This is a genomic window from Bradyrhizobium sp. JR4.3, from assembly GCF_040547695.1.
GTDB classification, from domain to species: Bacteria; Pseudomonadota; Alphaproteobacteria; order Rhizobiales; family Xanthobacteraceae; genus Bradyrhizobium; species Bradyrhizobium canariense.
In genome coordinates this window covers 1-56155 of sequence record NZ_JBEPQF010000029.1, presented here as the reverse complement: position 1 = coordinate 56155, position 56155 = coordinate 1, and the positions used below count along the sequence as shown (strand labels likewise).

At 64.2% G+C, this 56155-nt stretch carries 49 protein-coding genes and 1 pseudogene (1 of these 50 cut by a window edge); 19 read left to right on the top strand and 31 right to left on the bottom strand.

Annotation, left to right across the window (positions count from 1 at the left end; genetic code table 11):
- Positions 1–1442, top strand: partial view of an MDR family MFS transporter gene (locus tag ABIB91_RS32295; RefSeq protein WP_354170515.1) — the 3' portion only. The gene continues 55 nt to the left of window position 1, outside the view; only the last 1442 of its 1497 coding nucleotides appear in the window; its start codon lies off the left edge, out of view; it ends in the stop codon at positions 1440–1442.
- Positions 1443–1526: 84 nt separating this feature from the next.
- Positions 1527–2465, top strand: a complete 939-nt coding sequence (locus tag ABIB91_RS32290; protein WP_007601300.1) for an aldo/keto reductase — start codon at positions 1527–1529, stop codon at positions 2463–2465.
- 23 nt (positions 2466–2488) lie between these two features.
- On the opposite strand, the gene ABIB91_RS32285 is transcribed toward ABIB91_RS32290, so the two are convergent.
- On the bottom strand, positions 2489–5326 hold the full coding sequence (locus ABIB91_RS32285; RefSeq protein WP_354170518.1) for an ATP-binding protein: 2838 nt from the start codon (positions 5324–5326) through the stop codon (positions 2489–2491).
- A 297-nt stretch (positions 5327–5623) separates the two neighbouring features.
- Here ABIB91_RS32285 and ABIB91_RS32280 point away from each other — a divergent pair, with 297 nt between their 5' ends.
- Entirely contained in the window at positions 5624–6613 is a 990-nt protein-coding gene (locus tag ABIB91_RS32280) for a Bug family tripartite tricarboxylate transporter substrate binding protein (protein ID WP_354170519.1), read from the top strand.
- A gap of 6 nt (positions 6614–6619) precedes the next feature.
- Here ABIB91_RS32280 and ABIB91_RS32275 read toward each other — a convergent pair whose 3' ends face one another.
- The 7 genes from ABIB91_RS32275 to ABIB91_RS32245 form a co-directional block, all read right to left on the bottom strand.
- The gene (locus ABIB91_RS32275) at positions 6620–7759 is read right to left on the bottom strand and encodes an MFS transporter (RefSeq protein WP_354170521.1); all 1140 of its coding nucleotides are present in this window, start codon (positions 7757–7759) and stop codon (positions 6620–6622) included.
- A gap of 1193 nt (positions 7760–8952) precedes the next feature.
- On the bottom strand, positions 8953–10185 hold the full coding sequence (locus ABIB91_RS32270) for a Zn-dependent hydrolase (RefSeq protein ID WP_219678700.1): 1233 nt from the start codon (positions 10183–10185) through the stop codon (positions 8953–8955).
- Positions 10178–10963, bottom strand: coding sequence for an ABC transporter ATP-binding protein (locus ABIB91_RS32265; RefSeq protein WP_354170523.1), 786 nt, complete (start codon positions 10961–10963; stop codon positions 10178–10180). The genes ABIB91_RS32270 and ABIB91_RS32265 overlap by 8 nt, the downstream gene beginning before the upstream one ends.
- Entirely contained in the window at positions 10960–11733 is a 774-nt protein-coding gene (locus tag ABIB91_RS32260; RefSeq protein WP_027519414.1) for an ABC transporter permease, read from the bottom strand. The genes ABIB91_RS32265 and ABIB91_RS32260 overlap by 4 nt, the downstream gene beginning before the upstream one ends.
- 73 nt (positions 11734–11806) lie before the next feature.
- Positions 11807–12751, bottom strand: a complete 945-nt coding sequence (locus tag ABIB91_RS32255; protein WP_354170525.1) for an ABC transporter substrate-binding protein — start codon at positions 12749–12751, stop codon at positions 11807–11809.
- Between the two features lie 106 nt (positions 12752–12857).
- Positions 12858–13586, bottom strand: coding sequence for a histidine utilization transcriptional repressor HutC (gene hutC / locus ABIB91_RS32250; protein ID WP_354170527.1), 729 nt, complete (start codon positions 13584–13586; stop codon positions 12858–12860).
- The gene (locus ABIB91_RS32245; RefSeq protein ID WP_354170529.1) at positions 13583–14941 is read right to left on the bottom strand and encodes a formimidoylglutamate deiminase; all 1359 of its coding nucleotides are present in this window, start codon (positions 14939–14941) and stop codon (positions 13583–13585) included. Before ABIB91_RS32245 ends, hutC begins: the two co-directional genes overlap by 4 nt.
- A 99-nt stretch (positions 14942–15040) precedes the next feature.
- Here ABIB91_RS32245 and hutI point away from each other — a divergent pair, with 99 nt between their 5' ends.
- The 3 genes from hutI to hutU are packed head-to-tail and all read left to right on the top strand — an operon-like array spanning position 15041 to position 19492.
- Entirely contained in the window at positions 15041–16255 is a 1215-nt protein-coding gene (hutI, locus tag ABIB91_RS32240; RefSeq protein ID WP_354170531.1) for an imidazolonepropionase, read from the top strand.
- Entirely contained in the window at positions 16252–17811 is a 1560-nt protein-coding gene (gene hutH / locus ABIB91_RS32235; RefSeq protein WP_007601333.1) for a histidine ammonia-lyase, read from the top strand. Before hutI ends, hutH begins: the two co-directional genes overlap by 4 nt.
- 13 nt (positions 17812–17824) lie before the next feature.
- On the top strand, positions 17825–19492 hold the full coding sequence (gene hutU / locus ABIB91_RS32230; protein ID WP_354170533.1) for a urocanate hydratase: 1668 nt from the start codon (positions 17825–17827) through the stop codon (positions 19490–19492).
- Between the two features lie 12 nt (positions 19493–19504).
- Here hutU and ABIB91_RS32225 read toward each other — a convergent pair.
- Both ABIB91_RS32225 and blaBJP read right to left on the bottom strand, forming a co-directional pair.
- A pseudogene (locus ABIB91_RS32225) lies at positions 19505–21138 on the bottom strand (bifunctional diguanylate cyclase/phosphodiesterase).
- Positions 21139–21464: 326 nt separating this feature from the next.
- Positions 21465–22349 (bottom strand): BJP family subclass B3 metallo-beta-lactamase, encoded by an 885-nt coding sequence (gene blaBJP, locus ABIB91_RS32220; protein WP_354170535.1) that lies wholly within the window; start codon positions 22347–22349, stop codon positions 21465–21467.
- Between the two features lie 277 nt (positions 22350–22626).
- Between blaBJP and ABIB91_RS32215 the strand changes: the two genes are divergently transcribed.
- Positions 22627–23943 (top strand): alpha/beta hydrolase, encoded by a 1317-nt coding sequence (locus tag ABIB91_RS32215; RefSeq protein WP_354170537.1) that lies wholly within the window; start codon positions 22627–22629, stop codon positions 23941–23943.
- Between the two features lie 17 nt (positions 23944–23960).
- Here ABIB91_RS32215 and ABIB91_RS32210 read toward each other — a convergent pair whose 3' ends face one another.
- Together ABIB91_RS32210 and ABIB91_RS32205 are read right to left on the bottom strand one after the other, a co-directional pair.
- Complete coding sequence (locus ABIB91_RS32210) at positions 23961–25055, bottom strand: hypothetical protein (RefSeq protein ID WP_354170539.1); 1095 nt, start codon at positions 25053–25055, stop codon at positions 23961–23963.
- A 292-nt stretch (positions 25056–25347) separates the two neighbouring features.
- On the bottom strand, positions 25348–25620 hold the full coding sequence (locus ABIB91_RS32205; RefSeq protein ID WP_007601345.1) for a hypothetical protein: 273 nt from the start codon (positions 25618–25620) through the stop codon (positions 25348–25350).
- Between the two features lie 173 nt (positions 25621–25793).
- Here ABIB91_RS32205 and ABIB91_RS32200 point away from each other — a divergent pair, with 173 nt between their 5' ends.
- Complete coding sequence (locus tag ABIB91_RS32200) at positions 25794–26603, top strand: ABC transporter substrate-binding protein (protein ID WP_007601348.1); 810 nt, start codon at positions 25794–25796, stop codon at positions 26601–26603.
- Here ABIB91_RS32200 and ABIB91_RS32195 read toward each other — a convergent pair.
- Together ABIB91_RS32195 and hisC are read right to left on the bottom strand one after the other, a co-directional pair.
- Positions 26577–27275, bottom strand: a complete 699-nt coding sequence (locus ABIB91_RS32195) for an ABC transporter permease (RefSeq protein WP_007601350.1) — start codon at positions 27273–27275, stop codon at positions 26577–26579. The genes ABIB91_RS32200 and ABIB91_RS32195 overlap by 27 nt on opposite strands.
- A gap of 224 nt (positions 27276–27499) precedes the next feature.
- Positions 27500–28552, bottom strand: a complete 1053-nt coding sequence (gene hisC / locus ABIB91_RS32190) for a histidinol-phosphate transaminase (RefSeq protein ID WP_354170542.1) — start codon at positions 28550–28552, stop codon at positions 27500–27502.
- 221 nt (positions 28553–28773) lie between these two features.
- Here hisC and ABIB91_RS32185 point away from each other — a divergent pair, with 221 nt between their 5' ends.
- The 5 genes from ABIB91_RS32185 to ABIB91_RS32165 all read left to right on the top strand — a co-directional run bounded on the left by ABIB91_RS32185 (position 28774) and on the right by ABIB91_RS32165 (position 34852).
- Positions 28774–30252 (top strand): FAD-binding oxidoreductase, encoded by a 1479-nt coding sequence (locus ABIB91_RS32185; protein ID WP_354170544.1) that lies wholly within the window; start codon positions 28774–28776, stop codon positions 30250–30252.
- 261 nt (positions 30253–30513) lie between these two features.
- Positions 30514–31365 (top strand): 3-hydroxybutyryl-CoA dehydrogenase, encoded by an 852-nt coding sequence (locus ABIB91_RS32180; protein WP_007612992.1) that lies wholly within the window; start codon positions 30514–30516, stop codon positions 31363–31365.
- Positions 31366–31609: 244 nt separating this feature from the next.
- Positions 31610–32074, top strand: coding sequence for a group III truncated hemoglobin (locus ABIB91_RS32175; RefSeq protein WP_354170546.1), 465 nt, complete (start codon positions 31610–31612; stop codon positions 32072–32074).
- A gap of 265 nt (positions 32075–32339) precedes the next feature.
- The gene (locus ABIB91_RS32170; RefSeq protein ID WP_354170548.1) at positions 32340–32993 is read left to right on the top strand and encodes a QcrA and Rieske domain-containing protein; all 654 of its coding nucleotides are present in this window, start codon (positions 32340–32342) and stop codon (positions 32991–32993) included.
- Positions 32994–33109: 116 nt separating this feature from the next.
- Positions 33110–34852, top strand: coding sequence for a methanol/ethanol family PQQ-dependent dehydrogenase (locus tag ABIB91_RS32165; protein WP_354170550.1), 1743 nt, complete (start codon positions 33110–33112; stop codon positions 34850–34852).
- Positions 34853–35160: 308 nt separating this feature from the next.
- On the opposite strand, the gene ABIB91_RS32160 is transcribed toward ABIB91_RS32165, so the two are convergent.
- From ABIB91_RS32160 to xoxF5, 7 genes are all read right to left on the bottom strand, one after another.
- Positions 35161–35421, bottom strand: coding sequence for a hypothetical protein (locus ABIB91_RS32160; protein WP_007601361.1), 261 nt, complete (start codon positions 35419–35421; stop codon positions 35161–35163).
- A 57-nt stretch (positions 35422–35478) separates the two neighbouring features.
- The gene (locus tag ABIB91_RS32155) at positions 35479–37791 is read right to left on the bottom strand and encodes a xanthine dehydrogenase family protein molybdopterin-binding subunit (protein WP_354170552.1); all 2313 of its coding nucleotides are present in this window, start codon (positions 37789–37791) and stop codon (positions 35479–35481) included.
- Position 37792: 1 nt separating this feature from the next.
- A complete protein-coding gene (locus ABIB91_RS32150) occupies positions 37793–38245 on the bottom strand; it encodes a (2Fe-2S)-binding protein (RefSeq protein WP_007601363.1) in 453 nt (150 codons plus the stop codon).
- A gap of 626 nt (positions 38246–38871) precedes the next feature.
- Entirely contained in the window at positions 38872–39435 is a 564-nt protein-coding gene (gene gfa / locus ABIB91_RS32145) for an S-(hydroxymethyl)glutathione synthase (protein ID WP_354170554.1), read from the bottom strand.
- Between the two features lie 33 nt (positions 39436–39468).
- Positions 39469–40578: an S-(hydroxymethyl)glutathione dehydrogenase/class III alcohol dehydrogenase gene (locus ABIB91_RS32140; RefSeq protein WP_354170556.1), complete on the bottom strand. Its 1110-nt coding sequence runs from the start codon at positions 40576–40578 to the stop codon at positions 39469–39471.
- Between the two features lie 61 nt (positions 40579–40639).
- Entirely contained in the window at positions 40640–41128 is a 489-nt protein-coding gene (locus ABIB91_RS32135; protein ID WP_354170574.1) for a c-type cytochrome, methanol metabolism-related, read from the bottom strand.
- Positions 41129–41237: 109 nt separating this feature from the next.
- On the bottom strand, positions 41238–43043 hold the full coding sequence (xoxF5, locus tag ABIB91_RS32130) for a lanthanide-dependent methanol dehydrogenase XoxF5 (protein ID WP_007601367.1): 1806 nt from the start codon (positions 43041–43043) through the stop codon (positions 41238–41240).
- 513 nt (positions 43044–43556) lie between these two features.
- Here xoxF5 and ABIB91_RS32125 point away from each other — a divergent pair.
- Entirely contained in the window at positions 43557–44525 is a 969-nt protein-coding gene (locus ABIB91_RS32125; protein WP_007601369.1) for a helix-turn-helix domain-containing protein, read from the top strand.
- Between the two features lie 59 nt (positions 44526–44584).
- Here the strand turns inward: ABIB91_RS32125 and ABIB91_RS32120 are convergent, their stop codons facing one another.
- From ABIB91_RS32120 to ABIB91_RS32095, 6 genes are all read right to left on the bottom strand, one after another.
- Positions 44585–45010 (bottom strand): hypothetical protein, encoded by a 426-nt coding sequence (locus ABIB91_RS32120; RefSeq protein WP_007601372.1) that lies wholly within the window; start codon positions 45008–45010, stop codon positions 44585–44587.
- Positions 45011–45141: 131 nt separating this feature from the next.
- Positions 45142–46131, bottom strand: coding sequence for a Bug family tripartite tricarboxylate transporter substrate binding protein (locus tag ABIB91_RS32115; RefSeq protein WP_007601374.1), 990 nt, complete (start codon positions 46129–46131; stop codon positions 45142–45144).
- A 110-nt stretch (positions 46132–46241) separates the two neighbouring features.
- Positions 46242–46820, bottom strand: coding sequence for an FUSC family protein (locus tag ABIB91_RS32110; protein WP_354170559.1), 579 nt, complete (start codon positions 46818–46820; stop codon positions 46242–46244).
- A gap of 560 nt (positions 46821–47380) precedes the next feature.
- Entirely contained in the window at positions 47381–48310 is a 930-nt protein-coding gene (locus ABIB91_RS32105; RefSeq protein WP_354170561.1) for a substrate-binding periplasmic protein, read from the bottom strand.
- Complete coding sequence (locus ABIB91_RS32100) at positions 48307–48663, bottom strand: c-type cytochrome (protein WP_354170563.1); 357 nt, start codon at positions 48661–48663, stop codon at positions 48307–48309. Before ABIB91_RS32100 ends, ABIB91_RS32105 begins: the two co-directional genes overlap by 4 nt.
- 10 nt (positions 48664–48673) lie before the next feature.
- Positions 48674–50338 (bottom strand): methanol/ethanol family PQQ-dependent dehydrogenase, encoded by a 1665-nt coding sequence (locus ABIB91_RS32095; RefSeq protein WP_354170565.1) that lies wholly within the window; start codon positions 50336–50338, stop codon positions 48674–48676.
- Between the two features lie 342 nt (positions 50339–50680).
- Between ABIB91_RS32095 and lanM the strand changes: the two genes are divergently transcribed.
- The 4 genes from lanM (at position 50681) to ABIB91_RS32075 (ending at position 52622) form a co-directional block, all read left to right on the top strand.
- Positions 50681–51073, top strand: a complete 393-nt coding sequence (lanM, locus tag ABIB91_RS32090; protein WP_007601381.1) for a lanmodulin LanM — start codon at positions 50681–50683, stop codon at positions 51071–51073.
- 171 nt (positions 51074–51244) lie between these two features.
- Positions 51245–51325: a pyrroloquinoline quinone precursor peptide PqqA gene (gene pqqA, locus ABIB91_RS32085; RefSeq protein WP_035994375.1), complete on the top strand. Its 81-nt coding sequence runs from the start codon at positions 51245–51247 to the stop codon at positions 51323–51325.
- A 48-nt stretch (positions 51326–51373) separates the two neighbouring features.
- Positions 51374–52279, top strand: coding sequence for a DUF6662 family protein (locus tag ABIB91_RS32080; RefSeq protein ID WP_354170567.1), 906 nt, complete (start codon positions 51374–51376; stop codon positions 52277–52279).
- 133 nt (positions 52280–52412) lie between these two features.
- Positions 52413–52622 (top strand): hypothetical protein, encoded by a 210-nt coding sequence (locus tag ABIB91_RS32075; RefSeq protein WP_007601386.1) that lies wholly within the window; start codon positions 52413–52415, stop codon positions 52620–52622.
- 168 nt (positions 52623–52790) lie between these two features.
- Here the strand turns inward: ABIB91_RS32075 and ABIB91_RS32070 are convergent, their stop codons facing one another.
- Genes ABIB91_RS32070 through ABIB91_RS32055 form a run of 4 tightly spaced genes read right to left on the bottom strand, consistent with a single transcriptional unit; the run spans position 52791 to position 55611 of the window.
- Entirely contained in the window at positions 52791–53144 is a 354-nt protein-coding gene (locus ABIB91_RS32070) for a hypothetical protein (protein WP_007601387.1), read from the bottom strand.
- 47 nt (positions 53145–53191) lie between these two features.
- A complete protein-coding gene (locus tag ABIB91_RS32065) occupies positions 53192–53902 on the bottom strand; it encodes an ABC transporter ATP-binding protein (RefSeq protein WP_007601388.1) in 711 nt (236 codons plus the stop codon).
- Positions 53892–54629: an ABC transporter permease gene (locus ABIB91_RS32060; RefSeq protein WP_007601389.1), complete on the bottom strand. Its 738-nt coding sequence runs from the start codon at positions 54627–54629 to the stop codon at positions 53892–53894. The genes ABIB91_RS32065 and ABIB91_RS32060 overlap by 11 nt, the downstream gene beginning before the upstream one ends.
- 1 nt (position 54630) lies before the next feature.
- Positions 54631–55611 (bottom strand): ABC transporter substrate-binding protein, encoded by a 981-nt coding sequence (locus tag ABIB91_RS32055; RefSeq protein WP_354170570.1) that lies wholly within the window; start codon positions 55609–55611, stop codon positions 54631–54633.
- 87 nt (positions 55612–55698) lie between these two features.
- Between ABIB91_RS32055 and ABIB91_RS32050 the strand changes: the two genes are divergently transcribed.
- On the top strand, positions 55699–56058 hold the full coding sequence (locus ABIB91_RS32050) for a hypothetical protein (protein ID WP_354170572.1): 360 nt from the start codon (positions 55699–55701) through the stop codon (positions 56056–56058).
- Positions 56059–56155 lie beyond the last annotated feature (97 nt).

Below are 56155 nucleotides of genomic sequence, written 5' to 3'. Positions count from 1 at the left end.
CGGCCGCACTCATGGCGACCTACATGCAGGCCGTCAACATTTCGATACCGAACGCGGCGCTACCCCATATTCAAGCGACGCTCTCGATGGCCAATGACGAGGTCGGCTGGGTGTTTTCCTCCTATATCGCGGCGAGCGCCGTGACCATGTCGATCACGCAATGGCTGGCGGGACGCTACGGCCGGAAAGTGGTCTATCAGGCCGCTGTCACGATCTTCGTCTTGGGTCTCGCCCTCGACACGCTGGCGACGACGTCGATTCAGTTCGTGCTGGCGCGAATCCTCCAGGGCGCGGCGAGCGGACCGCTGGCGCCGCTCTCGCTGGCGATCCTGCTCGAGGCGACACCGCCGGCGCGACATGCGCGCATGAACTTGGCCTGGACCGTCTGCTCCCTGCTCGGCATCAGCAGCGGCCCGGCCATTGGCGGCTGGCTCAGCGAATATTACGGCTGGCCCGCGATCTTCTATTTCAGCCTGCCGATGACGGGCTTCATTTTCCTGACGATGGCTCAGCTGCTCGGCGAGAAGCGGGCGGAGCGGAGCCAGCCCTTCGACTTCTTCGGCCTGACGACGTTCTCCGTCGGCATGATAGGGTTGCAGATGTTGCTCGACCGCGGGGAGCGCCTCGAATGGTTTGCCTCGACGGAAATCTGGATCGAGGCGGGCGCCTCCGTGCTCGGCTTCTATCTCTTCGTCGTGCACGTCATGACGACAAAGGAGCACTTTCTCCGCACGGCGCTGTTCAGGGACCGCAATCTCGTGCTCTCGACGGTCATCTCCTTCGCGGTTGGCTTCGTGCTGCTGCCGACCCTGGCCCTGACGTCCCCGATGCTGGAGGAATTGCTCAACTACCCCGTTGACACCACCGGATACATGACCGTTCCGCGCGGCGTCGCGCTGGTGGGAGCGCTGGTGCTGACGAGCCTGGTCCCGGCGCAGATCGACTACCGGCCGTTCCTCGTGGGTGGAATGACGCTGGTGGTCTATGCCAACTGGCTGATGCTTGGCTATTCACCGGCGATGGATTGGCGGCCGGTGGTCGAGGCCGGCCTGCTCCAGGGAGCGGGCCTCGGCATGTTGCTGCCCGCGCTCGCCAGGGCCGCGTTCGGCACGCTCGATCCGAAGCTCCGCCCGGAAGGCAGCGCGCTGATCAACCTGTCGCGCCTCTATGGCAGCACCATCGGCATCGCGGTGGTCCAGCTCTTCTTCTACGCCAACACGCAGGCTGTGCACGTCGCACTCGCAAAGAACCTCACGCCCTACCGAGTCGCTGCATTCGTCGGGGGGCCGATCGCGAAGCCAAGCCTTGCCGCCCTCAACGGCATGGTCACGCGTCAGGCGGCGACCGTCGCGGTCATCGACCAGTTCGAGATCCTGATGCTCGCCATGCTCGTCGTGATTCCGCTCGTGTTTTTTCTCCGTAAGCCGCGGCCGACCGGTTAACGCCTGGAGCCGTGGAATGACATCGCATCGAATACCTCGTCCCTCGCTTTTGAGGGAGCCGAGGACAAACAAAGGAGTATGAGCATGACTTCGTCAGATACGCTTCGTTATACGAGGATTCCAACTCATCAATCCGGGACGATTCCCGCGGTGGGATTTGGCACGCTCATTCCGGATCCGCTCGTGACCAGGCAGGCCACCAAGGCTGCATTGGAGGCCGGATTTCGACACCTTGATTGCGCGGAGCGCTATCGCAACGAGGAAGCGGTCGGCGATGCGCTGCAGGAGACGTTCAAGGAGGGAACGCTTCAGCGCAAGGACCTGTTCGTTACGACGAAGCTATGGAACACCAATCATCGGCCGGAACGGGTCAGGCCTGCCTTCGACGCCAGTCGCCGGCGGCTGCAAGTCGACGAGATCGATTGCTACATCATCCATACGCCCTTTGCCTTTCAACCCGGCGACGAACAGGATCCGAGAGATGAGCACGGTCGGGTCATCTATGATTCAGGGGTTACGCTGGCGGAGACGTGGGGGGCGCTGGAGCGCCTGGTCGACGAGGGGCACTGCAAGTCGATCGGTCTGTCGGACATCACCCTGGACAAGCTGCGCGAGATCGTTTCGGTCGCGCGGATCAGGCCCGCCATGGTGCAAGTCGAATCGCATCCGTATCTTCCCGAGTGGGACCTGCTCGACTTCTGTCGAGAGCACGGGATCGTCTTGCAGGCGTTTGCAGCGCTGGGGCACGCGATGAAGCCGAACGTCCTGGCCGATCCGGTGATCACTGCCATCGCGGAGCGTTTGCACAAGACACCGGCCCAAATTGCGCTGGCGTGGGCCGTCCAGCGCGGCACCGCTTTCCTGACGACTTCGACCAATCCCCGGCGCATCCAGGAGAACTTCGATATTTCGGCTTTGCCAAAAGACGCCATGCGAGAGATGAGGGACGAGATCACGACAAACATCAGGTTCAACACGGTCGTCGAGACTGGCGTGCCCGGATTCATTCCGCGCGCCGGATGAATCGGCGCCGGCCAGCCGACTCGTCAAGCTCGGAGCTGCTCGATCAAATCGTGGGCGCTGCGGATTTCGGCGATGCCGGCACCTTCGGTGAACGGCCGGCATGCGCGTTCCAGAATTGCCAAGGCCTCCTTGGTCTGGCCAGCGCCGATCATGTACCGCGCCAGGCTGACCGCGCTTCGCAGCTCCCAGAAGCGCGCGCCTTGCTGGCCGGCAATGTCCATGGCCTCGCGAAAGCGCGGCTCGGCGTCTCCTGAATGCCGGGTGCTCCTGAGCATCAACTCTCCCTTGATGCGGATCAGCTCCGGCAGATACCAGAGCTCCTGCCGGTCGTTGCAGCGGGTCAGGACATCCTCGATCACGTCGAGGCCGCGATCGACCTGGTCGGCCTCTCCGGAACACGCGGCGAGCTCGCCGAGCAGGGGCAGAAAACGCGGCAGGAAGCGCGCATCGCCGGCGCGATTGAGCTCCTCGCGCAGCAGCGGAAGGCCGGTCGAGTCGCCGCGTTTGACCATGACTGCGGCGTTGAAGGCCCTAGCCCACAGGCCCCACAGCCGGATCGCGTGGCGCTCGGTGTGTTCGAGCAGCTCGGCGCCGTGACGCTCCGCGGCGTCGAAATCGCCGGACCAGAAGGCGATCGGACAGGCGGCTTGTCCGAGTACGCTGCAGAAGGTCAGCGCGTGGCCATTGGCGCGGCCTTCCTCGATGTTCCTGGCGGTGAGGGCCTGAGCCTGATCGGCCAGGCCCTGAAGCCACAGGATGCGAGCTCGAAAATATTGGGTCGAGATTCTCAGATCGAGCGGGAAGATTTTCGGCTTCTCCGCCAACACATGCAGCGATGCATTGACCCGGTCGATGCGTAGCCGAGCTTCGTCCTGATCCCCGAGATAGTGCAGCGCTACGGCCATCAGGCGGTCGCCCAGCATGACGTCGGTCCTGTCGGACGAGTTCGCCGCTGCGTTCGCAAAGCGATCGGCGAGCGCACGGGCCTTGCCGAACTGTCCGTTGTTGAACTGGTCGATGCACAAGCCCCAGAGCGCGCGCAGCCGGAAATCCTTGTCGTCGAGCCTGTCAGCCAGCTCGAGGGTCGTCTCGAGGATCGGCCGCGCCTCGCGCGCGCGGCCCTCGCCATACATCAGCGACCAGCCGAGTGCCGACAGGAGCTGCATGCGGATGCGGTCATCGTCGGCGGTGTCTCCGAGCGCTGCGAGTGCCGTTCTGCTGCGCTCACGGCATTCCGCGAACAGTGAAAGACGCACCCACAGCGTGATCGCGGCCGCCGTCAGCGCGATGCCGAGTGTCGCCTCGCCGTCGGGCCCGAAGGCCCAGTCCAACGCCGCGCGCACATTGTCCAGCTCCGCGCCATAGATGCTCAGCCATTCGGGCAGCGGCGTCGAAATATCCGCCTCCGCGCGCTGGAATAAATCGCGAAAATGCTCGGCATGACGCCGCGCGAACTGCCTGGCTTCGCCGAGCTCGTTGAGTTTTCCGTATGCATAGGTGCGCGTGGTGTCGAGCAGCCGATAGCGCAGCGTCCGCGAGCCGGACGGCGAGATCAGCGACTTGGTCACCAGGCTGTCGATTGCTTCGAGGGTCTCGGATGCGTTGAGGCCGTCACCGGACGCGACCGCTGCCGCCGCCTCCGGCGCGAAAGGCCCGGCAAAGACCGACAGGCGTCGCAGCGTGGCGCTCTCCACAGCGGGCAGAAGGTCGTAGCTCCAGTCGAGAGCCGCAGCGAGTGTCTGGTGTCGCGGCACGGCGGTGCGCCGGCCGCGCCATTGCAGGGAAAAGCGGCTGTCGAGCAAAGATGCCGTGCCGGCGATGCCGTAAGCATTGACGCGGCCCGCCGCGAGCTCGATCGCCAGCGCGATGCCGTCGAGGCGCCGGCAGATGCTCGCGACGAGGGGCGCCTCTTCTGCGCTGAGCTGAAACGGTCCCGAGCTCTGCGCAATGCGGTCCACAAAGAGTTGAGCCGCGGGATAGGCAAGAACCTCGTCGACAGCAAGCCCTTCGCGCTCGGGCGGACAATCCAGTGGGAACAGCCGGAAAATCCGCTCGCCTTCGCTCCGGAACGACTCGCGGCTGGTTGCGAGAACACGAAGCTGCGGTGCTTCGCGAACGATGTGCTCGACGAGAGGCGCCAATTGATCCAGCACATGTTCGCAACTGTCGAAGATCAGCAGGGCCGGGCCGATCTTGAGGAAAGTCAGAAGGGCCGGCGTCGGATCTTCCGCGCTGATGGTCAGTCCGAGCGCCGAAGCAATGGTGGTCGCGATGTGACTGGCATCCCTCAGCGGACCGAAATCGACAAAGAAGACTCGCCCGCCGAAATCCTGGGAGCGGCGATGCCCGACGGTGACGGCGACCGAGGTCTTGCCGATGCCGCCCGGGCCGACGACGGTCATGAAGCGATAGAGGGAAAGTCCGTTCGAGATCTTCTCGATGACATCTTCCCGGCCGACCATCCTGGTTAGCTGAGCGGGCAGGGAGCGGGGAGGGGCGGTTTCGGCCGCGAGCGGGGCGGCTGGCGCAGCTGCTTGAGCGAACGAGGCGACAAAGCAATAGCCGCGGCCCGGCACGTTAACGACGTAACGGGCCGACTTGCCGGTATCGCCGAGCGCTTTGCGCAGCGCCGCGACATGGAAGCGCAGACTGCCCTCGTCGACATTGACGCCGGCCCAGATGCGCTTGACCAGCTCTCTCTTGTCGACGACTTCTCCGGGGCGTCCGGCAAGGAAGATGAGAATGTCGAGCGCGCGGCCGCCGACATGAAGCGGCGCCCCCTCCTTCTCCAAGAGCCGGGACTTCGGAAACAGTCGAAATGGCCCAAAGGAAATGGCCGAGTCTTCGCTACGATCTGGCACGCGCCATCGCCCCCTCGAAGGGAGTCAAAAGGTATTACTTTTTGGTCTACCAGAACGAGGCGTACAGTAAACTGGCCGAAAGCAGTGGGCAGGGCTGGCAGCCCTGCGTGGACGGCTTGGGTCGGCTCGCTCGCCCGAATAACGCTTGGAAAGTAAAGAGTTAGGCCGATGTGACAATGCGATGACGCCGAGGCTCGTCCGGATGGAGCATTGACTGCGATGCCGGATTGCTGCGATGGCATGGTCCGGGAGCCGGTCCCGCCACCACATCGATTGCCGACTTCCGGAATTTCCAACATGGCCTCTTTCACGCGGCGACAATTCGTGCACGCGTTGACAAGCGCAGCGGCGCTCCCCGCGCTTCCCCGCAGCGGACAAGCCGCCGACTATCCGTCTCGTCCCATTCGCCTGGTGATTCCCTACGGACCCGGCGGATCGGGTGACCAGATCGCGCGCCCCTGGGTTGACAGGATGCCGTCGCTGCTGGGGCCGACCTTCGTCGAATATATCGGCGGTGCGGGCGGCGCCATCGGGACCGCGGCGGTCGCACGCGAGGAGCCCGACGGCTATTCGCTGCTGCTCGGCAACGGCAGCACGCAGGTCATCATTCCCATGACGTCGGCGAATCCCGGATATTCGGTTGCCGATTTCCGCGCCATCTACCGGCTGATCAACAGCGCGCTGGTTTTCGCCGTCAATCCTTCGGTGCCTGCCGCAAACCTGCGCGAGTTGATCGCCTATGCGAAAGCCAATCCGGGAAAGCTGTCCTATGGCACGCCGGGGATCGCCACCGGAAACCATCTGGTCGGCGAATCCTTCAAGCAGCAGGCCGGTGCGCTGGACATCGTCCACGTGCCCTATCGGGGCATCGCGCAGGCGACCAACGATCTCGTCAGCGGCCAGATATCGCTCGTCATTGCCGTCATGTCCGTTCAATTGCAGCAGCTGGCTCAAGCGGGGAAAGTCAGGCTGCTCGCGGTCACCACCGAAACGCGGCTGAGCGGCGCGCCGGAGATCCCGACGGCCGTCGAATCCGGCATGCCCGGCATCCGGTATGAGGGATGGTTCGGTTTGTTCGCGCCGAAGGACACCGATGATGCGATCATCGACCGGATCGCGCAGGCGACGCGGCTCGCCATGGCCGAACCGGCGCTTCTGGCGGGCTATCGCGCTCAGGGCATGGAGCCGGACAACGATTCAAGTCCGGACAAATTCCAGCGCATCGTCGAGGCCACATCCGCAAGCCTCGCGCCCCTGATCAAATCGATCGGGCTGAGCAATTTGTGAGGCCGCTCAGCCGTCGGCGCGCGTAACCATGCGCGCCGTCAGCGTGACGAGGCCCATCAGCGCGGCCAGGAGCCAGAACGCCATCGGCAATCCGCCAAAGCGTGCCACGAAGCCGACACCGGCGGGGCCGACGAGAACGCCGGCGTAGCCGGCGGTCGTGATCGCCGCGACGGCGAGCCCCGTGGGCATCACCGTCTGCCTCGCCGCCCGGCGGAACAGCACCGGCACGAGGTTCGATGCGCCGAGGCCGATCAGCAGGAAGCCGGCTATGGCGACCGCCACGACGGGAGCCGTGAGCAGGACCACGAAACCCGCGATCGCAATCAGGCTGCCCCAGAACAATGTCGTGCGGTCTCCGATGCGTGCGACGACGGCGTCGCCGCCGAGCCGCCCGATCGTCATGGCTACCGAGAACACGATGTAGCCGATCCCGCCTTGCGCTTCGGAAACGAGACCCGCGCCGATGACGAGCAAGGCGCCCCAATCGAGCATCGCGCCTTCGACCAGGAAGGTGATGGCGCAAAGCAGCGCGAGCAGGAGCACGGCGCCATGCGGCAGCACGAACAACGGCCCCTCCTGCACCTGCACCGAGCGAAGCAGCCGCGGCCACGCCGCCAGCATCGTGATCAGCATCAGGACGGAGCAGATCAGCGTGCAAGCGAGCGCGCCGAGTTGCAGCGAGAGTAGTGCGGTCATCAGCGCGGCCCCGGCGAAGCCGCCGATGCTGAACAGCGCGTGGAAGCCGGACATCAGCGGACGTCCTGCGGCGCGCTCCACCTCAACCGCGTGGATGTTCATGGCGACGTCGATGGAGCCGAGCGCGGCGCCAAATGCGAAGAGTGCCAGCGCGAGCGTCATGGACGAGCTCGCGATTGTCAGCAGAGGCAGGACCAGGGCAAGACCGAGCCCGCCCGCAATGATGATCGGCTTGCTGCCATAGCGCGCGCTCAGCACGCCGGTCAGAACCATCGCGACGACCGAGCCGATGCCGAGGCTGAGCAGGAGCAGTCCGAGGATGCCGTCGTCGACGGCGAGCCGCGCCTTCGCGAACGGCACCAGCGGTGCCCAGCACGCGATGCCGAAGCCCGCGACGAGAAAGGCAAGCCTGGTCGCAAGGCGTGTCGCCGGCCCATCGGCAGAGGACATGGGAACTCCGGGGAGGGGAAGCAGGGCAGGGGCAATCGACAAGCCTCGCAATTGTCGCGTCTTTATGTCCGCGGCGGACTCGGATTGTCGCAGGCGGCCCGTGGGGCGGACGGAACGCCAGTGCCAACCAAGGAGTGAGGCTTCGTAGCCCGGATGGAGCGCAGCGCAATCCGGGGCCGCTCACGCGGCATTCGGCACCGTCCCGGATTACGCTTGCGCTCCATCCGGGCTACCGGATCTTGCTGTGTCGCTCCCCCTGTCAATTCGCCGCCGCAAAAATATTCCACTTTACCGAAATTCGGTTTTGGCGTATGTGTTGCTCATCCCGGCTCATCCTTGAGGGGCGATCTTGTGGTCGTCACGTTCGCGAGCCGGGCTTGCGGTGGACGCGGCAGCGTTCGGGTACGAGTGGCTAAGGGCAGGGCGGATTGCTCTCCGTGAGCCCGAGGCTTCGTTCCGACGAGCGGCGCTGCTAGGCTTCGTCTCGTCTGTAAGTTTCCGGCTCCGTCGACAGGGCTGGAAAAACTGCGGCGAAATGGCGGGCCGTGCGTACGGCAAAACCGTGTGGTCCTGGCCGTCGTTGCTACGGTCAAGCCCTGGCGAATGCGGCATCTGCGTCAACCGGCGCGGTGCCGGTGAATTTCGCGAAGGCGAGGGAGGCCAGCAGGAACTCGGCTCCCGGGAGAGCACGGCATAAGCCGTCCAACCATCGCGCAGGGAAGGCCGAGTGATTGGCTACACCTGTATGCTGCTGTGCGGTTTCCTTGCGCTACATTTTCGCGCAGCGGACCGCGGGTGCCAGCCGGCACCCGGCCTTCCCTGCGCCCTCTTGGACAAGAGGGTGAAGTGACCAAGCAAAGCTCGGGCGAAACGCGCCGCGAGGATGCGAAGCTGCGTCTGCGGCTACACACTCCCTGTCATCGCCCGGCTTGACCGGACGATCCAGTATTCCGAGACAGTTATGATTGAACCGAGAAGCCGCGGCGTACTGGATTCCCCACTTTCGCGGGGAATGACAGTGGTGCTGGGAGGACGAAGCCGTCACCTCATACTCCGTCATTGCGAGCGCAGCGAAGCAATCCAGTCTGCCGCCACGGAGAGATTCTGGATTGCTTCCGCCTTCGCTAAAGCTTCGGCGGACAAGTCGCTTCGCTCGCAATGACGATGGGGAGAGGGTGGGTCGGCGCGCCGTTCTAGCCGCCGAGTATCCGCCTGCAAGCGTCGACGAACACCTGGGCTCCGGTGATGATGTCGACCTCGGCGGTGTTCTCGGTCCAGTGATGGCTGATGCCGCCGATCGACGGCACGAACAGCATGCCCGCGGGCATGACGGCCGCAAGCATCTGCGCATCGTGGCCGGCGCCGCTGGGCATACGGACGGACCGTCCGCCGGCGACGGCCTTGGCCGCGGCTTCGATAGCGTCCTGAAAGCCCGAATTCATCATCGCGGGCGCGCCAGTGCGAATCTTCTCCACCGTGACAGTGCAGGGACCCTTCGCGCTGGCCTCGTCCGCCATGCTCCGCAGCAGTTGCTCCAGCCGCGCGATGACGGAAGGATCGTCGTCACGGATCTGGAACAGCATTTCGGCACCACCTGGAATGATGCTCGGCGCGCCCGGATCGAGCGTGATGCGGCCGGTGGTCCAGACCGTGCGCGGCCCGCAGCTATCGGGGAAACGTTCGTCGATCGCGACGCAGAACTTTGCCAGCGCCAGCCCGGCATCCTTCCGTGCAGCCATGCGGGTGGTGCCGGCGTGATTCTGCTCACCGGTGAAATTGATCTGGTATTGCCAGATGCCGACGATGGAGGTGACGACGCCGATCGCAAGGCGGCCGCTCTCGAGCGTGTCGCCCTGCTCGATATGGGCTTCCAGATATCCGACGTGCCGGCCCGGCTCGGCGGTAGTGCGCGGTCGTCCTGCGAGCCCCATGTCGGCGAGTGCGTCCCGCATGGTGCGGCCGCTGGTACGGTCGCGTGCGACATCAATGTCGGCCTCGGTCACTTGCCCGACATAGGAGCGCGAACCGAGGAAGTGTCCAAAATGTCCCTCCTCGTCGCACCAGGCGGCAAGTTCGACCGCACCTTCGAGCGAGGGATCGGCATTGAGCACGCGGGCCGCTTCGAGCGCGTAGACGACACCGAGCGGCCCGTCGAGCCAGCCGGCGTAGTTCTGGCTTTCGAGATGCGATCCCGCCAGCAGCTTGGGTCCCGACTTTGCGCTGGTGCCGAAGACATTGCCGATGCCGTCGATCGCGGCGGTGAGGCCCGCGTCGGGTAGCTTCTGCACCAGCCAGTCCAGCGAAAGCTTGTGCGGCTCGGAGAAAGTCGGCTTGTGCACGCCGGTCTTGTAGGCGCCGATGGCACGGAGCGCATTGAGATCGGCGAGAACCCGCTCGCCGTTTGCGCGTGAAAAGGTCTCAGGCATGCTCGGCAACCTTCAACGCCTCGGTGCGGATCTCCTCGACCAGCCGTTCCTTCAACTGGACGAATTCGGGCGTGGTCTTGATCTTGTAGGAGCGCGGATGCGGCAGGTCCACGTTGATCTCGGCCTTGATGCGGCCGGGACGCGCGCTCATGACGATGACGCGGCTGCCGAGGAAGATCGCTTCCTCGATGTCGTGGGTCACGAACAGCACGGTCTTCTGGTCGCGCTCCCAGATCGCGAGCAGCATTTCCTGCATCAGGGCTCGCGTCTGGTTGTCGAGCGCGCCAAAGGGCTCGTCGAGCAGCAGGATCTTGGGATCATTGGCGAGCGCGCGTGCGATCGCGGTGCGCTGCTGCATGCCACCGGAGAGCTGCTTTGGCCAATGGTTCTCGAAACCAGACAGGCCGACCTGGCGGATGAAGGCATCGGCGATCTTGTTTCGCTCCGCCTCGGGCACGCCACGCTCGCGCAGGCCGAAGGCGATGTTCTCGCGCACCGTCAGCCAGGGAAACAACGTGTAGGACTGGAACACCATGCCGCGATCGGCGCCTGGGCCGGTGACCTCGCGTCCGTCGAGGACCACGCGTCCGCCGGTCGGGCGATCGAGGCCGGCGACGATGCGAAGCAGCGTGGACTTGCCGCAGCCGGAAGGGCCAAGGATAGTAACGAAGTCGTTGTTGCCGATCACAAGATCGGTCGGCTCCAGCGCCCTCGTCGGGGCGTTGCCGTGGCGCGCGGGAAAGGTTCGCGAGACCTGTTCGATCTTGAGGATCGTCATGCGAGCCTCCAGGGAAACAGCCACGCGTTGAACGCCTTGAACAGGAAGTCCGAGACCAGGCCGATCAGCCCGATCACGATGATGCCGAAGATGATCTGGCCGGTGTTGAGCAGCGCCTGGCTGTCGGTGATCATGTGGCCGATGCCGGAGGAGGAGCCGATCAGCTCGGCGACGATGACATAGGTCCAGGCCCAGCCCAGCACCAGCCGCAGGATTTCCGCGATCTCGGGCGCGGAGGAGGGCAGCAGCACACGGCGGATGATGCCGCGGTCGCTGGCCCCGAGCGTATAGGCCGCCTCGACCAGGTCGCGCCGCGTGGTGCCGACGGTGACCGCGATCATCAGGATGATCTGGAACACCGAGCCGATGAAGATGACGAGCAGCTTCTGCAACTCGCCGATGCCGGCCCACAGGATCAGGAGGGGAATGAAAGCGGAGGCAGGCAGATAGCGCGCAAAGGAGACGAACGGTTCAAGGAATGCCTCGACCGGCTTGTAGGCGCCCATCAGCACGCCGAACGGCACGGCGATGATGGCGGCCAGTACGAAGCCGCCGACGACGCGCCAGATCGTCATGCCGATGTCGAACAGGAAGCCCTGTTTGACGATCAGATCGACGCCTTCCTGCACCATGGTCAGCGGGTTGGCGAGGAACACTTTCGACACGTGGCCGCCGAAGGTTGCCCAGGACCAGAGGGCAACGAACACCACGAAGAACGCAAGGCCGTAAGCCACGCGCTGCCTTGACGTCACGGGATCGAGGGGACGCATCAAACTGTGTATCCGGGTGGTGAACAAGTCTACCGTCCCCGCCGCGAGACGGGGCCGGCGGCTCCTGGGAGATTTACTTGATGTAGCTCGCGTCGAAGAGATCCTCGACCTTCGGCGCGGCCTTGATGATGCCGATCTCCAGCAGGAGGTCGGCAGCCTCCTTGTTGAAGGTCAGGAAGTCGCCGGCGAAGAATTTCTGGTTCGCGGCCTTGTCCTGCCAGCGCAGATACTTCGCCGAGTTGCCGAATGCCTCGCCGCTCTGCTTCACGTCGGCGCCCATGATCTCGTAGGCCTTGGCCTGGTCCTTGGCGATCATATCGAGGGCCTCGAAATAGCTGTCGGCGAGCGCCTTGGCGGCCTTCGGGTTCTCGGTGAGGAATTTCGGCGTGCAGCCGAACGTGTCCATGACCATCGGATAGTCGAGCGTGGTGGCGATGATCTTGCCCTTGTCGGGGGCGGCACGAACCGTCGACAGATACGGCTCGTAGGTCATCGCGGCATCGTTCTGGCCGGAGACGAAGGCCTGCGCGGCCGCGGCCGGCTCGAGGTTCACGACGGTGACGTCCTTCACCGACAGGCCGTTCTTCTTGAGCATCCAGGCCAGCGCGAAATAGGGCGAGGTGCCGGGCGCGGAAGCCGCAACCGTCTTGCCCTTCAGATCCTTGATCGCGGCGAGCTCGTTCCGCACGGCCATGCCGTCGGCGCCGTAGCTCTTGTCGAGCTGGAAGATCTGCTTGGTCGCGACGCCGTTGGCGTTCCAGGAGATCCAGGTCTCCACGGTCGTTGCCGCGCACTGGACGTCGCCGGACGCGATCGCGAGATGGCGATCCTTCTGCGGAATCTTCTTGATGGTGACGTCGAGGCCGTTCTTCTTGAAGATGCCGGCCTCCTTCGCCAGCGTCAGCGGCGCGAAGCCGGTCCATCCGGAGATGCCGACGCCGACCTTGACGTCGTCGGCGAGCACGGGGGTGGAGACCGTAAGCGCAATGACTGTCGCAAATACTTTCGAACTACGCATGATTGTCGTCCTCTTGCCGATCGATGGATTGACGTCCTGTTGATCTTGGTCGGTCCTCATGGACCTCTGCCCGAAACGTTGCACGATTTGTGCCGACATCGTCCTCTCAGCCTCCCCTGAATCGGGCGACAAGGCGGTGAGAGTCACCGGGATAGAGCAGCCGCACGGCGGTGATCGTGCGCGCGCTGCGCCAGGTATAGCGGTCGATCACGAGGCAGGGTGCGCCGACGGCGATGTCGAGCGCTTCGGCCGTGCGATCGTCCGCAACGATAGCGCTGATCGTATGCTCTGCCTCTGTCCATGGAACATGGTGAAGCAGCCATGAGCCGGGTGGCTCACGCGAAAAATCCGCGGTCGCCGCATCCGGCACCGACGCGAGATCGATCAGTCTGTCCTCGACGGCGAAAGGCACGTTGTCGGCGCTGTGGCGGCAGGTGATCGCGACTACCTTGCCCGCCTTCTTGACGCCGAGGCGGTCGCGGTCGGCAGCGGTTGCGGCGCGGAGCTTGCGACCGATCAGCTCGTAGCCGTAAGCGCGCCCAAGCCCGGTGATCTCTGCGCGCATGTCGGCGATCTTGAGCACGGCCGACTGGTGTTGCGGCCGGCGGACGAAGGAGCCGGCACGTCGCCGCCGCTCGATCAGGTCGGCTTGGGCGAGCTCCGACAGCGCCTTGTTCACGGTCATGCGCGAGCAGCCGTAGCGCGCGACCAGTTCGTGCTCGAACGGGATGCGATGGCCCGGCGGCCATTCCCCGGTCAGGATGCGCTTCTCGATGTCGGCGCGGATCCGTTTGTAGAGCGTCGGCTTGTCGGCGGCATCTGTGGCGAGGCTCATGCGACGAGCCTCCGGACCGACGCGTTGAAGCGTTCGCGTGCGGTCTGGCGCAGCCGGTGCCGTCCGCCCTCGACGACCTTGTCGCCGCCGGCCCAGACGCAATCGACCGCACAGCTGCCTGCGGCAAAGATCCAGCCGTCGATGACGGCGTCGCGCGCGCGCCCCGCCAGCGAGGGATGCGTGGTGTCGAGCGTGACGATGTCGGCGCGCGCACCTGGCGTGAGACCGACTGACATCTGTGCTAGTGCCCGCGCGCCGCCTGAAAGCGCATGATCGAACAGGGCGCGTCCCGTCGAGCGGCCTGCGCCGGCGGAGAGCACGTTGCGCTCGCGGTGCTTGAGCCGTTGGCCGTATTCGAGCTGGCGCAGCTCGTCGGCGACGCCGACCAGCACATTGGAATCCGTGCCAATGCCAAAGGCACCGCCGGCACCGACGAATTCGCGAGCCGAGAAAATGCCGTCGCCAAGGCTTGCCTCGGTGATAGGGCAGAGTCCCGCGACCGCGCCAGTCTTGGCGAATGCAGTGACTTCTTCATCCGTCGTGTGGGTCGCGTGGATGAGGCACCAGCGTCGGTCGACTGGCGCGTGCTCAAGCAGCCATTGCACTGGACGCTGTCCAGACCAGGCCAGGCAATCCTCGACCTCCTTCACCTGCTCGGCGGCATGAATGTGCACCGGGCCGCCGTCCGCGAGCGGAATGATCGCTGCAAGCTCGGCCGGCGTCACAGCGCGCAAACTGTGCGGCGCGATACCGATATTTGCGCCCGGCAATTGTTCAATCGCCTCGCGCGAGGCGCTCACGAGCGCGGCGAACTGATCAACCGTACAGATGAAGCGGCGCTGGTCGGCATGCGGTGCTGCGCCACCAAATGAGCCGTGCGCATAAAAACTCGGCAGCAATGTCAGTGCAATACCCGAGGCTTCGGCGGCCTGCGCGATGCGTGCGGCCATTTCGCCGATGTCGGCGTAGGGCGAGCCATCGCGGTCATGATGCAGATAATGGAATTCGCCGACGCGGGTAAAACCCTGCTCCAGCATCTCGACATAAAGCAGTGTCGCGACCGCTGCGACGTCGTCAGGCGTCATCGCCAGCGCGAAGCGGTACATCGCCTCGCGCCAGGTCCAGAAGGTGTCGGTGCTGTCGCCGCGCAGTTCTGCGAGACCCGCCATGCCGCGCTGGAAGGCGTGGCTGTGCAGGCTCGCAAGTCCCGGAAGCGCGATGTCGTGGTGTTCGTCCCCGGAGGCCGGGGCCACGCCCGGCGTCACCTCGGCGATCGCGCCGGCGGTGATCACCACCTGCACGTCATTGGCCCAGCCCGAGGGCAGGAGCGCGGAGGCGAAATGCAGTCGTGTCATGTTTCCATGCCGGCTGGACAGAACCGCGACACGATTATATGTCTAGACATATAAGTCAAGCATCCCAGGGCGCAGGGGCATCCGCGAAGGGACAGTTGCATGGCAGAGCGCTTCGACCGGATCTGGCATAACGCCCGGCTCGCCACGATGCGGGCCGACCGCCCCGATCTTGGTGAGATCGAGCATGGCGTGATCGCCGCGCGCGCCGGCCGTATCGTCTATGCAGGTGCGCAGACTGATTTTCCGGCGGATGCCGATGCAGCCGAACGGATCGATTGCGGAGGGCGCTGGATCACGCCCGGTCTCGTCGATTGTCACACCCATCTGGTCTATGGCGGCAACCGCGCCCATGAATTCGAGCTGCGCCTGAAGGGCGCGAGCTACGAGGAGATCGCGCGCGCCGGCGGCGGTATCGTCTCGACAGTGGCCGCGACGCGCAAGGCAAGCGAGGCCGAGCTCGTAGCACACGCGCTGCCGCGGCTCGATGCGCTGATTGCCGAGGGTGCCACCACGGTCGAGATCAAGTCCGGCTACGGCTTGGACACCGAGACCGAGATGCGGCAGCTGGCCGCCGCGCGAAGCCTCGGCCGTCAGCGGTCGGTCGCGATCCGCGCATCCTTCCTCGGCGCGCATGCGCTGCCGATAGAGGCGGAGGGCGACAAGGATCGTTACATCGATCTCGTCTGCAGGGAGATGTTGCCTGCGATTGCAAAGGCCGGCCTGGCCGATGCCGTCGATGCCTTCATGGAGGGGATTGCATTTTCCGGCGAGCAGACGGCGCAGGTGTTCGAGACAGCGGGGCGGCTTGGACTGCCGGTCAAGCTGCATGCCGACCAGCTCTCGAACCTCGGCGGCGCTGCGCTTGCCGCGAAATTCTCGGCGCTATCGGCTGATCACCTCGAGCACACCGACGAAGCCGGTGCAGCGGCGATGGCAAAAGCTAAAACGGTGGCCGTGCTGCTGCCCGGCGCCTTCTACTTCATCCGCGAGACCCAAAAACCGCCGGTCGAGGCGTTCCGCAAGCACGGCGTTGCCATGGCGCTTGCGACCGACTGCAATCCGGGCAGCTCGCCGCTGACTTCGCTCCTGCTTGCCATGGACATGGGCGCGACGCTGTTCCGGATGAATGTGGCCGAATGCCTTGCCGGCGTCACCCGGGAAGGCGCGCGAGCGCTCGGCGTGCTCCATGATACCGGCACGTTAGAGGCAGGCAAATGGTGTGATCTTGCGATCTGGGACATCGAGTGCCCCGCCGAGCTGGTCTACCGTATCGGCTTCAATCCGCTGCACCGCCGGGTGTGGAGGGGACAATGACGGAGAAGCGCGCGCCGATCGTCGTCAAGCCGGGAACCGTCGGCCTCGATGACCTCGCGCGCGTGCTCGAAGGCGCGTCTGTTGTTCTAGATCCCTCGTTCTGGCCGCGCGTCGACGCGGCCGCGGAGATCGTTGCAAGGGCCGCGCGCGCCGACGCTCCCGTGTACGGGATCAACACCGGCTTCGGCAAACTTGCCTCGAAGCGCATTCCGCCGGACCAGACCGCGCTGCTCCAGCGCAACCTCATCGTCTCGCATTGCTGCGGCGTCGGTGCGGCGACGCCCGAGCCCATCGTCCGCCTGATGATGGCACTGAAGATCATCTCGCTCGGGCGCGGCGCCTCCGGCGTGCGCCGCGAGGTGATCGAGCAGCTGCAGGCCATGCTGGCGCGGCGCGTCTCACCGCTGGTGCCGCAGCAGGGTTCGGTCGGCGCTTCCGGTGACCTCGCGCCGCTCGCGCATATGACCGCTGTGATGATCGGCGAAGGGCAGGCGATCGTCGACGGCAAGATCGTATCGGGCCGCGAGGCGCTCGCCGCGGCCGGCCTGCCGCCACTGACGCTCGGTCCCAAGGAAGGGCTCGCGCTGATCAACGGCACGCAATTCTCCACTGCCTACGCCGTCTCCGGCGTGCTGCGCGCATTTCGCCTGGCCCGCGCCGCGCTCGTCACCGGCGCGCTGTCGGTCGATGCGGCGATGGCCTCGACGGCGCCGTTCCGCCCCGAAATCCAGGCGCTGCGCGGCCATTCGGGACAGATCGCGGCCGCGGCAGCCTTGATGGCGCTGCTCGAGGGCAGCGACATCCGCCTGTCGCATCTCGAAGGCGACGAGCGCGTGCAGGATCCCTATTGCCTGCGCTGCCAGCCGCAGGTCGCAGGCGCGGCGCTCGACCTGATCGTGCAGGCGGCGCGGACGCTGATCGTCGAGGCCAATGCCGTCACCGACAATCCGCTCGTGCTGGTCGAGACCGGCGAGATCGTCTCCGGCGGAAACTTCCATGCCGAACCGGTGGCCTTTGCCGCGGATACCATCGCGCTTGCGCTGTCGGAAATCGGTGCGATCAGCGAGCGGCGCATCGCGACGCTGGTCGATCCCGCGCTCAATTTCGGCCTGCCGCCGTTCCTCACTCCCGATCCCGGTATCAATTCCGGCTTCATGATCGCCGAGGTGACGGCGGCCGCGCTCTATGCCGAGAACAAGCAGCGCGCGGCCGCCTGCTCGATCGACTCGACGCCGACCAGTGCCAACCAGGAAGACCACGTCTCGATGGCCGCGCATGCCGCACGGCGGCTGTCCGATATGGCCGACAATCTCGCTGCCATCCTCGGCATCGAGTTCCTGGTCGCCGCCCAGGGCATCACGCTACGCGCGCCGCACGCGACGAGTGCGCCGCTCGTTGCCGTCATTGCGGCACTGCGCGAGCAGGTAGCGCCGCTCGGCGCCGACCGCTACATGGCCGGCGATCTCGCCAAGGCTGCAGCGATGATCGAGGCCGACGCGCTGCCGGCTGCGGCGCTCGCCGTACTTTCAACTGACCCGTTTCCGACGCTTGCCTGACGAGGTGTTCCGCATGAACCGCCGACTGGACAATGACCGCACCATCCGCGCGCCCCGCGGCAGCGAAATCAGCGCCAAGAGCTGGCTGACGGAAGCGCCCTTGCGCATGCTCATGAACAATCTCGATCCCGACGTTGCAGAACGTCCGAGCGAGCTCGTGGTCTATGGCGGCATCGGCCGCGCGGCGCGTGACTGGGAGAGCTTTGACCGGATCGTTGCTTCGCTGCGCGAGCTCGAGGACGACCAGACGCTGCTGGTCCAGTCCGGCAAGCCGGTCGGTGTGTTCCGCACCCATGCTGACGCGCCGCGCGTTCTGATTGCGAACTCCAACATCGTGCCGCACTGGGCGACGCTCGATCATTTCAACGAGCTCGATCGCAAGGGCCTGATGATGTACGGCCAGATGACGGCGGGTTCCTGGATCTATATCGGCAGCCAGGGCATTGTGCAGGGCACCTACGAAACCTTCGTTGAAGTTGGCCGCCGCCACTATGGCGGCAGCCTTGCCGGCAAATGGATTCTGACGGCCGGTCTCGGCGGCATGGGCGGCGCGCAGCCGCTGGCTGCGACCATGGCGGGAGCCTCGATGCTGGCAGTCGAATGCCAGCCGAGCCGCATCGAGATGCGTCTGCGCACCGGTTATCTCGATCGCCAGGCCGCCACGCTCGACGAGGCACTTGCGATCACGGCGGAGGCGGCCAAGACGAAGAAGGCGGTCTCGGTCGGCCTGCTCGGCAATGCCGCGGAGATTTTTCCCGAGCTGGTCCGCCGCGGCGTCAGGCCCGATATCGTCACCGACCAGACCAGCGCGCACGATCCGATCAACGGCTATTTGCCGAAGGGCTGGACGCTCGCGGAGTGGGAAGCCACGCGCGCCGCCGACCCCAAGGCCGTGGAGCGCGCCTCGAAAACCTCGATGGTCGAGCACGTCCAGGCCATGCTGGATTTCCATGCGCAAGGCATCCCGACCCTCGACTACGGCAACAACATCCGCCAGATGGCCCAGGACATGGGCCTGAAGAATGCCTTCGATTTTCCGGGCTTTGTCCCCGCCTATATCCGTCCGTTGTTCTGCCGCGGCGTCGGGCCGTTCCGCTGGGCGGCGCTGTCGGGAGATCCCGAGGACATCTTCAAGACCGACGCCAAGGTCAAGGAGCTGATGCCTGACGACAAGCACCTGCACAATTGGCTCGACATGGCCAGGGAGCGCATCAAGTTTCAGGGCCTGCCGGCGCGGATCTGCTGGGTCGGGCTCGGCGATCGCGATCGCCTGGGCCTTGCCTTCAACGAGATGGTAGCGCGCGGCGAATTGAAGGCCCCCATCGTGATCGGGCGCGATCATCTCGACAGCGGCTCGGTGGCGAGCCCCAACCGCGAAACCGAAGCGATGAAGGACGGGTCGGACGCCGTGTCCGACTGGCCCTTGCTCAACGCGCTGCTCAATTGTGCCAGCGGCGCGACCTGGGTGTCGCTGCATCATGGCGGCGGCGTCGGCATCGGCTATTCCCAGCATGCCGGCATGGTGATCGTCGCCGACGGGACGCCGGAGGCGGCGAAGCGGATCGCGCGCGTTCTCTGGAACGACCCTGCCAGCGGCGTCATGCGCCACGCCGACGCCGGCTACGACACAGCGATCGAATGTGCCCGCGACAAGGGGCTCGATCTGCCGAGCCTGCGCTAGTCCAGGCGCGACTCAGGCCACGACCCTGGCTCCGGCGCCGCCAAGGCGCTGGCGTTCCTTTGCGAGATACTCGTCGATCGCGTCGCCGTGCATGGGCTTGGCGAAGTAGTAGCCCTGGATGAAGTCGCATCCCAGCCGGCGCAGGGTGTCGAGCTGAGCGCGGGTCTCGACGCCCTCGGCGACGCAGGCGATCTCCATGTCGTCACAGAGGCCTGTGAGGGACTTGATGATCTTGTGGCTCACTGCATTGTCATTGACGTCGGCGATGAAGCTGCGGTCGATCTTGATCTTGTCGAGCGGGAGCCAGTGCACGTGGCTCAGCGAGGAATAGCCGGTGCCGAAATCGTCCAGCGAAATGCCGCAGCCCATCGCCTTCAATGCCGCGATCGACTGCTGCGCGCGTACGAAATCGAAGGTGACGGCGGTCTCGGTGATCTCGAAATCGATCCGGCGCGGCGACAGCCCGCTCTTCTCGACGATGGTGATCAGCGGCAGGATGCCCTCGGGCGAGCAGATGTCGTGCGCGGACAGGTTGAACGACAGGCGGATGTGGTCGGGCCAGGTCCTGGCCGTCGCGAGCGCGCGCGCCAGCAGCGCTTGCGTCAGCGGCCGGATCAGGCCGATGCGCTCGGCGGCGGGAATGAAGTCGGCCGGCGAAACCAGGCCGAGGCGGGAGCTGCGCCAGCGCGCCAGGACCTCGAAGCCGGCGGTGTGCTCGCTCATGGCGTCCACGATCGGCTGGAACACCAAGTCCATCTCGGTGCTGAAATCGGCGGTGCGCAGCAAATTCTCGATGACGCCGCGGCTGCGGATCTCGGCCTCGAGCTCGCTCGAGAAGATCACGGTGCGGCCGCGCAGATGCCGCTTGGCGTGATAGAGCGAATAGTCGGCGCATTCATAGAGCGCTTCCGCCATCGGCGGCGGCGATTCGGCAGTTCGGTCAGGGAATCGAGGTTGGCGAGGCGGAAGTTCTCGTCCGAGAGGGCTTGGGTGGCTGCCTGTTGTGCCAGCAGCGATTTGCGGCTCGCGACGAGATCGGCGAAGTCGCGATAGTAGATGAACAGCACCGTCACCATCGCCCCCGACACGAGCAGATTGTTGACGGCGATCGCCTTCAGCGTCGGCTCGCCGGTGGCCCAGAAGAACAGCACATAGGGCACGTCGACGACCAGCGTCACGATCAGTGCCGCCGAGCGCAGATGCATCAGCGAGAAGATGCAGCCGATCACGGTCACCGCCATGTAGAAGGCAACCTGGCTCTTGGCGAAGGGGTCGCCGTAAGGGTAGAGCGCGAAGGACCAGACTGTGAAGCCCGCGCCGATCGGCAATGTCATCCAGTTGGTGGCGCGCAGATTGCGCAGGATGTCGGCATCGGTGCGCACGAGGTGCCGTTGGCGCAGCCACCAGAAGGTGCGAAGCGCCGCGAGCGCGGTCAGCACGGATGGCACGATGAGCGTCAACCAGTCCGGCGCCACGCTCACATAGGTATAGGCGACAGCGATCGTGTTGCTCATGAGGATGAAATAGAGCAACGGGATCTGCTTGGAGAAGGCGTCGAATTGCGCGCGCGTGAGGTCGGGGTCAGCGGGCACGCGAAACAGCTGCAACGCGGCGGCGAGATGAGACTTCAAATTGGTGACAGGCATTGCAATACGAGCCCCGGATCCCCTTCAAAACGCTGGGGATGTTGCACGGCGAGGGTAAAGGTCGCGTTAGGCGGGTCTCGCAGGAAAAGCCGGCGAAGGTTGTACGCTACCGGGAGTTTTCCGGCCGCCTGCATTGGTGAGGCCGGGTTAACGATAGGCGGCGGCGAAAACGAGCGTATCGATTGCAAAAGACCGCAAAAACGTTGGTGACGCTCTGCTAACCATCGGTGTCGGCGCAGCATTCTGTCGCATCGCCAATGGTGCGAGGCGATCTGCTCGCACACCTCTCTTTGTCGAGGAAAGGTGTGCGGATGCCCGGATGACCGCTATTTCTTCTCGAGCGCGGCGGTCTGCTTGGCGAGCTGCTTGTCGAAATCCTCCGACAGGGTTGTGGCGTAGGCTGCGAGCTCACCCGGCTTGACGAACGGGTTCGGTGCGCCGTCCTTCATTTCGGCACGCTTGGCCTGCATGCCATAGACCTCCGGATGCGGCCCGAGCAGCACGTCGATCTTCATCGCCTTCACCTTGGCGTAGGTCGCACGGTAGTCGTCGACGATTCCGGCATGGGTCGGCTGGCCGACCAGCCGGTTCAATGCCACCGTGCCGCTACAGAAGAACAGCACCTTGCGGTCCTGATTGCCGTCCTTGACGGTCATTTCCCAGCTCGTGCAGCCCGGCGAGTGGCCAGGAGTCGCATGCGCCGTCAACGTGGTGTCGCCGAGCGTGACCTTGTCGCCTTCCTTCACGGCGCGATCGACCTTCACTGCGGGGAAGGCAAGGTCCTCGTTCTTCTCGTCGCCAGGATAATAGCCGCCTTCCAGCAGCTGCTTGTCGCGTTCGCCGGCGATCAGCTGCGAGCCGGTCTCCTTCTTGATTTCGGCGAAACCGCCGGTGTGGTCGAAATGCGCGTGCGTATTGAGGATGATCTTGATGTCGGAGACCTTGAGACCGAGCTTGGCAACGTTGTCCTTGATCATGCCGGTGGATTCCGGAAGCGCCGTATCCATCAGGATCAGGCCCTGTGAGGTCTTGATGATGTAGACGGCGATGCCGTCAGTGCCGACATAGTAGATGTTGCCGATGAGCTGGAACGGCTCGAACGGCGTGGTCCATTTCTTGGTGACCGCCGCAATGAAATCCTTGACGGTCTGCGCCTGCGCGCCGGTTGCGAGGAACGCCAATGCACAGAGCGCGGCCCTGAGCTTTTTCATCGTTTGTCTCCCAGATTGTTCTTGCAGATTGTTCTTGTCGTCTTGATCGGGCGCGGCCTTCGCGCGGCCGGCCGGCAAGCTACGTCGTGCGAGGTGCGGCAGCAACGGCCACATGTCTGAAAAATGTCGTGGCATGCGCGGAATAACCGTGCCCGTCCGTTTTGAGCATGGCGGCCATCGCTGCAACGCGGCCGGTTGGGGTTTGACCGCGCGCAGTCGGCTCGCCATACTTTGCCCCAAGGCGAGCCAGAAAGACTCGTCGGCATCGGGAGCTGAAATGACCAGATCATCCTCCGTCCTTGCGGGGACGCTGAGTTTCCTCGTCTCCTTCACTTCAATTGCCTACTCGCAGCCGGCCTGCGTCACCCAGAAGATGGTGATGCCGCCTGGGGCCAACAGCACCGACAAGGCGGCCCCGTTCTTTATCGATACGACGGGTCTCGATTTCAAGACGGCGCCTCCGACGCACGATCCATCCAATCCCAATTACCCGCGCGCGACCGAGCTTCCTGACGGAACGCTGCCGCCACCGGGTGCCGAGGGCAATTTTATCATCGGCCCCACCCACAATCCTGCGCCGGAGACGATCGCGAGGGAGGGTGTGCCGCGCGGGACGACAAAATCCTTCACGCTGCCGTCGAAGGAGAGCACCATCTACAATCCCGGCCTGATCCGCGACGACGTCGCCGGCTGCACCAACTCCTCGATCATGACGACCGCCACGGCGCCGGAGGACAAGTCGCACATGATCGTCACCACCAGCCATCCTGGCGTCTGGTCGCGCGCCATCGACGTCTATGTGCCGGCGCAATATGTGCGCGGCACCGAGGCGCCGTTCATCGTGGTCGGCGACGGCGGCTCCAACGCCTACAAGGATCTCGCCGTCACGCTCGACAATCTGATCGCGCAGCGCCGCGTGCCGCCGATGATCGCGATCCAGATCGGCAATGGCGGGCAGGACGCGCAGGGCAGTCAGCGCGGCCGCGAATATGACGCGGTATCAGGGGCCTACGCGCAGTTCGTCGAGCGTGAAGTGCTGCCGCTGGTCGAAAAGAATGCCGACGTCAAGCTGACCAGAAATCCCGATGGGCGTGCGACCATGGGGCTGAGTTCGAGCGGTGTGGCAGCCTTCACCATGGCGTGGTTCTATCCCGATCTCTATCACCGCGTGCTGGCGTTCTCGCCGACCATGGTCAACCAGCAATGGCCGCACGACCCGTCGCTGCGCGGCGGCGCCTGGGAATATCACAGCGCATGGACGGGGCCGGCCACACCCAATCTCATTTCCAAGGCTGGCGTGCTCACGCCGGCCGAGCCGCCCGGCGTGCCGCTGATCATCGCTGCGCCGGCCAAGCCGATCCGCTTTTGGTTCTTCGGCGGCGACCAGGACCTGTTCTATCCGAACCCCACCATTCCCGACGGCATGCACGACTGGACCCTCTCCAACGCGCTGATGGCCAAGGTGCTGGCCGAGAAGGGCTACCACTATCAGTTTCTGTTCGTGCGCAACGCCAAGCACGTCGACCGCCCCACGATCGCGCAGACGCTGCCGTCGGCGCTGGAGTGGGTCTGGAAGGGCTATCCTATTCCCTAAGCGAAAGGCATAAAGGGTCAGGCGAGAGCGGCCTGGCGTTCCCGCATTGGTTCGCGGACCCGGTCGGGTTTGCCCGGCTCGGCGAGCCGCGTAAAACTGCGCTGGCTTGCATGCGCGGGTGCTTCGACAATCACGCCCTCGCAAACGATCTGTCCGCCGAGCATCCTGAATTCCAGCTTGTCGTAGCGCGGCATCGTCTCGCCGGGCGCCGGCGGCAGCAGCCCGACGCTCCCCTGGATGTTCAGCGTGGCATCACCGGCGCCGTGAAGCCGCGGATTCCACATCCTGATCCCGGTCTCCGCCCAGCGCTGCCGGATCAGCGCGGCGCGGTCGGCGGGTTCTGCGATCTTTGCACGAATCTTCGGTGCGCCAGTGATCTCCGGAGCGGGGGCCTCGAGGGCCGGCTCCGGCGCAACATCCGTGACGACGCTGGGCGTGTCGTCGGCGACTTTCGCGGCGCTGGGGGAGGAATCGCTGTCGATGCTATCCTCAGCGACATGCTCCGCCGAGATTTCGCGATCGGCAAGCGCCACACACGCATCGTCGAGAGTTGAGCGAGTATCCACGTCGACGGTAGCGGAATGCTCGTCGTTGACGGCGAGAGCGGGGGCATCAACCGGGACGACCTCGACCGCGGCATCGGCGGACGAGGCCTCCTCCGCGACAACGGGCTCAACGGCCGCAAGCTCGGGAGATGCATCGCTGTTGGTGATGAGTTCGGGGACGTCGACCGGCTCGCGCACGACCTCGATGGTCGCGACCGACGCTTCCTCCACGACGACCGGCTCGACGCCCGCCGCCGTCTCCCGGGAGGATTCGTCGCTGCCGCTGATATCGGCTGGCGCTTCCGACGGGCTCTCCGCGATGACAGGGCTGGCGCTGTCGTCTTCGGCCGAAGCCGCGACCGCGGCGTCGCAGTGCGACGTATCCACGCCGATGCTGTTGTCGAGAACCTCCGCGGCTACTGCAATGTCAGCAACAATGGCGGATGAGGCGTCTGCGGTATCAGGCGCGACCGCGATGCTGCCGCCGTGCGGCGCAGGCCGAAGCCGGGTCAACGCCCATTTCACCGCGGGGATGCGGCGCAGCAACGATATCAGTCTCGAAAGCACTGGGAGTTGTCCAAGAGGTACTCGGCTTGAGGCCATCGCTGATTCGCCAGCAATGTAAAAATCCCCGGCTGTCACACTGATGTCAATGTAGGTGGGACCAATTGCAGAACATCCAAGCCTTTAGAGCGCGCGGCTGCGAGTTAGCCGGCGTGACTGTAGTCAAGCTGCAGCCCCGCCAACACGCTTCGTTCGACACCAAGACCTTCGCGTATGACATCGGCGAGCTTTGGCGGCACGAAGACTCTTAGAGAGGGGACGATCGCCCCTCTCCGGACTTCCGATCGATGCAAGCCTACTTTCCGGAGCCCGCGCCGCCGCCGGCCTGGCTGCCCATGTTGTTCGTGTTGCTGCCGCCGGCCGACGGAGTCTGCTTGCCCTTGCTGTCGGCGGCCTCGTTCTGCATGTTCGACGACGCGCCGGTCGTCATGCCCTTGGTCGCGGGGCCCCGCGACGAAGGGCCGACGTCGCCATGGCCGGATGCGCCTGGGGCGGGTTGTGTCTGCGCAAAGGCGCCGCCGGTCGCCAGCGCCATGATGCATGCGGATGCCAAAATGATCTTCTTCATCTGGTTTCCTCCTGGGTTGACTTGAGGACAACTTGCGCGCGGAGCGGACGTTCCTCACAGGGAAGCGTCGCGAGGATCATGACCAAGCACGTTGCGGTGCTTGTCGAGGTTCCCTGTACGGCTCTATCGACGGTAGAGTTTGGAACATCGGGCATCTGGCGTAAGGACGAGGCATGAAAAAGATAATGACTCTCGGAGCGATTCTGCTCTGGTCCACGATCGCAGTCGCGCAGGAGCGCGCCATCACCGTGGCCTCGACGACGTCGACGGAACAGTCGGGGCTGTTCGGTTACTTGCTGCCGCTGTTCTCGAAGGCCGCGGGCATCGACGTGAAGGTCGTTGCCGTCGGTACGGGCCAGGCGCTCGACATCGGGCGGCGCGGCGATGCAGACGTCGTGTTCGTCCATGACAGGCCCGCCGAGGACAAGTTCATGTCCGAAGGGGAGGGCGTGAAGCGCTTTGATGTCATGTACAACGACTTCGTCATTGTCGGGCCGAAGAGCGATCCCGCGAAGATCGCCGGCGGCAAGGACGTGGCCGATGCGCTGCGCAAGATCGCCGCCGCGAAGGCGCCGTTCATCTCGCGCGGCGACAAGTCCGGCACGCACGCGGCCGAGCTACGGCTGTGGAAGGAGGCAGGCATCGACCTCGGTGCCGCCAAGGACGGCTGGTATCGCGAGATCGGTCAGGGCATGGGCCCGGCACTGAACATGGCGTCGTCGTCCAATGCCTATCTGCTGTCTGACCGCGGCACCTGGTTGTCATTCAAGAACCGCGGCGAGCTTACCGTCCTGACGGAAGGCGACAAGCGGCTGTTCAACCAGTACGGCGTCATGCTGGTCAATCCGGCCAAGCATGCGAACGTGAAGGCGCAGGACGGGCAGGCCTTCATCGACTGGCTGATCTCTCCTGGGGGGCAGGAGGCCATCGCCGGCTACAAGGTCGGGGGCGAGCAGCTATTTTTCCCCAACGCGTCCCACTAGCAGGAAGGCGACGGTGGACACTGCGACGCTGAGTGCGAGCAGGATCAGCCCGAGCCCGAGCGCCAGCGGCAGGTCGCCCTTGCTGGTCTCCAGCGCGATCGCCGTCGTCATCGTGCGCGTGAAACCGCGGATGTTGCCGCCGACGATGAGGATGGCGCCAACCTCCGCGATCGCGCGCCCGAAGGCTGCTAGAAAGGCCGTCAGCAGCGAGGTCCGGCCCAGCGCGAACAGCAAGCCGATGCTGCGCAACGTCGACAGCCCGTCGATCCGCGCCAGGTCGCCATACTCCGCCCACAGCAGGCTCGCCGGCCGGTGGACGAGTGCAACCACGATCGGTGTTGCGAGCAGCGATTGCGCAATCACCATGGCCGTTGGCGTAAACAACAGGCCGGCGGCCCCGAACGGGCCGGATCGTGACAGCAAAAGATAGAGTGCGAGCCCGACCACGACCGGCGGAAGACCAAGCAAGGCATTGGTGAGGACGATGATGACCTGCCGCCCGCGGAACCGGGTGATCGCAAGCAGCGCCCCGAACGGCGCCCCGATCAGAAGCGCGAGGATGCTGGCGGTGAGGCTGACGCGCACCGACAGCCCGACGATAGCCAGAAGCTCCGCATCGGCCTCGCCGATCAGCGTGAACGCGGCGCCGACGGATCGCGCGAAGTCGTTCATCCGTGCCTGAGCTTCGGCGCCCGCCGCGATGTCTCGCGTGCGCCGATTTCGGGACTGCGGAGGTGATTCACGTTTATTTCCCTGAGGGGATCGTCCTGCAAAGCAGGCGGCGGAGCGGTTTGGTAACCCGAATTGGACCGGAAATCAAAGCCTTGCGCAGCATGGCACGAGGTGGCGTTCGGCCTCATCGTTTTGACTTTGCCCGATGCGGGGACCGTCGGGGCTCAGATCAAGCCGCGCAGCACTTCAATAAGCCGGGCACACTCTGCCTCCGTTCCGACCGTGATGCGCAGGAAGTTCTGGATGCGTGGCTTGCCGAAATGCCGGACCAGAACGCCACGCTGGCGAAGCGCTGCCGCGAGATCTGCTCCGCTCCGGCTTCGATGGCGCGCGAAGACGAAGTTGGCGAGCGACGGCAACACCTCGAAGCCGAGTTGTCTGAGGTCGCGGGCCAAGGTTTCGCGGCTCGCGATGATACGGGCACGGGTGTCTCGGAACCAGCCGTCGTCCTCGATGGCGGCGGCGGCGCCGGCGATCGCGAGGCAATCGACGGGATAGGAGTTGAAGCTGTCCTTCACGCGTTCCAGCGCTTCGATCAGCGGTCGTTGGCCGATGGCAAAACCAACCCGCAGGCCAGCGAGCGAGCGCGACTTCGAGAAGGTCTGGATGACCAGCAGATTGTCGTGGCGTGCAACCAGCGGCACGGCGCTCTCGGCGCCGAAATCGACATAGGCCTCGTCCACCACCACCAGCCGGTCCGGCTGTTCGGCGAGCAGCGATGCGATTGCGTCGCGCTGAAGGGCAATGCCGGTAGGAGCGTTCGGATTGCAGAGGAGGATGGCACTCGATGGCCGCCTGTAGTCGGAGATATCGATCCTCATCGCAGCATCGAGCGGCACCTCGTCATGCGTTATTCCATAGAGGCCGCAATAAACAGGGTAGAAGCTGTAGGTGACGTCGGGGAATAGAAGCGGTGGTTCGTGCTTCAGAAGCGCCTGGAAGGTGTGGGCCAGAACCTCGTCGGAGCCGTTGCCGACGAACACTTGCTCGGGCGCCACATCGCAATGGGCCGCGATCGCCTCACGCAGGCGCGTTGCGCGCGGATCGGGATAAAGGCGCAGCCGCTCCACGGCCGCTGCGATCGCCGCCAGCACGCGCGGCGAGGGCGGGTAGGGATTCTCGTTGGTATTGAGCTTAACGATGCCGTCCTGCTTGGGCTGCTCGCCGGGGACGTAGGGCGAAAGCGTGTGGACGACCGGACTCCAGAAACGGCTCATGATCTCCAATCCGAATGTGATCGGGCACAGTAGGGTATACGGGAGCTCCGCGGAAGTGCGCCTGCATTCAGCAATCCCAGGCAAATCTGCACAGGCTTACTGCCGGAGACGTTCCCAAGCGCGCCCCCTATGCTAGGGTCATCGCACCACCGCCCAGAATGAAAACAAGAACGAAGGCTGGCGCGCCCCAGGGCGCGGAACGGCCGAAAAGAGAGGAACACATGCCGGGTGCAGCCCTTCCCACCGCTCCCTCGATTCCGACCGCGCCAGTGACCTCAGCCGTTCTCGACCGCTTGCGGGCCATCGTCGGCGACAAAGGCCTGATCCTGGACGAGCAGGACAAGCTGCCCTTCGTGACCGACTGGCGGGGCGAGTTGGCGGGGCAGGCCGCGGCGGTCGTGCGTCCGGCCAGCACCGCGGAAGTCTCCGCTGTCGTCAAGCTCTGCTACGACAACGGCATTGCCATCGTTCCGCAAGGTGGCAACACCGGCCTGATGGGCGGTGCCATGCCGTGGCCCATGCACCGCGGCATCGTGCTGTCGCTCGGTCGCATGAACCAGGTGTCGAATATCGATCCCGTCGGCTATGCCATGACCGTGGAGGCAGGCTGCATCCTCGAGACGCTTCAGGACACAGCCGCGCGCCACGACCGCCTCTTTCCGCTCAGCCTCGGTGCTCAGGGCTCGTGCATGGTCGGAGGTAATCTGTCCACCAATGCCGGCGGCGTGCAGGTGCTGCGTTATGGCAATGCGCGAAATCTGGTGTTGGGTCTCGAGGTCGTGCTGGCTAACGGCGATGTCTGGGACGGCCTGCGTGCGCTCAAGAAGGACAACACCGGCTATGACCTCAAGCATCTGTTCATGGGCGCCGAAGGGACGCTCGGCATCATCACCAAGGCGGTGCTGAAACTCTGGCCGGCGCCGAAAGACGTGTGCACGGCATGGCTCGCGATTCGCGATCCCAAGTCTGCTATCGACCTTCTGTCGGAGGCGCATGCTGCTTCCGATGACAATGTCGGCTCCTGTGAGCTCATCAGCCGTGCGTGCACCGACATGGTGCTGCGGCACATTCCCGGCACCCAGGATCCTCTCAAGGCTGAGACCGAATGGTATCTCCTTCTCGAATGGTCGTCGGCCCGGCCACGGCAGGACGGTGGCACGGGCATGTCGGACAGGATGGAGCAGTTCCTGGCCGACCAGCTCGAGGCGGGCCGGGTGCTGGATGCGGTGATCGCGCAAACCGAAACGCAGTCGCGCAACATGTGGCGAATTCGCGAGAGCGTGGCCGAGGCATCGCGCACCGAAGGTCCGGGCTTGAGCTACGACGTCTCGGTCGCGGTCTCAAGGATTCCCGAGTTTATCGACAGCGGTCTCGAGGCCGTGCTCGCAATCCTGCCGCCGATCCGCCCCTATCCGCTCGGCCATATCGGAGACGGCAATGTGCACTTCTCCTTCATGGGTCCGAAGGGCATGGACCGCGATACGCTGTCCCAGTATTCCGCAGCAATCACACGGGCCGTCAACGACCTCGTTACCTCCATGGGCGGCTCGATCTCGGCGGAACATGGCATCGGCATCGAGAAGCTCGACGAGCTCCAGCACTATCGCTCCCGGATCGAGCTCGACATCATGCGCACGATCAAGCGGGCGCTCGATCCCAAGAACATCATGAATCCGGGCAAGGTGCTTCGTCTCGGTTGAGGCGCGTCCACCTCGAGCCCGGTGCTCCCCGCACCCTCGCGCCCTCCGGGGACGGGATGCCGCAGATCGGCCGGGCCAAACGGGCCGGGGCACCAAATCACGCCGTTTCGCGACCGAAAGGCGGCTTTATTCCCGCCTTGGATGCTTTAATGAAGGGACAAGATCAGGTCGCACCCGCCCGGGGGCGGTGCTAGACCCTGATGCAGGAACAATGGGGCGGGGCCGGTAGGGCACGTCCGTAAGGATAAAGGATTTGAGGCAATGATCCAAACCGTTGGCATCATCGGGGCAGGGACCATGGGGAACGGCATCGCGCAGATTTGTGCCGCGGCCGGGCTTTCGGTCGTGATGGTCGATATTTCCGATGCGGCGGTGAACCGCGGGATTTCGACGGTCGGCGGCAGCCTCGAGCGCCTGGTCAAGAAGGAGAAGATGTCGGCGGGCGATCGCGACGCCACGCTCAAGCGCATCACCGGCACCACCGATCGCGCCAAGCTCGTCGATTGCGATCTCGTCATCGAGGCCGCGACCGAGAACGAGGAACTCAAGGTCAAGATCCTGAAGGATCTCTGTGCGACGCTGTCGCCGCGCACGCTGCTCGCCACGAACACCTCGTCGATCTCGATCACGAAGCTCGCCGCCGCGACCGACCGCCCCGACCGCTTCATCGGCATGCACTTCTTCAATCCGGTTCCGGTCATGGCGCTGCTGGAGCTCATCCGCGGCTTGCAGACTTCCGACGACACCCACGCCAAGGCGCTCGATTTCGCCAAGCGCGTCGGCAAGGTGGCGATCACGGCCAAGAACAGCCCGGGCTTTGCCGTCAACCGCATCCTGTGCCCGATGATCAACGAGGCGATCTTCGCGCTGCAGGAGGGGATTGCGACGGCGGAAGAGATCGATGCCGGCATGAAGCTCGGCTGCAACCATCCGATCGGGCCGCTGGCGCTCGCCGATCTCGTCGGGCTCGACACCATGTTGTCGGTGATGGAGGTCTTTTATAAAGGCTTCAACGACCCCAAATACCGTCCAGCTCCCCTGCTCAAGGAAATGGTCGACGCCGGCCATCTCGGCCGCAAGACGGGGCAGGGCTTCTACACCTACGGCGCCTGACCCCGTTATTTGCGTTGTGACAAAGACGGGTGCAGCGACTTGGACCAGGATGGGCGGGGATGCGTCCTTCCTTCTCCCCTTGTTGTGGGAGAAGGTGGCGCGAAGCGCCGGATGAGGGGTTGGTTCCGCGAGCCCAAATGCGTGAGGAATACGCGGAGAGAACCCCTCACCCGTCTCGCCGCTTCGCGGCGACCCACCCTCTCCCACAAGGGGAGAGGGTGAAGACAAAACGGACGAAACAAATATGTCGGATCGACTGAAGGCCGAGCGCGAGGCTGCGGCCGCGCGGCGGAATTTGCTGACCCAGGACGCGATCGAGCGCACGGGGATCACCGAAGAGATGATCGGGGAACTCGTGACCCGTTTCTATGGCCGCGTCCGTGAGGATGCGCTGCTGGGGCCGGTGTTCGCGATCGTGCAGAATTGGGACGAGCATCTGGCCAAGCTCCGGGATTTCTGGTCGTCGGTCGTGCTGATGAGCGGCCGCTACCATGGTTCGCCGATGCGGGCGCATATGCCACTGAACCTGGTCGGGGATCATTTCGACCGTTGGCTCGATTTGTTTGAACAGACCGCGCGCGAGGTCTGCCCGCCGCAGGCAGCCGCGCTGTTCATCGACAGGGCGCGCCGCATCGCCGACAGTTTCGAGATGGCGTCGGCAACCTTGGCCGGCCGTATCGCGTCGCCGCGTCACGTGCTCCGCTCCTAGAACACAGAATGCCTGCCTGAGAAATGCGCAAGCCGCACTGATGGCGCTACGATCGCGCCGAGCGTCGGCGCATTGCACCAATACCGGCAGCATTGATCTGATCTGCAAAATCATCATGCCGGTCGCGTAGCGTGACGTTGCAATTAGAAAAATGCGCGCAAATGCGCGTGTTCGCGTTCAATCAGTGCGAGCATAACCGTGTGATGCACTGCGGGAAAAAATCTTTGCCTTTTTTTCGGCAGAGTTCCAGCGCCTGCTTGTGAACATGTCGAGTGCATCGTTCAACCCATCCTCTTCATCCTCCGACAACACAGCGGAATCCGAAGCTGACGCTTGCACGGAGCAAACCCGGCGGGCACTCTTGAAGAGTGCGCTGGCCACCACGGCGTGCTTCGCCTGTTCCACGCAGGTCCACGCGGGCGAGGATGCGCCCGGCTCCGACGAGCGGCCTCAGAAGGGCGATCTGCTCGTGTTCTCCGAAGGCGATCAGGAGGGAAAGCCCGTCACCGCGGCCGCTCTGTCGGCCGGCGGACCGCCGGTGCATGCCTGGCCGAAAGATCCAAAGACATCGGTCGTGCGCAGCGCCTCGCGCCTCAACGAGATCTTGATCATCCGCCTCGACCCCGCCGAGCTCGACGAGCAGACAAAAGCGCGCGCCGTCGACGGCATCCTCGCCTATTCGGCAATCTGCTCGCATGCCGGCTGTCCTGTCACGGCGTGGGTGAAGAGCGATGTCGGCGACAAGGAAGTGCTCAAATGCATGTGCCACAACTCCGAATACGATCCTCGCGCGGGCGCGCAGGTCGTGTTCGGGCCGGCGCCGCGACGGCTCGCTGCGCTGCCGCTGGCGCTGGCTGACGGCTCGCTCAGCGTCGCCGGAAACTTCGTCGGAAAGGTAGGTGGCGCGCAGCCGGGATGATGGGCGTGCGGGTTGTGCCCGCGTCATGAGAGACCGCATCCGCCGATGGGTGGACGACGGGACGAACGACAAGAATTCAAAACAAGAATTCAAAACGGATGAAAAAGGGGAACGCCATGACCAGGAAGCAGTGGTTACTGTCCGGCTTCGTCGCCTTCACGTGTCTTGCATCGACTCTTTCCTCGACCGCCGCCGCCGTATCAGGCCCGATCGAGAACTACGCGCCGGTCACCGCGCAGCGGTTGGAAAACCCGGAGCCCGCCAATTGGATGCTCTACCGGCGGACCTATGACGGGCAGGGCTACAGCCCGCTCGACCAGATCAACACCTCGAATGTAAAGAACCTCACCCCGGTCTGGACCTTCGCGACCGGCGTGGTCGAAGGTCACGAGGCGCCGCCGATCGTCAACAACGGCGTGATGTTCGTTGCGACCCCGATGGGGCAGGTGATCGCGCTGAACGCCAAAACGGGCGACGAATATTGGCGCTACAAGCGGCAGCTTCCCGACGACCTATTCCAGTTGCATCCGACCAGCCGCGGCGTCGGCCTATGGGAGGACAAGCTCTATCTCGCCACCACAGACGACCATGTCGTCGCGCTCGATGCCAAGACCGGCAAGGTGGTGTGGGACACCAAAGTGCAGGACTACAAGAAGGGCCAGTACATGACCCTGATGCCGCTGATCGTCGACGGCAAGGTCATCGTGGGCGGCTCCGGCGGCGAGTTCGGCGTGCGCGGCTATGTCGCCGCCTACGATGCCAAGGACGGCAAGGAGCTGTGGCGGACCTATACCATTCCGGGCGAAGGCGAACCCGGCCACGACACCTGGCAGGGCGAGGACTGGAAGAACGGCGGCGGCTCGGCCTGGATGACCGGCAATTACGACAAGGACACCAAGACGATCTATTGGGGCGTCGGCAACGCCGCGCCGTGGCCCGGCGAGATGCATCCCGGCGACAATCTCTATACCTCCTCGGTGCTCGCGCTCGATCCGAACACCGGCAAGATCAAGACCCATCACCAGTATCACCAGAACGATTCCTGGGACTGGGACGAAGTCGAAGCGCCGATGTTGATCGACCTGCAACGCGACGGCCGCAACATCAAGAGCCTGGTCCATCCGGGACGCGATGCGATCTTCTGGATACTCGAGCGCACGCCGACCAAAATCAACTACGTCGCCGGCTGGCCGTTCGTCTCCACTGACGTCTGGAAGGGCATCGACGCCGAGAGCGGCAGGCCGATCGTCGATCCCGCGCACAAGCCCGTGGTCGGCAAGCGCGTGGAGTTCTGTCCATCGCTGTGGGGCGGCAAGGATTGGCCGTCGGCGGCCTACAGCCAGAAGACCGGCCTCGTCTACGTGCCCGCCAACGAGAATTTCTGCGGTGGGTTCACCGGCGAGAAGGTTCCGCTCAAGCCCGGCGAGCTCTGGCTCGGCACCAAGCCGGAGGACATCGGCCTGAAGACGAAGCCGGGTGCCGATCATTTCGGCGAGCTCCAGGCTTGGGATCCCGCCACGGGCAAGAAGGTGTGGCAGCACAACTTCCCCAAGTCGCAGCTGTTCGGATCGGTGACGGCGACCGCAGGCGATCTCGTCTTCGTGGGCGGTACCAACGACCGCAACTTCCGCGCCTTCAACGCCAAGAGTGGCGAGCTGCTCTGGGAGCAGAAGACCAACTCCGGCATCATGGGCATGCCGGTGTCCTATGAGATCGACGGCACGCAATACATCGCGATCCAGTCGGGATGGGGCGTGGATGCGCAGCGCATCCAGGATGCACTCGTGACCAACAACATCGGCATCGAAGCCAACGTGCCGCAGGGCGGCGTGATCTGGGTGTTCGCGCTGAAGAAGTAAGCTCCGCTGGCGGATCGAAAGAAGCGGAGTGTCAGGGGGCAAATGCGGCGGACGGCAACGTCCGCCGCATTTTGCGTCGGCGTTGTCCCTTCTCCCCTTGCGGGAGAAGGTGGCGCGAAGCGCCGGATGAGGGGTTCTATCCGCGCATCACAATGTGCGAGACTCACGCAGGCATACCCCTCACCCAAGCGGGGTCGTGGCAACCGGCGTCGCTGCCCTCTCCCGCAAGGGGAGAGGGCATATCGCTGCGCTTCGGCGAAGAAGTAGATCCGACAATCACGGCGTCAAAACGCCGATGCGCGAGATCGCTACTTCCCCTCGCGCTCGACCTTGTCCTTTGCCTTCTGGTTCATCTCGCGAACCTTGGGATCGGGATTGTGCTGCCCGGTGGTCTGGCTGGTCGAGGGCGGCGTGGCATTGGCGTTTGGCAGTGAGTTCTGGTCCGGCGTGCTGGGGCGCGTCGCGGTGGTCGGCGGTGTGGTGTTGCTCTGGGCGTATGCGCCAGTGGCCGTCAAAAGCAAGGCGCTCGACAGCAACGAGACTGCGAGCGCCTTTGAGGTATGGGTCATCGATCTGCTCCTGTCAGATCGATGCAAACGGCGCGAGGCCGCCTTGTGTTCCCGCCTTTATGCTTCCAATTGCTTGCCGAGCGGAAGGCTGCGGATGCGCTTTCCGGTCGCGGCGAAGATGGCGTTCATCAGCGCCGGCGCGAATGGCGGGACGCCGGGCTCGCCCACGCCGCTCGGCGGCGTGTCGGGTCCGGGCGGCACGATGTAGACGTTGGTCACCGCAGGGGATTCATCGATCCTGAGGACCTGGAAGTCGTCGAAGTTCTTCTGCTGCACCTTGCCGTCCTTGAAGGTGATCTCGCCGTATTTTGCGAGACTGAGCCCCATGATCGCCGCGCCCTCGATTTGTGAGGCGATGCGCTCCGGGTTGACATAGGTGCCGCAGTCGATGGCGGTGTCCACCCGCGGCACGGTCAGCTTGCCCTTGTCGTCGACGGCCACCTCGACGATGGTCGCGATATAGCTGACGAAGCTGCGGTGCACTGCGATGCCGAGGCCATGGCCCTTCGGCACCTGACGGCCCCATTCGCCCTTCTCGGCGACCAGCTCGACCACCTTGCGCAGGCGCGCGGTGTCGATCGGATAGCTATCCATCGGTTCGCCGTAGTTCCACATGTCCTTCACAGCAGGCTTGACGATGCGCGGGCTACCGATCAGCGCGAGCAGCGTCTCCTTCTGGTCGCGGCCGGTTGCATGGGCGATCTCGCCCACCATCGACTGGACCGCGAAGGCGCGCGGGATGTTCGAGACCGAGCGGAACCAGCCGATGCGGGTGAACGCCGCGGCCTCCGGGTTCTCGCAGGAGATGTTGGCGATCTCGAAGGGCATGTCGACGAGGCCCATGCCGAGCTCGAAAGGCGCCTGGTGCTTTGCATCTGCCGCAAACGTCGAGCCGATGCTCGGGGCCACGCTGCGATGGCGCCACGCGATCACCTTGCCGCTTTTGTCGAGCCCCGCCTCGATCCGTTCCACGGAGACCGTGTGCAGGAAATCGTGGCGGACGTCGTCCTCGCGCGTCCACTGCACCTTGACCGGGACGCCGAGCTCCTTCGACAGCAGCGCGGCCTCGAGCGCAAAGTCGCATTTCGACTTGCGGCCGAAGCCGCCGCCGAGCAGCGTGACGTTGACGGTGACATTGCCCTCGGGAATGCCGAGCGTCTTCGCAACGTCCTCGCGCGTGCCGCCCGGGCTCTGCACCGGCGCCCAGATCTCCGCCTTGTCGCCCTTGACGTCGGCGACCGCCACCGGCGGCTCCATGCTGACATGGGCAAGATGCGGCAGATAATATTCGCCGACGACGACCTTGTCGGCGCCCTTCAGAGCAGCCTCGGCGTCGCCTTCCTGGCGCACGACAAGGCCCGGCTTGCGCGAGGCCTCCTCGAGCTCCTTGCGGTAGGCGACGGAATCGTATTTGCCGTTGGCGCCGTCGTCCCAGGTCAGCTTCAGCGCGTCGCGGCCCTTGATCGCCGCGCCGGTGTTGCGCGCGATCACGGCAACGCCGCCGAGCGGCTGGAATTTCGACGGCCACGGCCAGCCGCGCACCTGCATCACCTTCTCGACACCGGGGACCTTCAACGCCGCGTCCGGATCGAACGAGACCAGCTTGCCGCCGGTCACTGGCGGGCGCGCGATCACGGCATACTTCATGCCAGGCAGCCGGATGTCGGCGCCGTAACGCGCCTTGCCGGTGGTGATGTCGTGGAGATCGACGATGCCGATCTGGCCCTTGCCGAGATAGCGGAAGTCCTTGGGGTCCTTCAGCTTGAGCCCTTCGATGCTCGGCACAGGTTCCTTGGCGGCATCGGCTGCGAGCTCGCCGAAGCCAAGCTTGCGGCTCGTCGCGCTGTGGACGACCTCGTGATTGACGGCCTTGACCTCCGTTGCCGGCACACCCCAGCGTTTCGCGGCGGCTTGCTCCAACATGGTGCGGGCGGAGGCACCGATCTGGCGCATCGGCATCAAATAATGCCGCGTGCTGCGCGAGCCGTCGGTATCCTGGTTGCCGAATTTGACCTCGTCGCCATGGGCCTGCTCCACCTTGACCCTGGCCCAGTCGGCTTCCATCTCCTCGGCCACGATCAGCGGCAGGCTGGTGCGCACGCCTGTGCCCATCTCGGCGCGGTGAGCAAGGATGGTGACGGTGCCGTCGGGTGCGACCGCGACGAATACGCGCGGATCGACCACGACGCCGTGCGGCATCTTGCCGGCGCCGGTCTCGTAGGCGAACGCCTGGCGCGACATCACGGGCGCCGCGAGCACGAAGCCGCCTGTGATGCCGAGCCCCTTCAGGATGCTGCGGCGCGAAACCTTCTCGACCTTGATGTTCTTCTCGAAGCCACGAAGCTTCTTCGGGTTGTCGATGAAATTCATGTCACACTCCCGTCGATGCGAGATGGACCGCATTCTCGATGCGCTGGTAGCAGCCGCAGCGGCAGATGTTGCCGGACATTGCTTCGCGGATCTGGTCGTGCGACGGCTTTGGGTTGTCCATCAGCAGCGCAGCCGCCTGCATGATCTGGCCCGCCTGGCAGAAGCCGCATTGGGGAACGTTGACTTGGCGCCAGGCCTTCTGCACAGGGTGATCACCGTTCGGATGCAGTCCCTCGATCGTCGTGATCTCGCGGCCGGCGACGTCGTTGATCGACGTGATGCAGGCGCGCACGGCTTCCTTGTCGACGATGACAGTACAGGCGCCGCACAGGGCCTGGCCACAGCCGAACTTGGTGCCGGTCAGCCCGGCCTCGTCGCGCAGGAACCAGAGTAGCGGGAGATCCGGGTCGCCGTCCCAGCTCTGTTCCTGGCCGTTGATCTTCACCTTGATCATGATCGTCCCTCGCTCTTCATAAGCTTGCCGATTTCAGATTTTCCAGATGCCGGTCGGTGCAATGTCCGCTGCGCGGCGTCGCATTCCAGCGGTCATCCCGCGCGGGCAGATCCCGGCAGGACTCAGGAATGCCAATGTCATGTCCGGATGTGTTCGATACCTCCCGTCGTGTTCTTGATTATTGAATTCGCGCGGCATCGTCACGTCGCGATCTTAGCAAGGATCGCTTCGGTCTAGCATTCACAGCCAAGTGTTCTCTAGTCAGCTGTTCTCGATGGGAAAAGATTGCAACGAAGGTTTGTCAAAAGCAGGGCGCCGCATCTCGCCGCGCGCATCTCGATATGGGGACAACAAAAAAAAGCTTCGTCCGCCAGAACACCTGTGCGGACGAAGCAGGATGCCTCAGTCGAGGGAGGGAGAAACGCAAGCGCCGCGCACTTCAAGCGGGAAGTGGTGGCCCTGCGCAGTCATTCAGAGACCAGGACTGAGGGAGCTGACGGCCCCCACACAGGTGCAGTCGAGAAGCGGCGGCATCGCCGCGATCGTCCCGGCCGGCTCCGTCCGCTCGCTGGGTGTGGTGGAACCAGCGAGCGAATGGGGCGCGGCAAACGTCAGGCGGCCTTGGCTCAGGCGGCCTTGGCTTTCGCGACGTGGGTCGCGATCGCGTCCATCAGCGCCGGCGACAGGCAGTCATAGGGCTCAAGTCCAAGCTCCTTGAACCGAGCCCGTATTCCGCCCATCTGCTCCGGCTTCACGCCCGATTCGATCACCGACGAGACGAAGGCGGCGAATTGCGGCGCCTGCGAACCCTGCTCCTGGAACAGTTCGGGGTGGATGAAGTCGAGGCCGTAGAACGGGTGACTCTTGTTCTCGATGCGGCCGTACATATGCGTGCCGCAGGCCTTGCAGGCGTAGCGCTGGATCGCCGCCGATGGATCGACGATCTGGAGCTTGTCGCCGTTCTCGAGCACGGTGACGTTCTGGCGGGGTACCACGGCGACGACGGAGAAATTCGCGCCCTGCGGTTTCCAGCACTTGGTGCAGCCACAGGCATGGTTATGCGCGACGTCGCCCTTGACGGCGACCTTGACCTGATGGTCGCTGCATTTGCATGCGAGCGTGCCGCCGGCGAAGCTGCCGCTGCCCTGTTTAATGCCGTTATCGATCGAGGGATGGAGTGCAACAGTCATGGGTCGATCCTCCTTGGGGTGACGCTTTTCGAGCTAGAACACGACGACTGAACGGATCGATTTACCCTCATGCATCAGGTCGAAGCCTTTGTTGATGTCTTCGAGCTTGAGCGTGTGGGTAATCATCGGGTCGATCTGGATCTTTCCGTTCATGTACCAGTCGACGATCTTCGGCACGTCGGTGCGGCCCCGCGCGCCGCCGAAGGCGGTGCCGCGCCAGTTTCGCCCGGTGACGAGCTGGAACGGGCGGGTAGCGATCTCCTTGCCGGACTCGGCAACGCCGATGATGATCGAGGTGCCCCAGCCACGATGGCAGGCCTCCAGCGCCTGGCGCATCACCGTGGTGTTGCCGGTGCAGTCGAAGGTGTAGTCGGCGCCGCCGTCGGTCAGGGTCACGAGATGTGGGACGATGTCGCCGGTGATCTTCTTGGGATTGACGAAATCGGTCATGCCGAACCGGCGTCCCCATTCCTCCTTGGAGTCGTTGATGTCGACGCCGATGATCTTGTCCGCGCCAGCCATCTTGGCGCCCTGGATCACGTTCAGGCCGATGCCGCCGAGCCCGAACACGACCACGTTGGAGCCCGGCTCGACCTTGGCGGTGTTGACGACGGCACCGACGCCGGTGGTGACGCCGCAGCCGATGTAGCAGCTCTTGTCGAACGGCGCGTCCTGGCGGATCTTGGCGACCGCGATCTCCGGCAGCACGGTGAAGTTCGAGAAAGTCGAGCAGCCCATATAGTGGTAGATCGGCTTGCCCTTGTAGGAGAAGCGGCTGGTACCGTCGGGCATCACGCCTTTGCCCTGCGTCGCGCGGATCGCGGTGCAGAGATTGGTCTTCTGGCTAAGGCAGCTTTTGCATTGCCGGCATTCCGGCGTGTAGAGCGGGATGACATGGTCGCCCGGCTTCACCGAGGTCACGCCAGGACCGATCTCGCGGATGATGCCCGCGCCCTCATGGCCCAGGATCGACGGGAAAATTCCCTCGCTGTCGAAGCCGTCGAGCGTGTAGGCGTCGGTATGGCAGATGCCCGTCGCCTTGACCTCGACCAGGACTTCGCCGACCTTCGGTCCTTCCAGATCGACTTCGACGATCTCGAGCGGCTTCTTGGCTTCGAAAGCGACGGCGGCACGTGTCTTCATCTTAAGCTCCTCAAATTCCAGCAGGGCGCCAAGAACCAGGTCCTGGTCGGGCTCCGCTCGTTCACTTCTTGCCCATGCACGAATCTTCGTTCTTGGTATAGGCGTCGTTCTTGTCCTCGTGCTTGCCGGGTCTTGTGCGGCCCCAGGCCTCGTTGGATCGGGCGCGCAGATAGACGTAGAGATCGTCCATGTAGCAGGCGACGTTCGGGTTATCGCCGAAAGCCGGCATCACGTTCTCTGCGGCAGTCGAGATGTTCTTGCGGCCGGAGGCGACGACGCCGAGAAAGTCGGCATAGCTCATCGTCTTCAGCGAATCCTTCAGCGCCGGGGCGTAGGTCGAGCCCATGCCATCCGGGCCGTGACACACATGGCAGTCCGAGTGATAGCGGCGGTATCCGGAATAGGTGTACCAGTCGACGGATCCGTCGGTGATCTGATAGGTTGGATTGCCTTCCTTGTCGGACCATTCGCCGGTTTCGTTCTGCTTGACGGCAGTCGGATCGCCTGAGCCGTCCGCGACGGCAATTCCCCCGGACGCGACCAAGAACATCGCAGCAATGGCAGAGCAGATTTTACGCAAGAGATTTTCCTCGGAAGGCATTCGGTGAGACGAGCCGGCGCGTGGAGTTGATCCACGCGCCGGAGCGATGCTGAGAGGCCTAGTTGGGCAGCGAGAACACAGTCAGCGTTCCGCCGAGTGCCGTGTAGTTGCTGAGCGCCGCGTAGCCACCGACTGCGCCGAGACCGGCGGTCGGATCGGTCAGGCCTGCCGCCAGACCGATACCGGCCCAGCCGCCCACGCCCGAGAGCACTGCGACATACTGCTTGCCGCCGTTCTCATAGGTGGTGACGTTGCCGATGATGCCGGAGGGAGTCTTGAACTTGTAGAGCTCCTTGCCGGTCTTGGCGTCGACTGCCTTCAGGTAGCCTTCGAGCGTTCCGTAGAACACCACGTTGCCTGCGGTTGCGAGCGCGCCCGACCAGACCGAGAACTGCTCCTTGTTCGACCAGACGATCTTGCCGGTCTTGCCGTCCCAGGCGATGAAGTTACCCATGTGGGTTTCACCCTGCGGCGGATACATCGAGAGCGTCGCGCCCACATAGGGCTGGCCCGCAGTGTAGCTCACCTTGAACGGTTCGTAGTCCATGCAGACGTGGTTGGTCGGAACGTAGAACAGCTGCGTGTCCGGCGAGTAGGCCGCCGGCTGCTCGTCCTTGGTGCCGAGCGCGGCCGGGCAGATGCCCTTCACGTTGTGGTCCTCGCCCGCCTTGTCGGTCGAAGCGGTGTCGAGCACCTTCGGGCGGCCGTAGGTGGCCGAGTTCTTGTCCATATCGACGCCGGAGGTCCAGTTCACCTTCGGATCGTACTTTTCGGCGACCAGGAGCTCACCGGTGGCACGATCGAGCGTGTAGCCGAGGCCGTTACGATCGAAGTGCGTCAGCAGCTTGCGCGGCTGGCCGTTGATGGCCTGGTCCGAGAGGATCATCTCGTTGACGCCGTCATAATCCCACTCGTCGTGGGGCGTCATCTGATAAACCCACTTGGCTTGGCCGGTGTCAGGGTTGCGAGCCCAGATCGTCATCGACCATTTGTTGTCGCCGGGACGCTGCTTCGGATTCCAGGTCGAGGGATTGCCCGATCCGTAGTAGACGAGGTTCAGCTCGGGATCGTAGGAGATCCAGCCCCAGGTGGCGCCGCCGCCGATCTTCCACTGATCGCCTTGCCAGGTCTTGAGGCTGGAGTCCTTGCCAATCGGCTTCCCGAGCGCGGTGGTCTTCTCTGCATCGACCAGGATTTGATCATCCGGTCCTTCGGAGTAGCCGCGCCAAGCCAGCTTGCCCGTCTTGATGTCGTAGGCGGTCATATGGGCTTGAACACCGAACTCGCCGCCGGAGATGCCGATCAGCACCTTGTCCTTGACGACCATGGGGGCCGAAGTACCGGTCTCGCCCTTGCTGGCGTCGCCGTTCTTCGCGGTCCATGCCACCTGACCGCTCTTGGCATCGAGCGCGACGAGCGTGGTGTCGGCCTGATGCAGGAAGATCTTGCCGTCGCCATAGGCCAAGCCGCGGTTGACCGTGTCGCAGCACATCACCGGGATCACATTCGGATCCTGCTTCGGCTCGTACTTCCAGACGATCTTGTTCTCGTTGGAAAGGTCAATAGCGTAGACCTTGTTCGGGAACGGCGTGTGGACGTACATCATGTTGCCGATGATCAGCGGGCCGCCTTCGTGGCCGCGCAGCACGCCGGTCGAGAAGGTCCAGGCGACCTGGAGCTTGCCTACGTTTTGTGCGTTGATCTGGTTCAGCTTGGAATAGCGGGTGTTGGCGTAGTCCCCCGTCGGCATCACCCAGTCTTTCGGGTTCTGCGACATCTTGAGCACTTCGTCGTTGGCCGACGCGCTGCCGACGGCGAGGGCCGCCGCGGAGCCAAGATAGGCCGCGAGTAGTACCTTGCGCATAGTCATTCCTCCATTGGTCTCGTTTATTGTTTCCGAAGCATTGCTTAATCGCCGGGCTTTTCGTCCGGCGTCTGCTCGTGCAGGGCGGTCACGATTGGGACCAGAAACGATGCTGTGGTGTTTCCTCCTCCTGATGAGAGCCACGGGTCCACGTGCGGAGCGGCCCGTTCTTGTTGTTCCTGATGCAATCCCTAACGACTTCGTTATCGGGAAACTTGCCCAAGAGAGAAGCTGGTTTGCTTGACAGCGCACGGCCGCGAAGATTTTGATTTTGCAGTAGCGAATTCAGCGGCTTCCGCAGCGCTTTGGGACCGTCTCCCACGCTTAGGTTCCCCTTGACGGCGCTGCAACTAAGGCGGAGGATTAACTTACAAGGGTGGCATTGGAACGACGGCGCTCGTTCTGGAAGATCGCTCAAAATCGAGGTAAACGTCACGCAATCACGGTTCAGGGCTCCGGCAGCGCGGCTCGCGATTCGCGTCAAATCTCCGGATCAAACCAGTGGCTGGATTAATGTCCGACACGATTCACACGCTCTCGACGACGGGCATGACGCCGAAACGTCAGATCCAAAGCTGGATCGACGGGCTGACGAGCCTGTGCGGGCATTTCGACGTCGATCCGCTCGAAGCGTCTTCGCTCGAAGGCCGCATCGACTACACCAGCGTCTCGCGCCTGAAGCTCTGCCAGATCGAGGTCAGCCAGCATCGGATTGCGCACACGCTGGCGCGCGCCAAGGCCAATGAACACCCGTATATCAAGATCCACTTCCAGACTTACGGTGTGTCCTATTTCGAGCAGGAAGGCCGCCACATCGAGCTGAACCCGGGCGACATCATCGCCTATGACGTCTCCTGTCCGCATTCGATCATCAGCCCCGCTTTCACGCGCCATGACGTGGTGATCGTGCCAAAGGCGCTGCTGCGCGACCGGGGATTCCCGTCGCAGCGAATGCCCGCCTGCAAATTGACCTCACGCACCGGGACGGGGCGGATCGCCCATGATTTCGTCCATGCGACCTTCGACGAGGCGGCGAAGCTGTCGGCGAACAGTGCGGTCGGCGTCGCCGATTCGCTGATCGACCTCTTGCTGCTGCCGCTGCGCGAGGCCGACACGATGCTCGATCGCGTCGGGCCCGAAGCGACCTATGTGCGCGCGCAGTTCTTCATCCGCGAGCATTTGCGCGATCCGGATCTGTGCATCGACCAGATTTCCGGCGAGCTCGGCTGCTCCAAGCGTTATCTGCACATGCTGTTCTCGGAGCGCGGCACCACGGTGAGCGACTACATCTGGCAGGCGCGTCTTCAGAATTGCCGCCAGGAGCTCGAGGCCCACGCCGGCAAGACCATCACCGACGTCGCATTCTCCTGGGGCTTCTCCAGCTCATCGCATTTCAGCCGGGTGTTCCGGAAATATTTCGGCGTGGTGCCGTCCTCGATCCACAAGGCGCAACAGGGCGCGGTTGCGGCGGACGAGCACTAGGCAAACGCCAGGTTCGGCGTCGACGACAGCGGTTGCCCCTCACGCGCCCGCGATGTCTCTCACGCCGATATCGCGATGTAGGGAATGCTTATCAGGAGAGCGGCGAGCAGCACCGCGTTGCCCAGCATCCCGCTCCAATGCAGCCGGCGCAGCCGACGCGGGGCCTCGGCATCGCCGGCGTCCGTGGCGCTGAGCTGCTCGTCCATCCGCTGCATGAACCCGCGGCGTCCGTAGATCGCCAAGGCTGCAAGGAGGCCGACGCCCATCGCTGCGACCAGACGACCGTCGAGCAGGAAAGCTACTGCTCCGATAATTCCGGCAACGCGCATCACCAGAAAATGGGCATTGAACATTCCGCGCAAAAGCTGGGCGACGGGCTGGATATCCAGCTTCACCAGCAGGAAGGCCGGAGACGCCAGCGTGAAATAGCCCATCGGAAAGAGCAGGATGATCATGACGGCTACGGCGACGCCATCCGGTGTCATGGGATCGGCCTTTCTGGTCCGCGCCGGCGAGACCTTTCCGCCGGCATCGCACAATCATAGCGGGAAAATGCGTTTCCGGCACTAGGCTTTGGTCGGATGCTGCGCCGCGAAGGGGCGTCTTGTCTCCCGGTTCAGGAGGGCTCGAGGCCGAGCGACCGCGCGCTCTCGATCCAGATCGGCAGCTCGCGCTGATATAGGGCGTTGGTGTCCTTGAAGCCGATCGCGGGTTCGAGCACGAACGTGTTGAGAACCTCCTTCACCTTCGGGTCGTTGTTGGCAGCGACGCAAAGCTCCGCCAAGCGGTCGACGACCGGTTGCGGTGTAGCCTTCGGCACGGCCCAGCCGGAGAAGCCGCTAACGGTGAAGAATTTCGACGTCGCGCCCTGCTCGGGGAGGGTCTTGATATCGGGGATGGCGTCGACCTTCTTCGAATGCACCGCGAACACGGTGCCACGGTCGCTCTGCAAAACCGACTGCGCTGCCGTGTAGCTGCCCATGGCCACATCGAGCGTACCTTCCAGCATGCCCGTCCACATCGGGGCTTCGCCGCGATAGTGGATCGGCTCGATGGCAAGGCCATACTGTTTGTTGAGCTCGTGGACCGTCATATGCGGAGCCGAGCCCGCACTATAGGTGCCGAAGTTGACCTTGCCGCTTTTGCGCGCGAAGGCGACGAAATCCTCCAACGTCTTGACGCCGGTTTTCGGGTTCGCCACCAGCAACAGGCCGGCGCCCGGAATGACGCTGACGAGCGTCAAATCCTTGTCCATGTCGTAGCCGGGAGTCTTCATCACCACCCGGTTCATGATGTAGGTGGTCGAGATCGAGCACAGGATGGTGTGGCCGTCGGGCTCCGCGCGGGCGACCTCCGCCGTCCCGATCGCGCCCGCGGCACCGGGCTTGTTCTCGACGACGACGGTCTTTCCAACCTGCTTGGCAATGAATTCACCATAGGCGCGCGCGAGCAGATCGGTCTGTCCGCCGGCGGGATAGCTGCAAATCATGCGGATCTGCCGCGATGGCCACGCAGCCTGCGCCGAGGCGCCGCGCGAGACGAAAGGCATCACGAGTGTGGTGGTGCCGGCGGCGATGAAGTGGCGGCGATCGAGTTTTGCGGACATGATTCTCTCCCGGGTTGTCGCCGACGGTACTGCATCGGGTCGCCTCTGCCATGGGTGGCTGGCGAGACAGATTGGCGCATTCGACGGGCCGCGCTGTGCCTATTCGGGCGTCATCCGGACAATCGCACTTTTCGCATGACACGCAGCCAGACGATTTCAGTCAGGGCTACCGCAAGCAAGCCGAAGGTGCCGCCGATCAGCACGTTGACGATGCGCTCCTCCGCGATGCCGCTGGCGCTGCCGGCGAAGGAAGCGGCCAGCGCGATGAAGAAGCAGCGCAGGCCGAAGCCGACGATGTAGCGGGAGAACGCGATCAGCGTGAGGGTGGCCGCGAGAACCGCGAGCGCATAGCCGACCCGGCTTTGCGGCAGCACCATGCCGGCGAGGAAACCGAGCGGCGCGCCGGCGACGGCGCCGATCGCCCGCTGTTTCAGCTTGCCGGTCGAAGCGGCGAGATCGCCGACCACGACGCTTGCGGCCGACCACATCACCCATTGGCCCTGCGCGAGATCGAGGATCTCGACCAGCGCCGCCGCAGCGAACACTGCAAGGGCGGTTGCCGCCGCGGGCACAAACCACTCGGCCGCGGGCGCTCCGAACGAGGTCGCGGCATCGCCGCACCGTCGCTGGTCGTAAATCCGGATGGCGCAGACCAGAGCCAGCGCGATCGGAGAGGACACGATGATCATGCCGGCATGGCGCAAGGGCTTCCGAGGCGCTCACGCCCTCCCGCACCTCGCAGGCGAGATACACGGCGGGGATGAACACCCAATTTCCGAGCGTGCGGAAATGTTCGCCATGGCGTGTCACCGCGACCGCAAGGAATCCGGCGAGCGCCGTCAGCACTGCGAATAGCGGCTTGATCGGGGCGGCAAGGAAGAGCGCGGCAAAAGTGAGGAGGATGGCAATGTAGTGCCATACGATAACATTCGGCGGCAGGTGCAGCCGTAGCGCCGGAATGAGCAGCGAGACCGCGACCAACCCGAGATTCAGCAGCGCCGTCTCGCGCGCGACGAAATAGGCGGCGACCATCGGGCCGACGACGATCAGCGCCCGCACTAGCTCGCCGGTCTTGATTTCGCGCGAGAGGAGATCGCGCAGGCTTCCTGCGGAAGGATTCACGATGCCACCAGATGGCCGAATGAAAACGGCGGCATCATAGGGTGCAGAATGTCGCCGAGCCAGCCATGGTTGTAGCGGGCCCATCGCCGAGCACTTTATCCGTCATTCCGGGAGCCGGACGCTCCGGTCAACGCTGAATGATCTTCATCCAGACGTCGCCGAGGATCGCAGGCTCACGCGGCGGCAGATAGGTCAGCTCCGCCTGTGTGCCGAATTCGGCGATCTTGCCCTCGGCAGCAAGTCCGGTGAGCGCCTTGTTGACGGCGTCGATCAGCGTGGGATCGCTGGCCAGCCCGACATAGCCGCGATTGGCCCCGATCGGATAGTAGTAGCCGGACGCGGTGATCGCCGTATCGGGGTGCGCGGCGCGATGGGCGTCGAGGCGGCCCAGGTCGATCAGCGTCGCGTCATAGTCGCCACGGGCAAGTGCGCCGAGAAGATCATCGCGGCCGGGGACGAGATGCGTGATGTCGTCGATCAGGCGCCCCTTGTCGAAGGTCATGAGGATCGCATCGCCGAGCGAGCCGCTCTCGATAACCAGGCGCAGGCCGGCGAGGTCGCCGATGTCGCCGATCTTGCGACCCCGCGCCTTGGGTCCGAGCACGACTGTCATCGGCGAGTAGACATAAGGCTGGCTCGGCGCGAGCACACCGAGCGCGACGCGGCGGCGCCGGTCGTCGCGCGTGGCGCCGGCAAAATCCGGCAGGCGCGCCGTTTTCATGCCGGGCTTGACGAGGGAGTCCGTCGTCAGAGCGTAGCCGCCGACGAGCGAGCAGCGCCCGTCGGACAGCAGCGCATTGGCCTCGAGCTGCGGGCTCGAATCCTCGTCCAGCTTGCTCTCGAACCACTGGATCGTCAGCGGTCGTCCGAGCCGGTCGGCGATCGCCTGCGCCAGCAGCACGTCGAAACCAGAGTCCGGCTTGCCCTTGTGGTGCACCGACAGCGGCGGCCGGTCCTCGTCGAGGCAAATCCTGAGCGGATCGTCGGCCGCGCGTGCAGTCGCGGCCGCCGCCGCGAGGATCGCGGCAATGCTCCAAGCGGCCAGCCAGCGCCTCATGGTTTTCTCCGGCTCGAGATGAAGGCCCAGAGATTCCCGATCTCCTCGTCGCTGAGAATATCGGCCCAGGGTGGCATCTTGTTGTTCTTGCCGTTCTTCACGGTGGTGACGAAGCGCGTCTTGTCGTCGGGGAAGGTGCGCAGATCCGGCGTGATGGTGCCGGGGTTCATCATGTTGGGACCGTGGCAGTGCGAGCATTTCTCGGCATAAGTCAACTTGCCGTGGTCGATCTGCGCCTGCACGGGATTGCCGGTTGAATCATCCGCGGCACGAACGGTCGCCGCAAGCGCGACCGTCAGCACCGCGACGGTGGCAAGGATCGCCACCGTCCTGTACGTCACCTCTTTCAGCATCGTGCCGTGGCTACTGCTTGACCGCAAAAACCCACAGCGAGCCCCCAGCCGGTACCGTGGCAAGCCGCTCGTCACCGGAGAAGATCGAGTAGACGCCGCCGTACCCGCTCGTCACGGCGACATACTGCACGCCGTCCTGCTGCCAGGTCACCGGTTGTCCCTCGATGCCCGAGCCGGTCTGGAACTGCCAGAGCTTCTTGCCGGTGTCGGCGTCGAAGGCCTCGAACTCGCCGGTCAGCGCGCCCGAGAACACGACGCCACCCGCGGTCGACAGCACGCCCGAGAAGCGCGGGATGTCGCTGGGCGCTTCCCACTTGGCCTTCCCGGTCATGGGGTCGATCGCCTTCAGATGCCCGCGCGGACCATCACCCCATTCCCAGAGGTCGGTGAGGTCCATGCCGAGATACCATTCACCCTGCTTGAAGGTGACGGGCTCGGTCTTGTAGTGCCCGCCGAAGGCGAGCGTGTTGGCGTAGGCGAGCCCGGTTTGCGGGTTGAAGGACATCGGCTCCCAGTTCTTGCCTCCAAGCAGCGACGGAAAGACAACGACCTTCTTGCCCTCGCGCGCGTCCTTGCTGACATCGGTCTCGATCGGCCGGCCCGTCTTCATGTCGATTCCCGTCGCCCAGTTGACCTTCACGTAAGGATTGGCCGCAAGCAGCTTTCCGTTGGTGCGGTCGAGCACGTAGAAGAAGCCGTTGCGGTTGGCGTCCATCAACACCTTGGTCGGCTTGCCCTCGACGTTCATGTCGGCGAGGACCATCTCGGCCACGCTGTCATAGTCGAACGGATTGTTCGGCGAGAACTGGTAGTGCCACTTGATCTTGCCGGTTTTGGGATCCATCGCCAGCACGGAGCAGGTGTAGAGGTTATCGCCCGGGCGTACCGCAGAGTTGAACGGTCCGGGATTGCCGATACCCCAATAGACCGTGTTGAGCTCGGGATCATAGGAGCCCGTGATCCAGGTCGAGCCGCCGCCGAGCTTCCAGGTATCGCCCTTCCAGGTGTCGCCGCCGGGCTCGTCCGGGGAGGGGATCGAATGGGTGCGCCACAGGTGCTTGCCCGTTGCCGGATCCCAGCCGTCGATGAAGCCGCGGGTGCCGAACTCTGCGCCGGAGATGCCGGTGATCACGACGCCGTCGGCGACCAGCGGCGCCACCGTCATCGAATAGCCTTCCTTGATATCGGCAGCCTTCTGCCGCCACAGCTCCTTGCCGTCCTTGGCGTCGAGCGCGATCACGTTGGCGTCGAGCGTGGTGCGGAACACCTTGCCGTCATAGAGTGCGGCGCCGCGATTGATAATGCCGCAGCAGACGATGCGCGGCGTTTCGGCAGGATACTCGACCTTGGATTTCCAGATCTGCTTGCCGGTCTTGGCGTCGACCGCCATCGTCGCGTTGTGCGACGTCACATAGATCACGCCCTGGTACACTAGCGGCTGCGATTCCTCGCTGCGATCGTCGTTGAAAGAGTAGTTCCAGACCGGGACAAGGTTCTTGACGCTGTCCTTGTTGATCTGGTTCAGCGTCGAGAAACGCTGGAGATTGTAGCCCATTCCGTAATTGAGAACGTTCGATGTATCGGTCGCACCCTTGACCAGCTGCTCGCTGGTTTGTGCATTTGCACAAGTCGATGCAAGCATGACGAGGCTCGCGGCCATCGCAAAGCGTTTCATCCGTTCCTCCCAATATGCGCGCCTATTGACGCTGCGGCAGCAACACTCCGCCCGAATGCAAAACGCGTCAATACGAAAGTCGTAGTTGCGACGCCGATCTGGTGGGCGGCCGGAAGCCGGTCACCTGACGGAGAGCTGACAAGCAACTCTCACTTGTGCGCAGGCGCTGAAGAAATTCCGCGGCATGGAGCAGGGCGCGTGCGCCACGGCAATGGTCGGGCCGACGGGTTCCGCAAGTTGTACGGGCGTAGCCTGCAATTCGGGGCTTGAACCGAGGCTCGCTTGTGGACTTATGTCGTTTCGATCCGGCTCGAATCGGAGCTCTTGGTCTGGGAGGTTTTCATGATATCGCGTCGCTCTGTTGCACTTGCGCTCACGATTGCACTGATGTCCGGTCCGGCATGGTCGGCCTCCGGCAACGCGGTCAAGACGTTCGATACCGACAATGACGGCACGCTCGACCTTGCCGAGGTGAAGAAGGCGGCGACCGCGTTGTTCGCCAAGCTCGATCCCGATCATGACGGCACGCTTGACGCCCGCGAGTTGCGCGGACGGTTAACGGCGAAAGAACTCGCCGCCGCCGATCCCGATCGCGACGGGACTCTCACGCTCGACGAATATCTCTCCGTGGTGGAGCAGCGCTTCAACGCGGCGAATCCCGACAAGGATGGAACGCTGGATGCCAAGGAGCTGAACTCGCGCGCCGGCCGCGCGCTGCTGCGCTTGTTGCAGTGAGCGCCGCGCCGCTTGACTGGGAGCGAAGGCGAGTTGCCCGAGAGAGAAGTTTGCAAGCGCGATGCGACAGTTCGCTGTGTCGACGCCGCGATTCCCGACTTGCGCTGTGCCTGACGCAGCCCTAGGTTTTGGCCGGCGCGATGTCGCGCTCAATCCCTTGGGAGTCCCCGAATGGCCTGGAAAGCTCCGAAGATCGTGGAAGTGTCGGTCGGCATGGAAATCAACATGTACGCCTGCGCTTTGCGCAAGTAGGACCACAAGTAAGACTGCAAGTAAGACTTGCGACCTGCCGCGGCTTCGATGGCAACTACCATCGAAGCCGTGGTAGTGTCGGGGATGCGCGCGAGAGCCCTTACATTCTGGACCATAGCCGCCTGCACCGTCGCGCTCGCGCCGGCATGCGTCAGCGCCGAAGAGGGCTTTGATACCGAGCACATCTTCGGCTTCATGATCGGCACCGATGTCGGCAATCCCGGCGAGCGCGAATTCCAGACCCAGACGACAGGACGATTCGGCAAAGGCGGCGGGACCTATCGCGCCCTGTCGCAGGAGGTCGAGATAGAGATCGTGCCGCTGCCGAACTTCCGCATCGAGGTCGGCGGCACTGCCACGCTGCACGACATCACCGGCGTCCCCGATATCGGCGACCGCCGTCAGTTCAATTTCCAGGGCGCTTCGCTCGACCTGCGCTATCGCCTGCTCGATCGCGAGCGCGCGCCATTCGGGTTGACTGTCGCCGCCGAACTCCATGGCGATCGCATCGACGAGACTTCCGGCGCAAAAGGGCGGATGTACGGTACCGATTTCACGCTCGCCTTCGATCGCGAGCTGATCCCGAACTTCGCCATCGGCGCGCTCAACCTGATCTATCAACCCGAATGGGCGCGTTTCGAAATGGCGGGACTGTCCGAAAAGAGTTCGACCATCGGCGCGGCCTTCGCCGGCCTCGTCCGCGTGCGGCCCGATGTGCTGCTCGGCGGCGAGGTGCGCTACTTCCGGCAGTACGAAGGCATCGGCCTCGACGAGTTCGCAGGACAGGCCCTCTTTGTCGGTCCGACTGCTTATTTCCAGCTTTCCGATCGCTCGCGCCTGACCATGAGCTGGAGCATGCAGGCCTGGGGCCGTCCGGCCGGATCGGGCGGCAATCTCGACCTCGTCAATTTCGAGCGCCACCAGGCGAGGCTGGTGTTTGGAGTTAATTTCTAGCGCTCGCGCCCCGGTTGCGGGGAGAGGCGATGGGGCAATTCCCGCTCGATTTCGCGTGGCCGGATTGAAACTTCCGGCTCCTCGGAGCGTAGCCTTTTGTGCTATTCTTCATCGGCTCTGCGAGGATCCCGGCATGAACCCGATCGACCTGGTGGTGACTGTGTGTGCGTTGCTCTCGCCTGCGACCTGCGAGGAGCAGCATCTGGTGTTCAACTATGCGGGGTCGCCGACGCAATGCGCGATGGCTGCGCCGCCCTATATCGCGCAATGGGTTGGCGACCATCCGAAGTGGCAAGCGGTGCGGTGGCGCTGCGAATATCCGCACCCGAACGATAAGGCGTGAAGAGCTGCGCCGCCTTCCCGGTCGCGACTGGCTTAGGTCCTCATCCTGATGAGCTTGCGAAGCAGGCGTCTCGAAGGATGGCCGCAGGTGACAGACGGGCCTGCATGGTTCGAGACGCGCGTTCCGCGCTCCTCACCATGAGGCGAAACGCTCGTAACGCAGCCCGCGTTATTTGCTGCAGTCCTTCAGATCCTTGTCGGCGATCGAGAACACCGCATCCGCCTTGATCTCGATGTCGCGCACGATGCACTGCCGTGCATTGGGATAGCTGACCCTGGCATCGTAGCGGCCGGGCTCGACGCCGGTGATGCGCAGCCGCTCGTCGTGATCGACCTCCTTGTCCTTGTCGTTCAAGCACTGGTTCGGCCCCCACTCGGTCTTCCCGGCCGGCGAGAGCTGGAAACCGGAGATCGTCTCCGTCGTCAGATTCCAGAGCCGGATACCCTTGCCTTTGGCCTGCGCGAGCGCCGCGCCGGGCATCGCAACCAACAGGATGCCGATCGCAATCAGCGTACGCCGCATGATGACCCTCCCGCGAAGATGTCGTTGATCCAATTGACCATGAGTTCTCATTTCGATTCAAGCTGCAACGCGGCGAGCTCGGCCCTGATCTTGCCGAGCTCGGCCTCGCTGCGCTCCGCGCGCGGGATGGCAATCGGCACCTCGCGCACGATGCGCGCCGGTCGCGGCGATAGCAAGAACAGGCGGTCGCCGAGCCGGATCGCATCATCCAGGCTGTGGGTGACGAGCAACGTCATCACCGGACGGCGCGCCACCAGCGTCGCGATCTCGTCGCGTAAACGGCCGGCGAGTGCGTCGTCGAGCGAGGCGAGGGGCTCGTCGAGCACGAGCAGGTCAGGCTCCACCGCAAAGGCGCGGGCGAGCGCGACGCGCCGGGCGAGGCCCAGTGACAATTCGCCTGGAAAATGACTGCGATGCGCGTCCAGCTCCAGGATCCTGAACAGCTCGGCGAGCTTGGCGTCGGTCACATCGGGTGCCGCAAGCCGTACATTCTGCTCGACCGAGCGCCATGGCAGCAGCCGCGGCTCCTGGAAAACCATGCCGATCCGCGCTTCCGGCGGGCGCGAGACGTGCCCCTCGAAATCGCGGTCGAGCCCGAGGATGATGCGCAGCATCGTGCTCTTGCCGCAGCCGGAGGGACCGATCAGCACGCCGACCTCGCCGGATTGAAGCGCGAATCTGACCGGCGCGAGCACCTCCTGCGTCCCGCCCGCGGCACTCTTGAAGCTCTTGCCTGTGATATCGACCTCAAGCCGCACGGGGTCGCCATCGTGTTGCGCGGGCTTCGAACGGTTGCACCAGCGCGGTCTCGATCACGAGCACGACGGCGGCGAAGGTCAGCGAATAGGCCAGCAGCCGCGGCGTGTCGAACAGCTGGAAAGCGACGCCGATCTCGAAGCCGACGCCGTTCGGCCGGCCCAGGAGTTCGGCGACCAGCACGATCTTCCACACCAGCGACAATCCGGAGCGGGCTGAGGCTGCGATATAGGGTGCCAGTTGCGGCAGCACGACGTGGCGGAACGCGCGCCAGCGCGGCATCGCGAACACGCTCGCCATCTCGTCGAGCGAGCGGTCGAGCGCGCGTGCGCCCTCGCGCAGGGTGACGATGGCGGTCGGCAGCTTGTTGATCGCGATCGCCGCGATCGCTGCGGCCTCGGTGAGGCCGGCCCAGATATAGGCCAGCACGATCACGACCAGCGCGGGCAGGTTCAGGAGCAGGATCAGCCAGGGATCGCCGAGCCGGTCGGCGAGCTTCACCCGTCCCATCAGATAGCCGATGGCGCTGCCGAGCGACATCGCCAGCACGAAGGCGAGGCTCACGCGGGCGAGCGTGGCGCCGAGATGCAGGAACAGCGCGCCGCTCGATGCTTCCGCGATGACGACGTCGAGCACGGCGGACGGAGAGGGCAGCTTTGCGGCGCCGACGAACAGGGCGGCTGTCCACCAGATCGCGAGCAACAGGGCAAACGACAGAAGACGCAGCACCTCAGTCTCCGGCAACTGCGTGATAGAACGTGCCGGGATCGAGCTCGGCAGCGGGGCCCACGAGGTCGCGTCCGCCGGTCTCGGCCAGCACGCGATAGAGCACGCGCGCGTCCTGTTCTTCGTCATCGATGCTCCGGCGCGGAATGCCGTCGCGATATCGCTCGCGATAGGTCTTCAGCAGGGTGGCATCGCTCGTGCCGGTGAGCGGTGCGATCTTGTCCCAGGCTGCATCCGAGGTCACCAGCAGCTGCTTGGCCTTGCGGGTCATCGCGATGAAGCGCGCCACCGCATCGCGATGACCTGCCGCCCAGCTTTCGTCGAAGACATAGCCGACTGCGGAGACCGCGCCCTTGGCGCCGAGTTTTGGCAATATGTCCTCGATGCCGGTGAGGCGTCTAAAGCCCTTGGCCTCCAGCTGTGCACAGAAATTCCAGAAGTTGAGGCTCGCATCCATCTCGCCGTCGAGCGCCTTGGCGGCGATCAGAGGCGGAGCACCATAGACGATGGTCGCCTCCGATTTCAGGTCGATGCCGTCCTGCTTCATGCGCGCCTGGAGCAGCTGCCAGCTCTTGTCGATGGGACCGCCGCCGACGGCCAGCTTGCGGCCCTTCAAATCAGCCAGCGACTTGATCGGCGAGGCGGCCGGCACCATCACCGCGCCGAGCGCGCTGGAATAGGGATAGAAGGTGAGCTTGGCGCCGAGCGTGCGCTCGCGCGACACCCACAGCCAGTCGGACAGGATGATGTCGGCATTGCCAGCGCGCAGGGCGATCTTGCCGGCCTCGGGGCTCGCAAGCTCGGTGACGTCGAGCGACAGGTCGGCCTCCTTGTCGAGGCCGCCGGCGCGGATCGCGGCCAGCTCCCAGGAGAATGTTCCGGTCTTCTGCACCGCAAGGCGAATCGTATCCGCGGCGCGGCCGGGCCCGGCTAGTGTCAGCGCCAGCGTCGTCGCGAGCGCCAATGATCGACCAAATGCTCTCATCACCTTGTGAGCCGTTTCCTCTGGTAGGGTGCTTTTCAGGACAATACGCATAGCATAGCTTCCGTCGCAACCAGCGGGAGGACGCTCATGAATCTGGCCGGACAGCTACGACCGATTGTCGCCGCATTGGCGGTGTGGGCTGCGACCGCGCTCGGTGCACAGGCTGAAGAGGCCAATGATTATCCGACGTCGGCGCGTGCCGAGTATGTCTATGGCTGCATGAAGGCCAATGGCGAGAGCCGGCAGGCAATCGAACAATGTTCCTGCTCGATCGACGTGGTGGCCTCGATCGTGTCCTATGAGCGCTACGTCACCGCCGAAACCGCGCTCAGTATGTCCCAGGTCCGCGGCAATCTCGGCGTCCAGTTCCGCACCTCGGAGCAGGCGAACTCGGCCGTGAATGATTTGCGGCGAGCACAGGCGGAAGCCGAGGTGAGGTGTTTCTAACACTTTCTTCCTTCTCCCCTTGTGGGCCTGTTGCGCTATTGGCTTTTGAGGCTGAAGACGTCGAGAGAGAAGGTCTGGGTCGCGACAGGCTCCGGCC

What these genes read in the sequence shown, in the direction of transcription:
- ABIB91_RS32290 (WP_007601300.1), top strand. Translation starts at nt 1,527, where the DNA reads ATGACTTCGTCAGATACGCTTCGTTATACGAGGATTCCAACTCATCAA.
- ABIB91_RS32280 (WP_354170519.1), top strand. Translation starts at nt 5,624, where the DNA reads ATGGCCTCTTTCACGCGGCGACAATTCGTGCACGCGTTGACAAGCGCA.
- ABIB91_RS32275 (WP_354170521.1), bottom strand. Translation starts at nt 7,759, where the DNA reads ATGTCCTCTGCCGATGGGCCGGCGACACGCCTTGCGACCAGGCTTGCC.
- ABIB91_RS32270 (WP_219678700.1), bottom strand. Translation starts at nt 10,185, where the DNA reads ATGCCTGAGACCTTTTCACGCGCAAACGGCGAGCGGGTTCTCGCCGAT.
- ABIB91_RS32265 (WP_354170523.1), bottom strand. Translation starts at nt 10,963, where the DNA reads ATGACGATCCTCAAGATCGAACAGGTCTCGCGAACCTTTCCCGCGCGC.
- ABIB91_RS32260 (WP_027519414.1), bottom strand. Translation starts at nt 11,733, where the DNA reads ATGCGTCCCCTCGATCCCGTGACGTCAAGGCAGCGCGTGGCTTACGGC.
- ABIB91_RS32255 (WP_354170525.1), bottom strand. Translation starts at nt 12,751, where the DNA reads ATGCGTAGTTCGAAAGTATTTGCGACAGTCATTGCGCTTACGGTCTCC.
- hutC (WP_354170527.1), bottom strand. Translation starts at nt 13,586, where the DNA reads ATGAGCCTCGCCACAGATGCCGCCGACAAGCCGACGCTCTACAAACGG.
- ABIB91_RS32245 (WP_354170529.1), bottom strand. Translation starts at nt 14,941, where the DNA reads ATGACACGACTGCATTTCGCCTCCGCGCTCCTGCCCTCGGGCTGGGCC.
- hutI (WP_354170531.1), top strand. Translation starts at nt 15,041, where the DNA reads ATGGCAGAGCGCTTCGACCGGATCTGGCATAACGCCCGGCTCGCCACG.
- hutH (WP_007601333.1), top strand. Translation starts at nt 16,252, where the DNA reads ATGACGGAGAAGCGCGCGCCGATCGTCGTCAAGCCGGGAACCGTCGGC.
- hutU (WP_354170533.1), top strand. Translation starts at nt 17,825, where the DNA reads ATGAACCGCCGACTGGACAATGACCGCACCATCCGCGCGCCCCGCGGC.
- blaBJP (WP_354170535.1), bottom strand. Translation starts at nt 22,349, where the DNA reads ATGAAAAAGCTCAGGGCCGCGCTCTGTGCATTGGCGTTCCTCGCAACC.
- ABIB91_RS32215 (WP_354170537.1), top strand. Translation starts at nt 22,627, where the DNA reads ATGACCAGATCATCCTCCGTCCTTGCGGGGACGCTGAGTTTCCTCGTC.
- ABIB91_RS32205 (WP_007601345.1), bottom strand. Translation starts at nt 25,620, where the DNA reads ATGAAGAAGATCATTTTGGCATCCGCATGCATCATGGCGCTGGCGACC.
- ABIB91_RS32200 (WP_007601348.1), top strand. Translation starts at nt 25,794, where the DNA reads ATGAAAAAGATAATGACTCTCGGAGCGATTCTGCTCTGGTCCACGATC.
- ABIB91_RS32195 (WP_007601350.1), bottom strand. Translation starts at nt 27,275, where the DNA reads ATGAACGACTTCGCGCGATCCGTCGGCGCCGCGTTCACGCTGATCGGC.
- hisC (WP_354170542.1), bottom strand. Translation starts at nt 28,552, where the DNA reads ATGAGCCGTTTCTGGAGTCCGGTCGTCCACACGCTTTCGCCCTACGTC.
- ABIB91_RS32185 (WP_354170544.1), top strand. Translation starts at nt 28,774, where the DNA reads ATGCCGGGTGCAGCCCTTCCCACCGCTCCCTCGATTCCGACCGCGCCA.
- ABIB91_RS32180 (WP_007612992.1), top strand. Translation starts at nt 30,514, where the DNA reads ATGATCCAAACCGTTGGCATCATCGGGGCAGGGACCATGGGGAACGGC.
- ABIB91_RS32175 (WP_354170546.1), top strand. Translation starts at nt 31,610, where the DNA reads ATGTCGGATCGACTGAAGGCCGAGCGCGAGGCTGCGGCCGCGCGGCGG.
- ABIB91_RS32170 (WP_354170548.1), top strand. Translation starts at nt 32,340, where the DNA reads ATGTCGAGTGCATCGTTCAACCCATCCTCTTCATCCTCCGACAACACA.
- ABIB91_RS32165 (WP_354170550.1), top strand. Translation starts at nt 33,110, where the DNA reads ATGACCAGGAAGCAGTGGTTACTGTCCGGCTTCGTCGCCTTCACGTGT.
- ABIB91_RS32160 (WP_007601361.1), bottom strand. Translation starts at nt 35,421, where the DNA reads ATGACCCATACCTCAAAGGCGCTCGCAGTCTCGTTGCTGTCGAGCGCC.
- ABIB91_RS32155 (WP_354170552.1), bottom strand. Translation starts at nt 37,791, where the DNA reads ATGAATTTCATCGACAACCCGAAGAAGCTTCGTGGCTTCGAGAAGAAC.
- ABIB91_RS32150 (WP_007601363.1), bottom strand. Translation starts at nt 38,245, where the DNA reads ATGATCAAGGTGAAGATCAACGGCCAGGAACAGAGCTGGGACGGCGAC.
- gfa (WP_354170554.1), bottom strand. Translation starts at nt 39,435, where the DNA reads ATGACTGTTGCACTCCATCCCTCGATCGATAACGGCATTAAACAGGGC.
- ABIB91_RS32140 (WP_354170556.1), bottom strand. Translation starts at nt 40,578, where the DNA reads ATGAAGACACGTGCCGCCGTCGCTTTCGAAGCCAAGAAGCCGCTCGAG.
- ABIB91_RS32135 (WP_354170574.1), bottom strand. Translation starts at nt 41,128, where the DNA reads ATGTTCTTGGTCGCGTCCGGGGGAATTGCCGTCGCGGACGGCTCAGGC.
- xoxF5 (WP_007601367.1), bottom strand. Translation starts at nt 43,043, where the DNA reads ATGCGCAAGGTACTACTCGCGGCCTATCTTGGCTCCGCGGCGGCCCTC.
- ABIB91_RS32125 (WP_007601369.1), top strand. Translation starts at nt 43,557, where the DNA reads ATGTCCGACACGATTCACACGCTCTCGACGACGGGCATGACGCCGAAA.
- ABIB91_RS32120 (WP_007601372.1), bottom strand. Translation starts at nt 45,010, where the DNA reads ATGACACCGGATGGCGTCGCCGTAGCCGTCATGATCATCCTGCTCTTT.
- ABIB91_RS32115 (WP_007601374.1), bottom strand. Translation starts at nt 46,131, where the DNA reads ATGTCCGCAAAACTCGATCGCCGCCACTTCATCGCCGCCGGCACCACC.
- ABIB91_RS32110 (WP_354170559.1), bottom strand. Translation starts at nt 46,820, where the DNA reads ATGATCATCGTGTCCTCTCCGATCGCGCTGGCTCTGGTCTGCGCCATC.
- ABIB91_RS32105 (WP_354170561.1), bottom strand. Translation starts at nt 48,310, where the DNA reads ATGAGGCGCTGGCTGGCCGCTTGGAGCATTGCCGCGATCCTCGCGGCG.
- ABIB91_RS32100 (WP_354170563.1), bottom strand. Translation starts at nt 48,663, where the DNA reads ATGCTGAAAGAGGTGACGTACAGGACGGTGGCGATCCTTGCCACCGTC.
- ABIB91_RS32095 (WP_354170565.1), bottom strand. Translation starts at nt 50,338, where the DNA reads ATGAAACGCTTTGCGATGGCCGCGAGCCTCGTCATGCTTGCATCGACT.
- lanM (WP_007601381.1), top strand. Translation starts at nt 50,681, where the DNA reads ATGATATCGCGTCGCTCTGTTGCACTTGCGCTCACGATTGCACTGATG.
- pqqA (WP_035994375.1), top strand. Translation starts at nt 51,245, where the DNA reads ATGGCCTGGAAAGCTCCGAAGATCGTGGAAGTGTCGGTCGGCATGGAA.
- ABIB91_RS32080 (WP_354170567.1), top strand. Translation starts at nt 51,374, where the DNA reads ATGGCAACTACCATCGAAGCCGTGGTAGTGTCGGGGATGCGCGCGAGA.
- ABIB91_RS32075 (WP_007601386.1), top strand. Translation starts at nt 52,413, where the DNA reads ATGAACCCGATCGACCTGGTGGTGACTGTGTGTGCGTTGCTCTCGCCT.
- ABIB91_RS32070 (WP_007601387.1), bottom strand. Translation starts at nt 53,144, where the DNA reads ATGCGGCGTACGCTGATTGCGATCGGCATCCTGTTGGTTGCGATGCCC.
- ABIB91_RS32055 (WP_354170570.1), bottom strand. Translation starts at nt 55,611, where the DNA reads ATGAGAGCATTTGGTCGATCATTGGCGCTCGCGACGACGCTGGCGCTG.
- ABIB91_RS32050 (WP_354170572.1), top strand. Translation starts at nt 55,699, where the DNA reads ATGAATCTGGCCGGACAGCTACGACCGATTGTCGCCGCATTGGCGGTG.